The 54366-nt window shown below is 69.1% G+C and carries 56 protein-coding genes, 1 tRNA gene and 1 pseudogene (1 of these 58 only partly in view); 26 read left to right on the top strand and 32 right to left on the bottom strand.

Annotated elements, in window-relative coordinates; all coding sequences use genetic code 11:
* The 4 genes from DJ81_RS13550 to DJ81_RS13535 all read right to left on the bottom strand — a co-directional run.
* Positions 1–1200, bottom strand: partial view of an ATP-binding protein gene (locus DJ81_RS13550; protein ID WP_094526962.1) — the 5' portion only. It extends 303 nt beyond the left edge of the window; 1200 of the gene's 1503 nt are visible here — the first part of the coding sequence; the start codon lies at positions 1198–1200; its stop codon lies off the left edge, out of view.
* 68 nt (positions 1201–1268) lie between these two features.
* Positions 1269–3863 (bottom strand): DNA topoisomerase, encoded by a 2595-nt coding sequence (locus DJ81_RS13545; protein ID WP_094590140.1) that lies wholly within the window; start codon positions 3861–3863, stop codon positions 1269–1271.
* Positions 3864–3956: 93 nt separating this feature from the next.
* Entirely contained in the window at positions 3957–5150 is a 1194-nt protein-coding gene (locus tag DJ81_RS13540) for a DR2241 family protein (protein WP_094590138.1), read from the bottom strand.
* Between the two features lie 2 nt (positions 5151–5152).
* Positions 5153–6022, bottom strand: coding sequence for a CbiX/SirB N-terminal domain-containing protein (locus DJ81_RS13535; protein WP_094524276.1), 870 nt, complete (start codon positions 6020–6022; stop codon positions 5153–5155).
* Between the two features lie 139 nt (positions 6023–6161).
* On the opposite strand from DJ81_RS13535, the gene DJ81_RS13530 reads away from it, so the two are divergent.
* The 6 genes and pseudogenes from DJ81_RS13530 to DJ81_RS13505 all read left to right on the top strand — a co-directional run bounded on the left by DJ81_RS13530 (position 6162) and on the right by DJ81_RS13505 (position 9314).
* Complete coding sequence (locus DJ81_RS13530; RefSeq protein WP_094557326.1) at positions 6162–6689, top strand: hypothetical protein; 528 nt, start codon at positions 6162–6164, stop codon at positions 6687–6689.
* Positions 6690–6714: 25 nt separating this feature from the next.
* Entirely contained in the window at positions 6715–7050 is a 336-nt protein-coding gene (locus tag DJ81_RS13525; RefSeq protein WP_094590136.1) for a hypothetical protein, read from the top strand.
* A 69-nt stretch (positions 7051–7119) separates the two neighbouring features.
* Complete coding sequence (gene pheA / locus DJ81_RS13520; protein ID WP_094524274.1) at positions 7120–7926, top strand: prephenate dehydratase; 807 nt, start codon at positions 7120–7122, stop codon at positions 7924–7926.
* A gap of 171 nt (positions 7927–8097) precedes the next feature.
* Positions 8098–8598 (top strand): fasciclin domain-containing protein, encoded by a 501-nt coding sequence (locus DJ81_RS13515; protein WP_094590134.1) that lies wholly within the window; start codon positions 8098–8100, stop codon positions 8596–8598.
* Between the two features lie 104 nt (positions 8599–8702).
* Positions 8703–8977 (top strand): annotated as a pseudogene (locus tag DJ81_RS13510) (ArsR/SmtB family transcription factor).
* Between the two features lie 55 nt (positions 8978–9032).
* Positions 9033–9314, top strand: coding sequence for a hypothetical protein (locus tag DJ81_RS13505; RefSeq protein WP_094524271.1), 282 nt, complete (start codon positions 9033–9035; stop codon positions 9312–9314).
* 37 nt (positions 9315–9351) lie between these two features.
* On the opposite strand, the gene cysS is transcribed toward DJ81_RS13505, so the two are convergent.
* Together cysS and DJ81_RS13495 are read right to left on the bottom strand one after the other, a co-directional pair.
* Complete coding sequence (gene cysS / locus DJ81_RS13500; protein ID WP_094590132.1) at positions 9352–10860, bottom strand: cysteine--tRNA ligase; 1509 nt, start codon at positions 10858–10860, stop codon at positions 9352–9354.
* 410 nt (positions 10861–11270) lie between these two features.
* Positions 11271–12656, bottom strand: a complete 1386-nt coding sequence (locus tag DJ81_RS13495) for a deoxyribodipyrimidine photo-lyase (protein ID WP_094590130.1) — start codon at positions 12654–12656, stop codon at positions 11271–11273.
* 123 nt (positions 12657–12779) lie between these two features.
* Between DJ81_RS13495 and DJ81_RS13490 the strand changes: the two genes are divergently transcribed.
* A complete protein-coding gene (locus DJ81_RS13490; protein WP_094557321.1) occupies positions 12780–13142 on the top strand; it encodes a PLD nuclease N-terminal domain-containing protein in 363 nt (120 codons plus the stop codon).
* Between the two features lie 49 nt (positions 13143–13191).
* Here the strand turns inward: DJ81_RS13490 and DJ81_RS13485 are convergent, their stop codons facing one another.
* The 10 genes from DJ81_RS13485 to ahaH all read right to left on the bottom strand — a co-directional run bounded on the left by DJ81_RS13485 (position 13192) and on the right by ahaH (position 22735).
* Positions 13192–13602 carry a DUF6276 family protein gene (locus DJ81_RS13485; RefSeq protein WP_094526953.1) on the bottom strand — a complete coding sequence of 137 codons (411 nt, stop codon included), beginning with the start codon at positions 13600–13602 and terminating at the stop codon, positions 13192–13194.
* Between the two features lie 69 nt (positions 13603–13671).
* Positions 13672–14373: a V-type ATP synthase subunit D gene (locus tag DJ81_RS13480; protein WP_094524266.1), complete on the bottom strand. Its 702-nt coding sequence runs from the start codon at positions 14371–14373 to the stop codon at positions 13672–13674.
* A gap of 120 nt (positions 14374–14493) precedes the next feature.
* A complete protein-coding gene (locus DJ81_RS13475; protein ID WP_094524265.1) occupies positions 14494–15912 on the bottom strand; it encodes a V-type ATP synthase subunit B in 1419 nt (472 codons plus the stop codon).
* Positions 15913–15914: 2 nt separating this feature from the next.
* Positions 15915–17693, bottom strand: a complete 1779-nt coding sequence (locus tag DJ81_RS13470) for an ATP synthase subunit A (protein ID WP_094524264.1) — start codon at positions 17691–17693, stop codon at positions 15915–15917.
* A gap of 1 nt (position 17694) precedes the next feature.
* A complete protein-coding gene (locus DJ81_RS13465; RefSeq protein WP_094524263.1) occupies positions 17695–18024 on the bottom strand; it encodes a V-type ATP synthase subunit F in 330 nt (109 codons plus the stop codon).
* Positions 18021–19067, bottom strand: coding sequence for a V-type ATP synthase subunit C (locus tag DJ81_RS13460; RefSeq protein WP_094524262.1), 1047 nt, complete (start codon positions 19065–19067; stop codon positions 18021–18023). Before DJ81_RS13460 ends, DJ81_RS13465 begins: the two co-directional genes overlap by 4 nt.
* Positions 19064–19642: a V-type ATP synthase subunit E gene (locus DJ81_RS13455; protein ID WP_094524261.1), complete on the bottom strand. Its 579-nt coding sequence runs from the start codon at positions 19640–19642 to the stop codon at positions 19064–19066. Before DJ81_RS13455 ends, DJ81_RS13460 begins: the two co-directional genes overlap by 4 nt.
* A gap of 14 nt (positions 19643–19656) precedes the next feature.
* Complete coding sequence (locus DJ81_RS13450) at positions 19657–19911, bottom strand: hypothetical protein (protein ID WP_094524260.1); 255 nt, start codon at positions 19909–19911, stop codon at positions 19657–19659.
* Between the two features lie 234 nt (positions 19912–20145).
* On the bottom strand, positions 20146–22374 hold the full coding sequence (locus DJ81_RS13445; RefSeq protein ID WP_094590128.1) for a V-type ATP synthase subunit I: 2229 nt from the start codon (positions 22372–22374) through the stop codon (positions 20146–20148).
* Positions 22375–22378: 4 nt separating this feature from the next.
* Positions 22379–22735: an ATP synthase archaeal subunit H gene (ahaH, locus tag DJ81_RS13440; RefSeq protein ID WP_094524258.1), complete on the bottom strand. Its 357-nt coding sequence runs from the start codon at positions 22733–22735 to the stop codon at positions 22379–22381.
* 156 nt (positions 22736–22891) lie between these two features.
* On the opposite strand from ahaH, the gene DJ81_RS13435 reads away from it, so the two are divergent.
* Positions 22892–24538 (top strand): P-loop NTPase, encoded by a 1647-nt coding sequence (locus DJ81_RS13435; RefSeq protein WP_094590126.1) that lies wholly within the window; start codon positions 22892–22894, stop codon positions 24536–24538.
* Between the two features lie 24 nt (positions 24539–24562).
* Here the strand turns inward: DJ81_RS13435 and DJ81_RS13430 are convergent, their stop codons facing one another.
* Entirely contained in the window at positions 24563–25534 is a 972-nt protein-coding gene (locus tag DJ81_RS13430) for a transcriptional regulator (protein WP_094524256.1), read from the bottom strand.
* Between the two features lie 198 nt (positions 25535–25732).
* On the opposite strand from DJ81_RS13430, the gene DJ81_RS13425 reads away from it, so the two are divergent.
* Positions 25733–27163 carry a tRNA(Ile)(2)-agmatinylcytidine synthase gene (locus DJ81_RS13425; protein ID WP_094590124.1) on the top strand — a complete coding sequence of 477 codons (1431 nt, stop codon included), beginning with the start codon at positions 25733–25735 and terminating at the stop codon, positions 27161–27163.
* A gap of 26 nt (positions 27164–27189) precedes the next feature.
* On the top strand, positions 27190–27576 hold the full coding sequence (locus tag DJ81_RS13420; RefSeq protein WP_094524254.1) for a glyoxalase: 387 nt from the start codon (positions 27190–27192) through the stop codon (positions 27574–27576).
* A gap of 44 nt (positions 27577–27620) precedes the next feature.
* Here the strand turns inward: DJ81_RS13420 and DJ81_RS13415 are convergent, their stop codons facing one another.
* Positions 27621–27851 (bottom strand): hypothetical protein, encoded by a 231-nt coding sequence (locus tag DJ81_RS13415; protein WP_094524253.1) that lies wholly within the window; start codon positions 27849–27851, stop codon positions 27621–27623.
* 135 nt (positions 27852–27986) lie between these two features.
* A complete protein-coding gene (locus tag DJ81_RS19320; protein WP_170938333.1) occupies positions 27987–28127 on the bottom strand; it encodes a hypothetical protein in 141 nt (46 codons plus the stop codon).
* A 96-nt stretch (positions 28128–28223) separates the two neighbouring features.
* Between DJ81_RS19320 and DJ81_RS13410 the strand changes: the two genes are divergently transcribed.
* From DJ81_RS13410 to DJ81_RS13400, 3 genes are all read left to right on the top strand, one after another.
* The gene (locus DJ81_RS13410; RefSeq protein WP_094590122.1) at positions 28224–29384 is read left to right on the top strand and encodes an aminopeptidase P family protein; all 1161 of its coding nucleotides are present in this window, start codon (positions 28224–28226) and stop codon (positions 29382–29384) included.
* 411 nt (positions 29385–29795) lie between these two features.
* On the top strand, positions 29796–30083 hold the full coding sequence (locus DJ81_RS13405; protein ID WP_094527433.1) for a DUF5789 family protein: 288 nt from the start codon (positions 29796–29798) through the stop codon (positions 30081–30083).
* 59 nt (positions 30084–30142) lie between these two features.
* On the top strand, positions 30143–30598 hold the full coding sequence (locus DJ81_RS13400; protein WP_094524250.1) for a DUF302 domain-containing protein: 456 nt from the start codon (positions 30143–30145) through the stop codon (positions 30596–30598).
* Positions 30599–30986: 388 nt separating this feature from the next.
* Here DJ81_RS13400 and DJ81_RS13395 read toward each other — a convergent pair whose 3' ends face one another.
* Positions 30987–32222 carry a cation:proton antiporter gene (locus DJ81_RS13395; RefSeq protein ID WP_094590120.1) on the bottom strand — a complete coding sequence of 412 codons (1236 nt, stop codon included), beginning with the start codon at positions 32220–32222 and terminating at the stop codon, positions 30987–30989.
* A 61-nt stretch (positions 32223–32283) separates the two neighbouring features.
* Positions 32284–32763, bottom strand: a complete 480-nt coding sequence (locus tag DJ81_RS13390) for a cation:proton antiporter regulatory subunit (protein WP_094590118.1) — start codon at positions 32761–32763, stop codon at positions 32284–32286.
* Between the two features lie 128 nt (positions 32764–32891).
* Here DJ81_RS13390 and DJ81_RS13385 point away from each other — a divergent pair, with 128 nt between their 5' ends.
* The 3 genes from DJ81_RS13385 to DJ81_RS13375 all read left to right on the top strand — a co-directional run bounded on the left by DJ81_RS13385 (position 32892) and on the right by DJ81_RS13375 (position 35602).
* Positions 32892–33236: a hypothetical protein gene (locus DJ81_RS13385; RefSeq protein ID WP_094524247.1), complete on the top strand. Its 345-nt coding sequence runs from the start codon at positions 32892–32894 to the stop codon at positions 33234–33236.
* A 76-nt stretch (positions 33237–33312) separates the two neighbouring features.
* Positions 33313–34206, top strand: coding sequence for a hypothetical protein (locus DJ81_RS13380; RefSeq protein ID WP_094590116.1), 894 nt, complete (start codon positions 33313–33315; stop codon positions 34204–34206).
* A gap of 94 nt (positions 34207–34300) precedes the next feature.
* Complete coding sequence (locus tag DJ81_RS13375; RefSeq protein WP_094521901.1) at positions 34301–35602, top strand: ribonuclease R family protein; 1302 nt, start codon at positions 34301–34303, stop codon at positions 35600–35602.
* A 175-nt stretch (positions 35603–35777) separates the two neighbouring features.
* Here DJ81_RS13375 and DJ81_RS19315 read toward each other — a convergent pair whose 3' ends face one another.
* From DJ81_RS19315 to DJ81_RS13355, 5 genes are all read right to left on the bottom strand, one after another.
* Complete coding sequence (locus DJ81_RS19315; RefSeq protein WP_170938332.1) at positions 35778–36131, bottom strand: hypothetical protein; 354 nt, start codon at positions 36129–36131, stop codon at positions 35778–35780.
* Positions 36132–36168: 37 nt separating this feature from the next.
* Positions 36169–37449 carry an MFS transporter gene (locus tag DJ81_RS13365; protein ID WP_094590114.1) on the bottom strand — a complete coding sequence of 427 codons (1281 nt, stop codon included), beginning with the start codon at positions 37447–37449 and terminating at the stop codon, positions 36169–36171.
* 94 nt (positions 37450–37543) lie between these two features.
* Complete coding sequence (locus DJ81_RS13360; protein ID WP_094590112.1) at positions 37544–38179, bottom strand: MaoC family dehydratase; 636 nt, start codon at positions 38177–38179, stop codon at positions 37544–37546.
* A 64-nt stretch (positions 38180–38243) separates the two neighbouring features.
* Positions 38244–38378: a hypothetical protein gene (locus DJ81_RS19825; protein WP_254921585.1), complete on the bottom strand. Its 135-nt coding sequence runs from the start codon at positions 38376–38378 to the stop codon at positions 38244–38246.
* Positions 38379–38443: 65 nt separating this feature from the next.
* Positions 38444–39220, bottom strand: a complete 777-nt coding sequence (locus DJ81_RS13355; protein WP_094590110.1) for a hypothetical protein — start codon at positions 39218–39220, stop codon at positions 38444–38446.
* 161 nt (positions 39221–39381) lie between these two features.
* Here DJ81_RS13355 and DJ81_RS13350 point away from each other — a divergent pair, with 161 nt between their 5' ends.
* Positions 39382–39864 (top strand): type IV pilin, encoded by a 483-nt coding sequence (locus DJ81_RS13350; protein ID WP_094590108.1) that lies wholly within the window; start codon positions 39382–39384, stop codon positions 39862–39864.
* A gap of 937 nt (positions 39865–40801) precedes the next feature.
* Entirely contained in the window at positions 40802–41020 is a 219-nt protein-coding gene (locus DJ81_RS19820; RefSeq protein ID WP_094590106.1) for a hypothetical protein, read from the top strand.
* Positions 41021–41280: 260 nt separating this feature from the next.
* Here the strand turns inward: DJ81_RS19820 and DJ81_RS13335 are convergent, their stop codons facing one another.
* A complete protein-coding gene (locus DJ81_RS13335; protein WP_094590103.1) occupies positions 41281–41967 on the bottom strand; it encodes a hypothetical protein in 687 nt (228 codons plus the stop codon).
* Between the two features lie 885 nt (positions 41968–42852).
* Positions 42853–42924 (bottom strand) — tRNA-Ala (locus DJ81_RS13330).
* Between the two features lie 257 nt (positions 42925–43181).
* Between DJ81_RS13330 and DJ81_RS13325 the strand changes: the two genes are divergently transcribed.
* The 3 genes from DJ81_RS13325 to DJ81_RS13315 all read left to right on the top strand — a co-directional run bounded on the left by DJ81_RS13325 (position 43182) and on the right by DJ81_RS13315 (position 46148).
* Complete coding sequence (locus DJ81_RS13325; protein ID WP_094521896.1) at positions 43182–43949, top strand: DUF120 domain-containing protein; 768 nt, start codon at positions 43182–43184, stop codon at positions 43947–43949.
* Positions 43949–44701, top strand: coding sequence for a 3,4-dihydroxy-2-butanone-4-phosphate synthase (gene ribB, locus DJ81_RS13320; protein WP_094521895.1), 753 nt, complete (start codon positions 43949–43951; stop codon positions 44699–44701). The genes DJ81_RS13325 and ribB overlap by 1 nt, the downstream gene beginning before the upstream one ends.
* A 517-nt stretch (positions 44702–45218) precedes the next feature.
* On the top strand, positions 45219–46148 hold the full coding sequence (locus DJ81_RS13315; protein WP_094526391.1) for a branched-chain amino acid transaminase: 930 nt from the start codon (positions 45219–45221) through the stop codon (positions 46146–46148).
* Between the two features lie 87 nt (positions 46149–46235).
* On the opposite strand, the gene DJ81_RS13310 is transcribed toward DJ81_RS13315, so the two are convergent.
* A complete protein-coding gene (locus tag DJ81_RS13310) occupies positions 46236–46940 on the bottom strand; it encodes a DUF502 domain-containing protein (protein WP_094525255.1) in 705 nt (234 codons plus the stop codon).
* Positions 46941–47047: 107 nt separating this feature from the next.
* Complete coding sequence (locus tag DJ81_RS13305; RefSeq protein WP_094525256.1) at positions 47048–47887, bottom strand: proline dehydrogenase family protein; 840 nt, start codon at positions 47885–47887, stop codon at positions 47048–47050.
* 210 nt (positions 47888–48097) lie between these two features.
* On the opposite strand from DJ81_RS13305, the gene DJ81_RS13300 reads away from it, so the two are divergent.
* The 3 genes from DJ81_RS13300 to DJ81_RS19310 all read left to right on the top strand — a co-directional run bounded on the left by DJ81_RS13300 (position 48098) and on the right by DJ81_RS19310 (position 49345).
* The gene (locus tag DJ81_RS13300) at positions 48098–48640 is read left to right on the top strand and encodes a CDP-2,3-bis-(O-geranylgeranyl)-sn-glycerol synthase (RefSeq protein WP_094525257.1); all 543 of its coding nucleotides are present in this window, start codon (positions 48098–48100) and stop codon (positions 48638–48640) included.
* 275 nt (positions 48641–48915) lie between these two features.
* Positions 48916–49098: an HVO_0416 family zinc finger protein gene (locus DJ81_RS13295; RefSeq protein WP_092565639.1), complete on the top strand. Its 183-nt coding sequence runs from the start codon at positions 48916–48918 to the stop codon at positions 49096–49098.
* Positions 49099–49186: 88 nt separating this feature from the next.
* Positions 49187–49345 (top strand): hypothetical protein, encoded by a 159-nt coding sequence (locus tag DJ81_RS19310; protein WP_008002314.1) that lies wholly within the window; start codon positions 49187–49189, stop codon positions 49343–49345.
* Between the two features lie 71 nt (positions 49346–49416).
* On the opposite strand, the gene DJ81_RS13290 is transcribed toward DJ81_RS19310, so the two are convergent.
* Complete coding sequence (locus DJ81_RS13290; RefSeq protein ID WP_094590098.1) at positions 49417–50646, bottom strand: RNA-guided endonuclease TnpB family protein; 1230 nt, start codon at positions 50644–50646, stop codon at positions 49417–49419.
* A 3-nt stretch (positions 50647–50649) separates the two neighbouring features.
* Entirely contained in the window at positions 50650–50796 is a 147-nt protein-coding gene (locus DJ81_RS18855; RefSeq protein WP_394338188.1) for a DUF2080 family transposase-associated protein, read from the bottom strand.
* 192 nt (positions 50797–50988) lie between these two features.
* Between DJ81_RS18855 and DJ81_RS13285 the strand changes: the two genes are divergently transcribed.
* Together DJ81_RS13285 and DJ81_RS13280 are read left to right on the top strand one after the other, a co-directional pair.
* Entirely contained in the window at positions 50989–52833 is a 1845-nt protein-coding gene (locus DJ81_RS13285) for a UvrD-helicase domain-containing protein (RefSeq protein ID WP_094525259.1), read from the top strand.
* Complete coding sequence (locus DJ81_RS13280) at positions 52830–54206, top strand: Xaa-Pro peptidase family protein (RefSeq protein ID WP_094590096.1); 1377 nt, start codon at positions 52830–52832, stop codon at positions 54204–54206. Before DJ81_RS13285 ends, DJ81_RS13280 begins: the two co-directional genes overlap by 4 nt.
* Positions 54207–54366 lie beyond the last annotated feature (160 nt).

Below are 54366 nucleotides of genomic sequence, written 5' to 3'. Positions count from 1 at the left end.
CGCGATCGCCTCGGCGAGGTAGCCGACCGCCGACACCGTGATCCCCTCCGGGACGTCCACCTCGATGTCGGCGCGGTCGCGGAGCTCCGACGGAACCGTCACCAGCGCCTCCTCGACCTCGTCCGCGAGGTCCGTCGGCCGGGGAGTGGGCCGGTCGGCGAGCAGCCGCTCGACCCGCCGCGAGGTCTCGCCGACGCGCAGCAGCCGCTCCGCGGTGTCGACGACGCGCTCGAGCTCCGCGGCGAGCGTCGGGTCCTCGACCTCGCCGATCGCCCGCTGCGTGAACCCCGTGACGACGTTGAGGTCGTTCCGGAAGTTGTGGCGGAGCACTCGCGTCAACACGGCGAGCCGCTCCTCCCGGAGGGACGCCTCGGTGACGTCCTCGCCGACCCCGACCGCGCCGACGACCTCGTCGCCGTCGGTGACCGGGCCGAGCGAGAGCCGGTACGGGACGCGCTCGCCCGAACGGGTGACGAGCGTCGCCTCGCACTCGGCGTTCTCGGCCTCGCGGTAGACGGACTGGAGCGCAGCGGCGACGGCGTCGTGGCTCTCGTCGTCGAACAGCGACGTCAACGCGGTCCCGGAGAGCCGCTCGTCCTCGTAGCCGGCGTCCGCGGCGAGCCGGTCGTTCCACCGCGAGAGGGTGCCGCGCTCGGTGCACTGGAACAGGGCGACCGGAACCGTCGCGGCGACCGCGTCGGTGACTCGGAGCTGCGACCGGAGGCGTTCCTCGGCGGTGACCCGGTCGGTGACGTCGGTCAGACCGACGATCAGCCACTCGCGGTCGGCGACCGTGGCGGCGCGGACGGCCAGTTCGAGGCGCCGCATCGGCGCGCTCGCGACGGTCCACTCGAAGCGGGTGACGCCGTCGCCGTCGGGCGGGGCGCGGACGGCCGCGCCGATCGGGTCGCCGGCGACGGTCGCCGCCGCTTCGCCGAGGTCGTCGAGCCCCATCAGCGTCAGCGTGCCGCGGTCGCGGTCGAGCAGATCGGCCGCCGGCGGGTTCGCCGCGCGGATCGCGAGGCTCCCCGGATCGCACGCGAGCGCCGGCGTCGGAATCGCGTCGACGAACGAGCGGAGGACGCGCGGGACCGCCTCGCCGCCGGGCGCGCTCAGCGACCCCTCATCGGCGGCGCGGTCTCTCTCGCCGGCCGAGAGGCCGCCGTCCGCGTCCCCGTCAGCGTCGCTGTCGCGACCCATACGTAGCGCGACTGACGCGTCCCGCGCTTATGTGTCTGTGGGTCGGAAAGTCGGAGACGCCGGGAGCGTCAGTCCGCCTTCGCCTGCCAGTCCCGAACGGTGTCGGCGCCGACGCCGTCGACGTCGGCGGCGAGATCGTCCGGGTCGGCGGATTTGAGATCGTCGACGCCGTCGACGCCGACGTTCTGCAGCTTCTCGGCCGTCTTCTCGCCGATCCCCTCGACCGTCTGGAGCTCCGAGCCCTCCTGGCGGGCGGTGAACTCGCGGTAGTTACAGATCGGACAGCCGAGCTCCCACGGCTCGTCGCCGGAGTGGACCCGGAGGTGCGGGAGGTCGTGTTCCTCGCAGCGCTCGTCGGTGACCTCGATCTCGCCGCGGCGGGGGAGCGGCAGCGAGTAGTCGCAGTCGGGGTAGCGCGTGCAGCCGACGAGCCGGGAGCCGGAGCGGAGGCGTTTGATGGCCAACTCTCCCCCGTGCGTCTCACCGCACTCCGGACACGCACCGATCACCTCGTCCTCTTGATCGTCGGCCTCGTCGGCCTTACACTGCGGGCACCCGTGGACGAACGTCTTCCGGCCCGCGAGCATCTTCACGTGCCGGAGGTCGTGCGCCTCGCAGGTCTCGTCGAGGATGAGCGGCTTCCCGGTGGAGGGGAGCGGGAGGGTGTGCTCGCAGTCGGGGTAGCCGTCACAGCCCACGAAGTACGAGCCCTGTCGGGACTTCCGGACGAGGAGGTCCGCGCCGCACTCGGGACAGGGGCCGAGCGTCTTGTCCGCCTTCAGCGACTTCTGCAGGTGGTCGCCGACCGCGTCGCGGGACTCGGTGAGGTCGTCGAACACGCGGTCGAGCAGCTCGCGGGACGCCTCGGTCACCTCGTCGTACCCCTTCTCGCCGGCCGCGATCGCCTGCATGTCCCGCTCCAGTTGGGCGGTCATCTCCTCGCTGACGATGTGCTCCGCGAACTCCTCGGCCGCCTCGACGACCGCCTCCGCGAGCCGGGTCGGCCGCGGCGGGTCGCTCTCGATGTAGTTGCGGTCGTACAGCTTCTCGAGGGTGCGGTGGCGGGTCGCCTTCGTGCCGACGCCGCGCTTCTCCATCTCCTCGATGAGCCGCGACTGGCCGTACCGGCGGGGCGGCTGGGTCTCCTTCGCGTCCGTGCGGCGGCCGTCGAGCGCGAGCCTCTCGCCGACCTCGACGTCGGGGACGATTCGCTCGTCGCTGGAGCGGTACGGGTAGACCTCGTGGTACCCCGCTTCCAGCAGGCGCTTCCCGTTCGCCTTGAGCCGGAGCCCGCCGTCGGCGGCGAGGTCGGCGGGACCGTCGGCGTCCGCCGGGTTCCGGAGGGCGGCCCGCCAGTCAGCGCCCTCGGCGACCGCGGTCGCCTCGCCGTTCGCGAGCGCGACGACGCGGAGCCGCTCCCACGTCGCGGGCTCGGCGCAGGTCGCGAGGAAGCGGCGGACGATAAGCTCGTACACCTCCCACTCGTCCTCCGAGAGGTCCGACGCCGACGGGAGCTCGCCGGTCGGGTGGATCGGCGGGTGGTCGGTCGTCTCCTCGTCTCCCTCGGTGGGCTCGATCTCCTCCTGGTCGAGGAGGGACTTCGCGTCTTTCCCGAACGTCGAGGCGGCCGAGAGCTCCTCGATCAGCTCGCGGGGCTCCAGGTCCTCGGGGTACACCGTGTTGTCCGTCCGCGGGTAGGTGACGTAGCCGGCGGTGTACAGGTCCTCCGCGAGCGACATGGCGCGCTGGGCGGAGTGGCCGAGCGAGCCCGCCGCCCGGATGAACGCCGTGGTGTTGAACGGGGTTGGCGGCTCGTCGGTCCGAGTCCGGCGGCGCACGTCGTCGACGACGGCCTCGTCGGCCGCCGCCAGGGCCTCGGTGAGCACCTCCGCGACGTTGCCGTCCCAGACGCGCTGGGCCTCGTTGCCCTCGTCGTTCAGGTAGAAGTAGCGCGCCTCGAACGGGTCGCCGCCGGACTTCGTCAGCTTCCCGTACAGCTCCCAGTACGACTCGGGATCGAACGCCTGGATCTCGCGCTCGCGGTCGACGATGAGCTTGAGAGTCGGCCCCTGCACCCGGCCGACCGAGATGAAGTCGTCGCCGAGCTGGCGGGCGGACAGCGAGAGGAAGCGGGTGAGCGCCGCGCCCCACGTGAGGTCGATCACCTGGCGGGCCTCGCCGGCGGCGGCGAGGTCGAAGTCGAGCTCGTCGGGGTTCGCGAACGCCTCGGTGACCTCGTTGTCGGTGATCGAGGAGAATCGGACCCGATCGATAGGGGCGTCCTCGTTGACCTCGCGCACCAGCTCGTACGCCTCCTTTCCTATCAGCTCGCCCTCTCGGTCGTAGTCGGTCGCGATGACGACACGAGAGGCGTTCCGCGCCAGCGTACGGAGCGCGGCGACGATCCCCTCTTGGGTCGGCTCCTTGGTGACCGGCGCGTCGATGAGCTCGACCGGCTCGACGTCGCGCCAGTCGTTGTACTCGGCCGGGAAGTCGACCCCGACGACGTGGCCCGAGAGGCCGATACAGCGCTTGCCGCCCCACTTGTACACGTTGACGTCGTTCTTCCGCTCCGTCGTCGCGGACTCGCCGCTCAGGATGTCGGCGATGCGGCGCGCCGCGTTGTCCTTCTCCGTAATTATCAGCTCGGGGCCGCGACTCATTGCACCGGGATACGCCGCTCTCCCGTCTAAAGGTTTCGTGATACAGCCTAAGATCGCCCGCACGCGCGACTGCGCGCGCGGCGACCGGGCGTTCTACTCCTCGTCGTTCTCGTCCGGCTCGGTCGGCACGCCGGCGAGGTTCCCGTCCCCGTCGAACAGCTTGGCGCGGAGGAAGCGCGTCCGGTAGCGGTTCGCGCCCTCCTTCGTATCGGCCTCCCGGATCTCGTCGATCCGGCCGTCGGCGACCGCGTCGATGATGTCTTCGACCTGCTCCTTCTCGCTCGGCGTCAGCTCGAACTCGTAGGTCCGGGGCTGCTCGCTCTCCAGCCGCGTCCACTTACGCGCGGCCGAGACGACGACCGAGCAGGGCTCGCGGCAGGGGAACGCGCCGTCGCCGCCGTCGACGTCGAGGTCGGTCTCGTCGTCGTACTCCCACTCACGGCGCTTCAGGCACTGCGAGTCGTCGCAGCACGCCTCCGCGACCCAGTTGACGTGCTCGTACCCCTCGCCGCGGTCCCACGTCTTCACGACGCCGTAGATGCCGGACTGCCGCGCCATCGTCTCGCGCCAGTGGTTCACGTCGAGCTCGCCCTCGCGCTCGCGGTGCCAGTTGGCGACCGTCGCGGGGTAGATCGTCTCGACCGCCTCGTAGGCGTCTCGCGGACCGAGCTCGGGGAAGACCCACCCGCCCGCGAGCGACGGCGCGGTCTTGAGGGGACGGTAGCGCCCCTGCTCGTCGTACCTGACGAGGTCGCGGGCGTCGAGCGGGTCCTCGTGGGCGTCGAGCTCGTCGACCGAGACGCCGGCGTCGTCGGCGTGGCGCACGTCGTACCGGCGCTCGCCGCGGTCGGTGAGAGTGGCCGTAATCCGCAGCTCCCCCCACGCGCGCTCGATCCCCTCCGCGAGCGCGGCGTACCGGGTCGCCACCGTCGCGCCGTCGGCGTCCTCCAGCCAGCGCAGGAACGCCCGACGGGGGCCGAACTCGCCGACGACGCGCTCGAAGGCGTACCAGTCCGTGACCGCGGGGGCGCGCTCGGCGAGCGCCTCGTGGAGTTCGCCCTCCGTCAGCCCGGTGCGGCGGTCGCCGTCGGCGAGGACGTACCGGTCCTCGTCGATGTCGCCGCGCAGGTCGGGCGCGACGCTGAACCCCTCGAACCGGAGCGGGTCGCCCGGGGTGTGGTCGCTGAGCGCGTCGAGCACCGCGTCGAAGGCGTCGCTCGGGAGGTCGATGTCGGGGGGCTCGGGGGCGGCCCCGGAGTCCGCCGACTCCTCGGCGGGTTCGGACATCGTCAGTCCCCCGTGGCGACGCGGGTGGTCTCGCGCACGTCGTCGAGCGCGGCACCGAGGTCGGCGCCCGCGTCGGCCGCGCGCTCCAAGACGACGTCGGCCATCAGGGGCTCGGTGCCGACGGCGCCGGCGTACCAGATCCGGGTGCCGTCCACCTCGGTCGGCACGTCGTACCCCTCCGTGTAGTCCTCGCAGAGCCCGACGTCCTCCGGGATGTCCTCCTGGGTGTGGTAGCCGTCGGCGATGAACAGCGGGACGAGGACGACGTCGTCGCTCTCGAAGAACTCGGGGAGGTCGTCGACCTCGGGGTCCTCGTCCATGTACAGCGCGCGCACCTCGTCGAAGCGGTCGCGCTCGGCGATCCGGTCGGCGTGGTACTCGATCGCCTTCGCCGAGTTCTCGTTGCGCTCGGTGCCGTGACCGACGACGGCGAGCCCGAAGTCGTCGCCCACGTCGGGGTCACCGGTGACCGACTCCGCGCGCCGGACGATCACGTCGGTCATCGCGCGGTGCGTCCCCACCGGGCCGCAGTAGTGGACCTCCCGGTCGATGTCCTCGGCGACGAGCGTGGCCTGGTCGGCCGAGAGGCCGTCCGAGTCCCACTCGGCGACGTCCCAGCCGTCGAGCCGGAGCTCGCGCGGGATCACCTGCTCGGTGAAGTACCCCTCCGAGACGAACAGCGGGACGACGTAGATCTCGTCGCCTTCGACGGTGCGGAGCACCTCCCGGAAGTGCGGTTCCTCCTTCCAGAAGCCGGTCTTCACCTCGTCGAACGCGCCGGTGGCGCGGATGGTGTCCGCGTGGTCGTACGTCGGCGCGCTCGACTCCGGATTGAGGTGCGAGCCGTGTGCGACGATGACGAGCGACTGCATACACACGCTGAGGGCGCGCCGCTCTTAGGGACTTCGGCACGTGCGGCGCAACGGGAACGCGACGGCGCCGCGTGCAGCCGAGGGGCGCTCCCCGAGCCCGACCGAAATCGCCATGCCGGCCCGCGCCGCACTCCCGACCATGTCGCTGGCAGCCGACACCCGCGAAGCGGCCCGGGCCCGCCCGTTCGTCCTCGACGCGCTCCGCGCCGGCGTGTTGAACCACAGCGCCGCCGCCGCGTGGCTCGCCGACGAGGCCGACCTCGGCGGCGACGGCGACGCCGACACCGACGCGATCGCGACCGCGCTCCGCCGATTCCGGGAGGACCTCCCGGCGTACGCGACCGCCGAGCGCTCGGCGAGCGTGTCGATGCGGAGCGGGGTCGGAGTGGTCGAGGGGGAGCGAGACACCGACGCCGGCACCGATCCCCTCCTCAGTGCCGGCGGTGCGGCGGTCGTCCCCGAGGGGCGCGACACGGCCATCCTCGCGACCGGGGACGTCGACGCCCGAGCGCTCGCGACCGCCATCCGCCGCCTCGACGCCGTCGACGTCGACGTCGCGGCCGCGGGGGTCGCCGGGGGCGCGCTCGCCGTCGTCGTGGGACGGCGCGACGGCGCGACCGCGGTCCGGGTGGTCGAGGCGGCGCTCTCGGCGGTGCCGAACGAGTGAGGTGTCTGCGGCCGCGAGGGCAGACGTGAACCACGTTCCGGACGAGGCGCTCGCCGCGCTCGACGCGTTCGGCGAGGGTCACCTCCGCGGCGACCCCGCGCCGGTCAGCGAGCGGCTCCGCTCGGACCTCCGGCTCCGGATCGCGACGCTCGACGACGGGCGGACGGCGCGCTGCCGCTTCGAGACCGAGCACACGCGGGCGCCGCCGACGCTCCGGGACCGGGGGTCGTTCCTCGCGACGTACGCGGACGGCGTCGACGACCGACTCCGCGCCTGGGGGATCGAACCCCCCGACGCGTACGAGTACGTCGAGACGGTCGACGGCTGGCACCGGTACGCCGGGCGGCTCCGACTGCCGTAGGGGGACCGCCGTGCGACGGCGTTCGCGCGACCCGCACGCTTTTCTAACGCGCTCTGATAGGTACGGGCGATGAACGCCGTCACGCTCGGTCCCGCCGGCACGTACTCACACCGTGCGGCGCGGGCCGTCGCCGCCGAGGTGTCGTTCCGCGAGTCGGTCACCGCCATCGTCGACGCCGTCGCCTCCGGCGAGTTCGAGCGCGGAGTCGTCCCCATCGAGAACAGCATCGAGGGGTCCGTCACGGAGAGCCTCGACGCGCTGGCCGACTACGACGTCGCGGTCACCCGCGAGGTCGTCACCCCGATCCGACACGCGCTCCTCGCGCAGGAGCCCGAGTTCGGGGTCGTCGCCAGCCACTCCCAGGCGCTCGCGCAGTGCCGCAACTGGCTGGAAGAGCACTATCCGGACGCCGGGCTCGAAGCGGTCGCCTCCACCGCCCGCGGGGTCGAGCGCGCCCGCGAGGACGCCCGCATCGCCGGGATCGGCCACCCGGACAACGCCGGCGACGACCTCGAAATCCTCGCGGAGGACATCCAAGACCGCACCTCCAACGCGACCCGGTTCCTCGTCGTCGCGCCCGCGTCCGCCCGCTCCGACGCGGGCGGAAAGACGACCCTGATCGTCTATCCGAACGCGAACTACCCGGGGCTCCTGCTGGAGCTTTTGGAGGCGTTCGCCGACCGCAACCTCAACCTCTCTCGGATCGAGTCGCGCCCGAGCGGTGAGCGCCTCGGCGACTACCTGTTCCACTTCGACGTCGACGCCGGGCTCTACGAGGACCACATGGCGGCCGCCGTCGAGGACGTCGAGGCCATCGCCGACAACGGGTGGGTGCGCGTGCTGGGCTCGTACGACACCGAACACGTGCTGGAGTAGCGGCTCAGCGTCCGATCGCGAAGCCCGTTCCGCGCCCGGCGCTCTCGGTCCGACGCCCGATCGAAACCGGCAACACTGACGGAGATTTGGGTCTCTTTGATGTGGGATTGCGGTTACTTTCACCAAATAGTTGATTGCATACTAAAACGATCTCTCTGACGGGTATATCCCATGAACGCTAACAGACGGACGGTACTCAGGGGCGTCGGCGCGGGAACAGCGGCACTGCTCGGCGGCGTCGGCACCGCCGCGGCCAAGCCGCCGAGCGAGGGCAAGACGATCGTCGACGTGGCCGACGACGCCGACGGCTTCGACGTCCTCGTCGCCGCGGTCAAGGAGGCGGGTCTCGCCGGCGCGCTGAGAGGAAACCGCCAGTTGACCGTGTTCGCTCCGACCGACGCGGCGTTCGATGACGCCCTCGAGAGCCTTGGCGCCGACAGTCTTGCTGAGGTCGACGACGAGACGCTAGCCAACATCCTCACCTACCACGTCGTGCCCGGCCGTCGGAAGGCGAACTCGATCGTCAACGTCGGCGAAGTGCCGACCCTGAACGGCGCGAAAGTCGACGTGGACGGCACCGACCTCAACGGCGATCAGGCCGACATCGTCATCACGGACATCGAGGCGTCGAACGGCTTCGTCCACGTGATCGACGGAGTGCTGCTGCCGTAGCGCGGCCGCGAGGCTCGATGGTCCCCGCCGGCGTCACGTGCCCTTCCGTCACCTCGTACGGCTATCCGTGTGTTTATATATCCGACTTCCGATGAGTATGTTCGATGGAGCCGGTGCTCTGGCAGGTGCTGGCAGGAACGCGGGGGGGCCCAACCGCGCGCGATTACTCCGGGCGCTCGACGAACGACCGCGGAACGCCAACCAGCTCGCCGAGGACCTCGACCTCGCATACAAGACCGTCAGGCACCACCTCGGAGTGTTGGAGGAGAACGACGTGGTCGAGAGCACCGAACAGGACTACGGCGCCGTGTATCTGCCGACGGAACGCACCCGGAACCACTGGGAGACCGTCGAGGACATCATCGATCAGGTGGAGTGAGTATGACTCGAATCTGGAACGAAGCGATCGACGGAGGAATCGGAGGGGACGCGGAATGACCCTGGTGCTCGACGTGGCGCGAGTCGCCGCCGCGGTCAACGTACTGCTGTTGCTCGTCCTCATCGGCATCTGGGGACGCAACTACCTCGAGATCCGCTCGAAGCACACGCTCGGGTCGGCGGTGTTCGCGCTCTTCCTCCTGGCCGAGAACGTGCTGGCGCTGTTCTACTACCTCAACCCGCCGCAGATGTCGGCGCCGGCGGTCCGGGCGATGATGTACCTCCAGATCCTCGAGTTCGTCGGGATCGCGTTCCTCGTCTACGTGACTTGGGACTGACGTCGCCGGCGGCCGCTCCGCCCTCGTTCCCGCCGCCCTACTCGAACCGGTACGTCGCCCCGTCCGGCCCGTCCTCGATCTCGATTCCCACGTCGCGCAGCGCGTCCCGGAGCTCGTCCGCGCGCTCGTAGTTGCCGGCCGCCCGCTCGGCCTCGCGCACGTCCAGCACCAGTTCGACGAGCTCGCCGGCCAGCTCCACGTCGCCGTCGCTCTCCGTCTCGAACTGGAGGCCGAGCACGTCGCCGCCGAGCGACTCGAACGCCTCGACCGCCTCGCGGAGCCCGCGGTAGTCGTAGGCCGCTCCCGAGCCGCCTCCGTCGGTCCCGCTGTCGCCCGCTCCGTCCACGTGGCGGTTCACGGCGTCCGTCAGCTCTAGGAGGGCGGCGGTCGCCTCCCGGAGGTTCAGGTCGTCGTTCATCGCCGCGGCGAACTCGTCGCGGGCCGTGTCGACCGCCTCGCGGAGGTCGCCGTCTTCGGCCGTCGCGCGGGCCTCGGTCGAGTCGAGCGCGTCGACGGCGCGGTCGTACGTCCGGGAGAGGCGCTCCCAGCGCTCCTCGGCCTCCGCGATCGTCTCCTCGGTGAGCGCCTGCTCGGAGCGGTAGGCGGCGCCGGCGTAGAAGGTCCGAATCACGTTGACGCCGAGCTCGTCTAAGGCGTCCGGGACGGTCCAGAAGTTACCGATCGAGGAGGACATCTTCTCGCCCTCCATCTCGAGGAGACCGACGTGGAGCCAGTGGCGGGCGAACGTCTCGCCGGTCGCCGCCTCGGACTGCGCGATCTCGTTCTCGTGATGGGGGAAGACGAGGTCGCGCCCGCCCATGTGGACGTCGAGGGTGTCGCCGAGGTGCGTCGTCGACATCGCCGAGCACTCGACGTGCCATCCCGGCCGCCCCTCGCCCCACGGGGAGTCCCACGTCTCGCCCTCGGGGACGACGTCGCCGTGGGCGTGTTTCGCGTGCTCGCGCGCGGCGGTCTCGCTCACGCCGCCGGCCTTCCACAGCGCGAAGTCCGAGGGGTTGCGTTTCTCCGACCGCTCGTCCGGCTCGCCCTGCGCCTCCAGTTCCTCGACGTCCTGGTTCGACAGCTTCCCGTACTCCTCGAACGTCGTGACGTCGAAGTAGACGGAGCCGTTCGACTCGTAGGCGTACCCCTTCCCGACGAGGGTCTCCACCAGCCCGCGGATCTCCGGGACGTGCTCGGTGACGCGGGGGTACACCTCCGCGCGCAGGAGGTTCAGCCCGCGCATCGCGTCGAAGGTGGTCGCGGTGAACGCCTCGGCCACGTCGCGCTCGGCGGCCCACTCGTCGCGCTCGCCGACGCGGGCCGTGATCTTCTCGTTGACGTCGGTGACGTTCTCGACGTGACGCACGTCGTAGCCGAGGTAATCGAGCCACCGGTGGAGAACGTCGGCGTGGAACCACAGGCGGGCGTGTCCAAGGTGGGGGTCGTCCGACACCGTCAGCCCGCAGACGTAGAGCGTGACGTCGCCGTCGGCCGTGAACTCGACGCGCTCGTCCGCCAGGGTGTCGGTAACGACGAGACTCATTAACGGATGCTTGCAAAGGTGAGAGTTTTAAACCGTCGGATCGGTCGAGGGTGCGGAGAGGAGCGCTCTGACGGCTCGTACATCCGTATATAAATAATCGGTGCTGACACCGGACCGGTAACGGACTCCTCCAACGACCCAGCCGCTCGCCGATACATCGGTGACACCGCGGTGACCGCCCCAAAAGCCCCAGCCGCGACGGCTCGCGCCTCTAGCGGCCGGCGGCGACGCCGCCGGCGACTGCCCTTTTGAGTCCCTCTCGCCCGCTCCGCAACCGCACCTCACGCCTCCCCAGCCTCGTCGGACCGGCGCGTGTCCGCCGGTCCGACTCCCTCGCGCGTGCACCTCGCGCCCGGTGGGCGCTCGGCGGCACGCGCCGACCGCGTCACCTAGCTACACACAGCCGATTCTCACCGCTTTCCGAGCGCCTCCTCGAAGACGCGCTGGGCGCGCTCGTACCCCTCGTTCCGGTCGACGATCGGGTGCGGGTAGTCGGGCGCGAGCTCCTCGCGTTCGCCGTGCGAGAGCGTCGGCCAGTCGACGACCTTCCCGGCGGGCACGTCCCGGAGTTCGGGGACGTACGCCTTCACGAAGTGGGCGCCGTCGTCGTACTTGCTCATCTGACTCACCGGGTCGAAGATGCGGACGTCGACCGAGTCGGTCCCGGTGGAGGCGGTCCACTGCCACGCCCCGTGGTTCGAGGCGTAGTCGTGGTCGATCAGCTGTTTGGTGAAGTAGCGCGCTCCGCGCCGCCAGTCGATCAGGAGGTGTTTCGTCAGGAAGCTCGCGACGACCTGCCGCGGGCGGTTGTGGATATATCCCTCCGCGTTCAGCTGTCGCATCCCGGCGTCGACGAGCGGGTAACCGGTCTCGCCGCGCGCCCACGCCTCGAAGTCGGCGTCGTCGTCGCGCCACGCGATCTCGTTCGGGAACGACTTGTAGTTCGACACCGCCAGGTCGGGGTTGTAGTAGAGCAGGTGGTACATCTGCTCGCGCCACGACAGCTCGTAGCGGTACTTGTCCACGTTGCGGCGCTCGCCGCCCGTCACGGCCTCGTAGACGTCGCTCGCGCCCGCCCACACCTCGCGGATCCCGATCGCGCCGGTCGCGAGGTACGGCGACAGCCGCGAGACCGCGTGCGTGGGCTCCTCCGCGGCGCGCCGGAGGTCGTCGCGGGTGTCGTTGTACGACGTGATCCCGTAATCGAGGAAGTCGTCGAACCGCTCGCGGGCGGCCTCGTACCCCGCCGCGGGGAGGTCGATGTCGGCGTCCGGTTCGGGGACCGTCTTCCCGTCGCGCACGGCCGCCAGCGACTCCGACTCGGGCTCCGGATACGGTCCGGGCTTGGGGACCGCCGCCCAGTCGTCGTGGAACCGACTGTGGTTCGCGTAGCGCTCCTCGAGCCGGGCGGGGTCGACCAGAACGGCGTCGGTCCGCGCGTCGGTCTCGACTCCGACGCCAGCGAGGGCGTCCTCGACCGCGCGCTGGCGGTTGCGCCGAGCGGGGCGGTAGTACTCGTTGTAGAACACCGCCTCGGCGCCGTGCTCGTCGGCGAGCTCGACGAGGACCTCCTCGGGGTCGCCCGCGCGGACGACGAGGTCGCTCCCGAGTTCGCGATAGCGCGCCTCCAACCGCTTCACGTGGCGGAGGAGGAACGCGCGCTGGCGCGCTCCCACCGTCTCGAACAGGTCGGCGTCGTAGACGAAGACGGGGACGACGGTCCCCGCCCGCGCGGCCGCCGCGAGCCCGGCGTTGTCTCCGGTTCGCGGGTCGCGTCGGTGCCAGAACAGCTGCATGGGATCGGTACGGACTCCACCGGATAGTGTCCTTCGGCCGGGAGCGACGTTCCGGGACGGACGCGACCGCGCTCCACCCGAAATCCACCCGTGTGCTTAAGCCGACGAGCCCGAAGCGTGGGTATGGAGCCGCTCGTCGTCGCCATCCTCGTCGGCGTCCCGCTCGCGTGGCTCGTCGGCTTCGCCGCGTACGTCTACGTCGACGCCCCGAAACACGGGATGAACCGCGAGAAGTGGGCGCTCATCGCCTTCGTCGTCCCGCTGTTCGGCCTCTTCGCGTACCTCTTCGAGCGGGACGAACAGTCGTACGACCCGTCCGAAGACCCGTACGCCGGCGGGAGCGACGCGCGCAAGGCCGGCCTCGCGGTCCACGAGCGCCGGCGCGGCGAGAAGGCGCTCGGCCCGGCGGGGACGGAGGCCGACGACGAGTCGGACGCCGAGGACGAGTGGGACGACCCGCCGGGCGTCGACCTCGACGAGGACTGACTCCCGAGCGTCGGTATCGGCTCGGCGATCGCCACGCGCCGGCGAGCCCTCACAGCACGTCCAGCAGCGCCGCCCGCCGCCGGTCGAGGTCGAAGGCGGCGTCCGCGGCGTCGAGGCGCTCCAAGAAGGCGAAGACGTCGGCGCCGGACCGCTCCGCGTGGTCGACGAGCGCCTCGATCGAGGCGCGGTTGAGCGCGAACGACTCCAGCTTGCCGCAGACGAGCGCGAGCGCCGCGCCCGCCTCGCCGTCGGGGAACGCGGAGTCGACCGCGGAGAAATCGGGGTCGGCGGGGGACGCGGAGTCGGACCCGTCGACCTCGACGCCCCCGTCGCTCCCGTCGGCGGCGAACGTCCGCAGACAGCGGGTGCAGATCGCCGTCGTCGCGGCCGGCGCGTGCTCGCGGATCGCGGGCGGGACGACGAACGCGACGAGGTCGGCGTCACAACGGGGACAGGACATGAGAAACGAGATGGATGAGACGGCGGGTTCGGTCGGTAGACGCGGGACGGCGCGAGTCGACGGAACCGGTCAGTCCGCGGGCTCCGGCTCCTCGGCCCGGGCCGCGGCGGCCTCGGCGGCGGCCTCTTCGGCCTCCTCCTTCTCTTCTTCCTCCTTTTTGGCCTTGATCTTCTTCATGCGGAAGATCTCCTCGCGCTCCTGTTCCTCCAGTTTCTGCTCGATGTACTCCTGGTTCTCGTAGAGGGTCGGGAGGAGCGTGAACTCCAAGGCGTTCACGCGGCGCTTGGTGGTCTCGATCTCCGTGAGCATCTTCTTCATGGCCGTCTCGACCTCGGCCGCGAGGATGATCTTCTCTAACAGTTCCTCGTAGGCGTCGGCCGCCTCGTCGATGCGGGCGGAGGAGCCGAGCAGCCCGTAGCCGCGCTCGTCGAGGCTTTTCTTCACCTTCGAGGACTCGATCTGCGGGACGACCACGCCCATGATGTTCTTCGACTGGGTGGTTATCTCCGGGTGCTCTTTCAGCGCGGCGGCCGCGCCGCGGACGGCGACGTCGCCTTCCATCGCCCGGGCCATGTCGATCTTGCGCTGGGCCGTCTCGTACCTCTCGGAGACGTCCGAGCGGACGTCCTGCGCCTGATCGAGGATGTCCATGAACTCCATGATGAGGCCGTCACGCTTCTGTTCGAGCGTGTCGTGACCGCGCTCCGAGAGCTCGATGCGGTCCTCGATCGCCATCAGGTTCTTCCGCGTCGGTTTGACGTCCTTGGCCATCTTATTGGTGGAGTCTTCCGCTCCGAGGCGGATAATTCTTTTCAGTCGTGACGTGTCGCGCGCGATCGGCCCCGGCCGGCGCCGCCGCTAACTGAGGGCGAAAAGTGGAAGAACGCCGCGTCAGTCGGCCGCTTCGACGACTTCGCGCTCGGAGTCCTCCTCGCGGTAGTACTCCTCGATGAACTCCTCGTCGATCCGGTTGAGGGCGTCCTTCGGAAGCATCGAGAGCAGGTCCCAGCCGATCTCCAGCGTCTCCTCGATGTCGCGGTTCGTGTCGAAGCCCTGGTCGACGAACTCCGACTCGAACGCGTCCGCGAAGTCGAGGTACTTGTTGTCGAGCTCCGAGAGCGCCTCGCGCCCGACGATGTTCACGAGGTCGCGCAGGTCCTCGCCCTCCGCGTACGCCGCGAACATCTGGTCTTTCACGTCGGCGTGGTCCTCGCGGGTGAGCCCCTCGCCGATCCCGTCGTCCATCAGCCGCGACAGGCTGGGGAGGACGTTGATCGGGGGCTGCAGCCCCTGACTGTTCAGGTCGGGGTCGACGTAGATCTGCCCCTCCGTGATGTACCCGGTCAGATCCGGGATCGGGTGGGTGTCGTCGTCGCCCGGCATCGTGAGGATCGGGATCTGCGTCACCGACCCGTCACGGCCCTGGATGCGCCCGGCGCGCTCGTACAGCTGCGCCAGGTCGGTGTACATGTACCCGGGGTAGCCACGTCGGCCCGGGACCTCCTCGCGGGCCGCCCCGATCTCGCGGAGCGCCTCGCAGTAGTTGGTCATGTCCGTCAGGATGACGAGGACGTGGTAGTCCTTCTCGAAGGCGAGGTATTCGGCCGTGGTGAGCACCATACGCGGGGTGACCGTCCGCTCGACGGCGGGGTCGTCCGCGAGGTTCATGAAGACGACGGAGCGCTCCAGCGCACCGGTGCGCTCGAAGTCCTGCATGAACTCGTTCGCCTCCTCCTGGGTGATCCCCATCGCGCCGAAGATGACGGCGAACTCGGAGCTCTCCTCCCCGGCCTCCTCCTCTTCCGGCACGCTCGCCTGCCGGGCGATCTGCATCGCCAGCTCGCTGTGCGGCTGCCCGGAGCTGGAGAAGATCGGGAGCTTCTGGCCGCGAACGAGGGTGTTCATCCCGTCGATCGCTGAGACGCCCGTCTCGATGAACTCCTCGGGGTACTCCCGGGAGTAGGGGTTGATCGCCGCGCCGACGATGTCCTGGCGCTCCTCGGGGACGATCTCCGGACCGTCGTCGATCGGGCGGCCGGAGCCGTCGAGGACCCGTCCGAGGAGGTCCTCGGTGACGGGCATCTTCATCGTCTCGCCCAGGAAGCGGACGGACGCGTTCTGGTCGATACCGGAGGTGCCCTCGAACACCTGGATGGCGACGACGCCCTCCGAGGATTCGAGCACCTGTCCGCGCAGCGTCTCTCCCTGTGCCGTCTCGATCTCGACGATCTCGTCGTAGCCGATCGCCTCGTCGACCTCGGCGTACACGAGGGGGCCGCTGATCTCGGTGATGGTCTGATACTCTTTCATGGTCAGTAGAGGCTCCGGAGCTCGTCGGCGATCTCCGCTTTGAGCTCCTCGACGTACTCCTCGTAGTCCTCTTGGACGCCGATCCGGTTAATTCGGGGGGCGGCCTCGGTGTCGACGATCTCCTCGACGGGGACGCCCGCTTCGAGCGCCCTGAACGCCTCGTCGTTGAACGCCTCGATCGTCGTCAGCATGAGGTACGTCTTCTCGGGCGGACAGTACGTGTCCACCGGGTGGAACGCGTTCTGCTGGAGGTACGCCTCGCGCAGGTAGCGGGCGACCTCCAGGGTGAGCTGCTGGTCGTCGGGCAGGGCGTCCTTCCCGACGAGCTGGACGATCTCCTGCAGTTCGGTCTCCTCGTCGAGCACGTCGACCGCCCACTGGCGCTTCTCCGCCCAGTCGTCGGCGACCTCGTTCTCGAACCACGGGTCGAGCTGGTCTTTGTACAGCGAGTACGACTCGTTCCAGTTGATCGACGGGAAGTGGCGGCGCTCCGCCAGGTCCGCGTCGAGCGCCCAGAACGTCTTCACGATGCGCAGCGTGTTCTGGGTGACCGGCTCGGAGAAGTCACCGCCGGGCGGCGACACCGCGCCGATCGCCGAGACGGACCCCTCCGTCCCGTTGACGTTCTCGAAGTAGCCGGCGCGCTCGTAGAACTGCGCGAGCCGGGCGGCGAGGTACGCGGGGTACCCCTCCTCGCCGGGCATCTCCTCCAGCCGGGAGGAGATCTCGCGCATCGCCTCCGCCCACCGCGAGGTGGAGTCGGCCATCAGCGCGACGTCGTACCCCATGTCGCGGTAGTACTCGGCGATCGTGATCCCCGTGTAGATACAGGACTCACGCGCCGCGACGGGCATGTTCGAGGTGTTCGCGATGAGCGAGGTGCGGGCCATCAGCGGGTTGCCGTTGGCCGGGTCCTCCAGCTCGGGGAAGTCCTCGATGACCTCGGTCATCTCGTTTCCGCGCTCGCCGCAGCCGACGTAGACGATAATGTCGGCGTCGGCGTACTTCGCGAGCTGGTGCTGCGTGACGGTCTTCCCGGAGCCGAACGGGCCCGGGATCGCGGCCGTCCCGCCCTTCGCGATGGGGAACAGGCCGTCGAGGATGCGCTGTCCGGACACCAGCGGCGTCCGGGGGGTCTTCTTGTTCTCGGAGGGGCGCGCCTCGCGGACGGGCCACTCCTGGTGCATCGAGACGTCGGTCCCGTTCGCGAGCTCGGCCACCGTCTCGGTGACGTCGAACGAGCCCGACTCGATCGCGGTGACCTCGGTGGTCTCGCCCTCCTCGAGGGCGTCCGGCGGCACCATCACCTTGTGGTCGATGGTGACCGTCTCCTCGACGACGCCGACCACGTCGCCGCGGCCGACCTCGTCGCCGACCTCGACGATCGGCTCGAACTCCCACTCCTCCTCGAGGTCGATGCCGGGCGCGTCGACCCCGCGGTCGAGGTAGGGACTGCCCATCTTGCCCTCCAGCACGTCCAGGGGTCGCTGGACGCCGTCGTAGATGGCGTCCAGCATGCCCGGACCAAGGTCGACCGACAGCGGCTCGCCCGTGTTCTCGACGGGTTCGCCGGGGGCGACCCCGGAGGTCTCCTCGTACACCTGAATGGTCGTGATGTCGCCTTCGATCTCGATCACTTCCCCCATGAGGCCTTCGTCGCCGACGTAGACGACGTCGTTCATGCGGGCGTCGAGGTCGCGGGCGCTCACGACCGGACCGCTCACGCTTTGGATAACACCGTCTTCGGTAGGGGTGGTCTCCGTGGATTCTGCTTTGCTCATGTTAATCGTCCTCCTCCATCAGGTCGATCCCGATGGCTCGTTTGATCTGGTCGCGCAGCCCGCCGCTGCCGGCGCCGGCGCCGCCGAGCGTGACGAGCACGGGCTCGATGCTCCCCTCCACCGACTCGCGGGTCCCCCGCGAGAGGTGGTCGAGGTCGTCGTTGTGCATCACGATGATGCCGGTGCCCTCGTCGTCGAGGGTCCGTTCGACGGCGTCGTCGAGCCGCTCGTCCTTCTCGTCGTCTGGTACGTTCTCGAACTTCCGCACGCCGGCGAGCCGGAACCCCGTAGTGAACTCGGGGCTGCCGACGACGGCGATCTCCTGGCTCATGTTATCACCAGCTCCGATTCGATCTCGTCGGCCGACAGGCCGGCCTCCTTGCCGCGGGCGATCGCCCGGATGTTCTCCACCTCTCGCTCCTTCGCGAGGATGTAGGAGATGACCGGGGTGACCGACACCGGGTGGATCGTGCCGAGCCGGTCGCCGTACGCGAGCAGCGCGGCGTCGGTCGCGTGCTCGAACGCGATGAGGCTGTCCGCCTCCTCGAGTTCGCGCAGCGCCGGGCCGAGCTGCTCGGCGTACTGGCTGTCCGCGATGTACTCCACGAGCTCGTCGAGGTTCCGCGCGAGCCGCGCGAGCGACCCGCGGGTGAACAGCTCGCCGCCCTCGATGAAGTACGCGGCGGGGTCGATGTCCGCGCCCGACCGGGCGAGCCGGAGGGCGTTCGTCGCGTTCCGGAAGTCGACCTCCGCCTTGAGGAACGCCTCGTACTGCCGGGTCGGTTCGTCGTTACCGAGTCCGGAGAGGAGCCGCTCGTAGAACGCGCGGTCGACGGCGTTCTCGAGGGGGACCAGCACGTCCGTCTCCTCGTACTCGGCGTACGCCTCGCGGAGCGGCGGGCCGTAGATCGTGTCTTCCAGCACCTCGACGACGCCGTCGATCGAGTCGGCCTCCAGCAGGCGTCGGATCAAACGGTCGTCGAACTCGCCGGCGCGGATCAGGTCGACTTCGACGTCGGACTGGTCCGCGTCGGTGTAGACGCCGCGGATGACCGTCTTCACGTTCCACGCGTCGAACTTGCGGAGGTAGCGGGCGATCTGGTCGTACAGCCTTCCCTCGCTCCACTCTAAGATCCCCTCGAACTGCTGGGCGAGGTTCCGGTTCAGCGCGTACTCGATGAGGTCCACGCCGCCGTGGCGGCTCCCGAGGGCGTTGATCTCCCGCCCGTAGCTCGATTCCTCCATGAACCGGGCGATCTCCGCCGGGCCCATCCGGGTCAGCTTGCGGTACTCCTCGTCCCCGTAGAGGCTGCCGCGGCGGGCGCGAACCCGCGCGACGACGTACTCCGGGTTCGAGCTCCCGACGGCGCTCATTGGTCGAACAGCCGCTCCGAGATGTTCTTCAACTCGTCGTCCCAGACGGACTCCAGGACCGAGTCGAACGTGTTGTTCACGCGAACGCGAGAGGTGTCGCTCTCGGCGACCACGCCGCCGAGACAGTCGACTTCGCCGTCGACTTCCGCGTTGCGGTCGGCGACGAGCTCCTCGAGGAGCTCGACGTCCTCGGCGCGGGTGTAGACGGCGACGTCGGCGTCGCCGTCGAACTCCGCGAGGCTCGCGTCGAGCAGCGTCTCGGTCAGCTCGCGACGGCGGTCGTCGTCGAGACCGGCGATCGCCGCCTCGACGTCGTCGTGGACGTCTTCGAGGACGTCGCGGCGGGCTCCGAGCCGCTCCTGCTTCGCCTCGAGTTTGGCCGACGAGAGCGTCTGCTCGCGCTCTTGGTCGATCTGTCGGTCGACCTCTGCGAGCCGCTCCTCGCGGATGCGCTCGGCGTCGGCCTCCGCCTCGGCGACGATCTCGTCCGCCTCGGACTCCGCCGCTTCGCGGATCTCCTCTGCACGCGCGCGGGCTTCGTCTCGAACGTCCTCAACGACAGTGTCCAAACTCATTGGTTGAAAAAGGGTTACCCGACGATGAACACGACGACGAGCGCGAGGATGACGATCGTCTCGGGAAGCACCGTCAGGATGAGCCCGTTGACGAAGAGGTCCTCGTCCTCGGCCATCGCGCCGACGGCGGCCGAGCCGATACCGCGCTCCGCGTAGCCCGCACCGAGCGCCGCGAGGCCGACGGCGAGCGCTGCCGCGGCGTTGGGGTCAGTAAGTGTTCCTCCGGTGGACAGTACGGCGTTCCCGAGTGCGTTGGTAGCTTCAAGCATTGGTAGTAGTTCCGGTTGCTCGTCTCCGAACAGTTGCTAGTTGCCGCCACAGTAGTCATAAAGCTTCCCAAAACGACCGAATAGACCGGCCGCAGTCGGGGACGGAGGCGGGGCTAAACGCGGCTCGAACGCGACTCGCCGCGACGCGTGACGGGCGTGTCCGAGCCGGCGAGAGCGGCAGTGAGTGACTGCGAGGGGCGGAGGCGACAGGGCGGGACGCGGCCGCCGGACGCCCTACTCCTCGGTGGTGTACTCTCGGTCGTAGCCGAACGGCAGGTAGCTGTCGCCGCCGCCTTCGTAGAAGTTCCCGAAGAACTCCACGTACTCGAGACGCACCGCCTGAATGCCGGCGGAGGTGACGCCGAGCAGGAGGACGACGACGTGGCCGACGACGGCCACGACGACCCCGCCGACGAGCGCGACGACCCCGACGAGGCCGATCGAGGCGGGGTCGAAGGCGGTCGTGATCCCCGCGAAGACGAGCTCGTAGTCCTCCGGGTGGCTCCGCACGTACTCGAGGTAGTCGGCGGAGAAAATGAAGTGGAAGCTCCCCGCGCCGCCCTCGTCGATGTACGCGCCGAACGCGAGCAGGTTCACCGCTAGCGCCATCCCGCCCTTCGCGAGCAGCACCGCCATGATCCGGGCGTACGAGATGACGTTGACGATCGGCGAGAGCACCTCGGCGAGCTCCGGCGGCTCGCCGATCGCGAGCAGGACGACGCCGAGAGCGATGGCCGCGATGGCGACGTACCCGACCGCGACCGGGAAGCCGGCGAACGACACCGCCCCGAAGGTGAGTATCGAGAACGAGTCGAAGAGGAACGCCGGCTTCGGACCGAGCACGTGCTGGCTGAAGATCCAGACCCACGCGCCGTTGAGGATCAGCAGCCACGACCCGCCCTCGTACAGTGCGTGTTTGAGGTCGTGCTGCTGGTAGTTGCTCACGAACGAGAGGATGTGCCCCGCGTTCAGGTGGACGAGACCGAACAGCACGCTGGCGACGAGGAACGACAGCGCCCAGTCGAGGTCCGCCGGCGAGAGCCCCTTCCCGTCGACGGGCCAGTGGATGTCACCCGGCAGCAGCTGGTACGCGTGGTAGCCGAACAGGTCGATCCCGAAGTAGATCCCGAACAGGATCGTGAAGCCGCCGGCCCACATCGCGACGGCGCCGAGCTCCCGGAACGTCCCGTCGAATCGGCTGTACAGGAAGTAGCCGATCGCGGCGTAGAGGACGCCGTACCCGACGTCGCCGATCATGAACCCGAACATGAGCGGGAACGTGAGGAAGACGAGGAGCGTCGGGTCGAACTCAGAGTACTTCGGTCGGCCGAAGCCCTGCACGAGCAGCTCGAACGGCCCCGCCGCGTTCCCGTTGTCTTGGACGACCGGCGGGTCGTCGTCGCCGTGCATCGCGTGGCCGCCGTCGGTGGCGGCCGCCTTCTCGGCCGTCGCGTCCGCGGCGCCGGCGTCGGCGTCGGCGTCGACCGCGCTCGCGGAATCGCCCTCGTCGCCGTCCACCGCCTCGGTGTGGTGGTCGCCGTCGGGCGTGAACGAGGCGCGTTCGAGCTCCTCGACCTCGGCGTGGTCGCCGACGGCGTCGGCGACGGTCGCCTCGAAGTCGGGGTAGGTGTCCGTGGGGATCCACCCCTCCGCGACGAACGCGTTCTCGGTGGTCGCGAAGGAGAGCGGCGCCTCCTTCTTCTCGGCCTCGATGGTGAGCTGCTCCTCGGCGCGGAGCAGGAAGGCGGCCGCCTCCTCCTTCATGGCGGCGAGGTCGGCCTCGATCGCCTCGAGGTCGGTCCGCAGATCCTCGCGCTCGCGCTCCAGCTCCGCGACGTACTCCGCGGGGCCGGCCTCGGCCTCGGGGACCTCCAGCAGCGCGATGTCGACGCCGACGAGCGAGTCCTGCAGGACCCCCTCCTCGGCCCCGTCGGCGGGCTTCGCGAAGATCGCCACGACGTCGCTCCCGGCGAACACCTCGTAGGCGTCGATCCCGTCGGCGTCGGAGAGCGTCGCCTCGACGGCGTCGGGCTTGGCCTCGCCGACGACGACCTCCAGCGAGTCGTAGCCGCGGAGCAGGTCGAGCTCGATGCCGAGGTCGGCGAACGGCTCCATGCGGTCGATCTCCTCCTCCCGGTCGCGGATCTCGGTCTGGAGCTCGTCACGCCGGTCGTTGAGGGCGTTGACGCGCTCGCGGACGTCGGCGAGCTCGCGTTCGAGCTCCTCGTCGTCGATGGCGCGGGCCGCGTCGACCTCGTCGCCCTCGACGTCGAGGACGCTCTCCAGCGAGCGGACGGTGACGAGCCGCTCGTTCACCGTCTGGGCGCCCTCGAGCGACTCGCCGGGCGCGAACCCCTCGTAGCGCTCGTCGTAGTCCGTGACGTGCAGCGAGTGGTGGGCGTACGCCGCCTCGATGACGTCGTCGATGACGCGCTTCGAGCCCGTCACCGACACCTTGCTCATCCGCTCAGGCCTGAGCATCCACCGCCTCCTCGGCCTGTTGGTTCACCGCTTCCTCGAACCGTTCGACTGCGTAGTCGACGGCCGAGTCCACGCGCTCGCGGGCCTCGCGTTCGAGCTCGTCGCGGTCGGACCGGCCCGACTCGAGGATCTCCTCGCGGCGTTCCTCGATCTCCTCGCGGGCGGCCTCGAGCCGTTCCGCGGCCTCGGACTCCGCCTCCTCCTCGGCCTCGGCGCGGATCGCCTCCGCGCGCTCTCGAGCCTCGGCGAGGCGCTCGTCGGCGTCCGATTCCGCCTCCGCGATGATCTCGTCCGCCTCCCGTTCAGCCTCCTTGATCCGGTCGAGCACCTCTGGTCTCGCCATGCTACTAATCGCCTGAAACTCTACAAGCGACGTATAAGGTGTTTGCGAAAGTACGCGGGCGTTGCCCCCGATATCGGCGGGAATCCGCGGCGCCCGCACGTCTCCGGCCGGCGGCCGCCGCCTACATTTAAGTACCAGTCGCCGGACCGTCACCGTATGGCAACGGTGTATGCGGTCGCGTCGGCGAAAGGTGGGGTCGGGAAGACCACCACGACCGCGGCGATCGCGACGATCCTGGCCGGCTCCGGCGCCGACGTCGTCGCGGTCGACGCCGACATCGGCATGGCGAACCTCGCGGGCGCGCTGGGCGTGACGCCCGGCGAGACGACGCTCCACGACGTGCTCGCGGGGCGGGCCGACCCGCTCGACGCGGTCCACGAGGGGCCCGAGGGGCTCCGGGTCGTCCCCGGCGCGGACGACCTCGACGCCTACGCGTCGGCCGACCCCGCCGGGCTCAGCGACGCGGTCGCCGCCTTCGAGGGCGCCGACTACGTGTTCGTCGACGCCGGCGCGGGGCTCTCGCACGATTCGAGCCTCCCGCTCGCGATCGCCGACGAGACGCTCCTCGTCTCGACCGCCGAGCGGAGCGCCCTCGGCGACACCGAGAAGACGCGACAGCTCGCCGAGCGGCTCGGCGGCGCGGTCGCCGGCGCCGCGATCACCCGCGTCGACCCCGACGCCGACCCGGGCGTCGCCGGCGCCGAGAGGCTCGACGACGTCGGCGACGTGCTCGACGCGCCGGTCCTCGGTCGGATCCCGGAGGACGACGCGGTGGTCCGGGCGGCGACCGCGAACCGACCGCTCCAGACGTTCGCGCCGGAGGCGCCCGCCACTCGGGCCTACCGGGACCTCGCTCGGGCCCTGACGGGCGCGGCCGTCGAGGGAGCCGGGATCGGCGAGTCCGACGCGACCGACGACTCGGAGCCGGAGGAAGCCGACCACGCGGAGGAAGCCGACCACGCGGAGGAAGCCGACCACGCGGACGAGTCCGCGGAGGCCGAGGAGGTCAAAGGGGAGGCCGACGACACCGACGCGGACGGCACCGACTCGGACGACGACGAGATCATCGTCGCCGACGCCGAGCCGGGGGGACTGAGCGACCCGGGCGACGAGGAGGAGATCATCGTCGCCGACGAGGACCCCGTTCCGGAGGAAGGCACGGAAGCGCCGGCCGACGACGACGAGGTCGACGCCGAAGCGACCGCTGACGCCGCGGCCGCGGATCGGGCCGCGACCGGCGAGACGGAGACCGTCGGCGAGGAGCACGTCGACGGCGACGACCTCGAGGCGATGATCGAGGAGGACGCGGCGGAGGCCGAAGCGTTCGAGGACGAGACCGCGGCGGACGAAGACGAGGTCGCAGCGGACGACGGCGACGAAGCGACGCCGGAGGACACCGAGGAAACGGCCGCAGACGACGGAGAAGGGGCCGCAGACGACGGAGAAGGGGCCGCAGACGACGGAGAAGCGACCGACGATACGGGGAGCGACGATAGGGAAGTCGACGAGCCAGAGATCGACGAGCCAGAGATCGACGAGGCGGAAGGGGCCGGTCCGGACGACGAGGCGGAGGTCGACGAGCCGGAGATCGGCGAGGCGGAAGCGACCGGTCCGGAAGACGAGCTCGCGGGGAGCGTCCCGTTCCGCGACGACGACACCGGCGGCAGGAACACCGTGCTCTCGGGGGGCACCGACGGCGACGGAGACGCGGGGGAACAGAGCGGGAAGACGGCGTCGGACGGAACCGAGGCGGACGACGAGGAGGAGAGCGGCGGCTTCTTCAGTCGCTTGTTCGGGCGATAAGTGGGCCGGAACGCGCTCGCGGTCTCAGGCCTCGGAGGGCGCTTCCGCCCGGTCGCGGATGAGCTCGCGGATCTCCTCGGGGTCGGTGATACCGGCGAGCTCGTCGCAGGAGACCAGCGCGGTGCCCTCGATCGACTCGCGCTTCTCGTCCTCTTCGGTGAAGTACACCGAGCGCGTGCGGGCGACTTCGCCGATCGAAGACATGATCCGCGCGCGCTTCTCCGCCGCGGGGGTGAACGCCGAGTGACCGGTGAGGACGCGGGTCTCGGCGCGCTGATCGTCCTCCGAGACGGCCTTGAACGGCGCCCGGGCGGTCGGGTGGACCGTGAAGCCGGCGTTGGTGAGCACGTGGAGGACGTGCTCGTCGTCGGGGTCGGTCTCGGGCGCCGAGGGGGTCGGGTCGGCGTCGCGCACCTCGTCGGCGCCGTCCAGCACGTCGACCGGGCTGGAGAACGGCTCGTCGAACAGCTCTTCTAACTGGATCGCGACCTCGATGGAGGCGTTCATCCCGTCCTCGTACTTCGAGACGGTGCGCCGGGAGACGCCGAGTTCGGTCGCGAGCTGGCCGAGCGACCAGCCGCGCTCCTCGCGCTCGTCGGCGAGGAGGTCGCCGTCGAGGCTGACGTAGAGCCCGCCGGGGGCCGCGTAGATGAGCGGCGGCATCCCCTCGACGAACAGGTCGTACCCCGTGTCGGGGTTGATCACCGGGACGCCGTGCCGGAAGTAGACGACGCCGGGCTTCAGCTCCTCGTCGCGGGTCCGGACCCCGATCACCATCGGCGTCGCCCGCAGGTACTCGCCGAGCCGGCGCATCTCAGCGCCGGTCTCCGCGTCCAGGGCGTCGACGTTTCCGAGGATCTTCAGGAGGAGCAGGTCGTCGCCGCGCCGGGCCGCCACGTCGAAGCTCTTGGGCCGGACCGCACACCGATCGCTGACGAGGAAGCCCGCGTCCTCCAGCATCGCGGTGACGTTTTCTATCAGCGCAGTCCGGGACATACCCTGAAATAGGCGGCTCGCCGTATATATGCGTTGTGTCACTTGCGGCCGCTCGAAACCGCCGCCCGCTTGCGTTTTCCCCGTCTCACCCACCGGAGCCGTTAAATACCGCGTCGGCGCCGATCGGCGGCTAATCGCTCGGGAGGGGCCCGAGCGACCGGCCGAAACCGGTTTGTCCGGGAGCGGAGAAGGACGCGTATGCCCATCGTCGCCGTCGACGACACCGACTCCCGCGAGCGCGGGATGTGCACGACGTACGTCGGCGCGCGGCTCGCCGAGCGGCTCGAAGCGGCCGGCGGGCGGGTCCGCCGCCGGCTCCTCGTCCGGCTGAACCCCGCCGTGAAACACAAGACGCGGGGGAACGCCGCCGTCGCGGTCCACGTTTCGAGAATCGACGCGGCGGCGGCGTTCGACCTCGCCGCGGCGGCGGTCCGGGAGTTCGCCGCGGCCGACGACCCCCGGACCTCGCCGGGCGTCGTCGCCGCCGACGTCGACGTCGCGGGGGACCCGTTCGCGCCGGTCGCCCCCGCCGCCGGGGCCCCGGAGGACGCCGGCGCCGCCTCGTCGACGTCGCGGATCCCGGACGACGTCGCCGACTTCGCCCGCCGCGCGCTCCGGCGCCGGCTCTCGCTCGACGAGGCGCTGTCGATCGCCGACGCGCGCGGCTACCGACACGCGGCGTTCGGGACCGGCGGTGAGACGGGGGACGAGGCGGTCGCCGGCCGCGGCCGGATCGGCGCGCTCGCGGCGGTCGGCGCCCCGGCCGCGTTCGACGACTGGACGGCGGAGCGGATCTCGTACCGCGAGCTGGACCGCTGCGGGACGCCCCGCGAGGTCGACGTCGAGAGCGTCTTCGCCGCGGCCGACGCGGGGTACCCGACCGTCTGGGACACCGTCGACCGCGAGACGGGGGCGGCGGTCTGCGTCCCCAACGCTCCCGGTCCGATCCTCCACGGCATCCGCGGCGACGACCCGGCGGCGTGCCGAGAGGTCGCCGAGGCCGTCGAGAGCGAGCCGGTCGAGCGCGCCGCGACCTTCCTCACCAATCAGGGGACCGACGCCCACCTCGCGCCCGGGCGGATCGGCGACCTCCGCGACGGCGCGGGCTACCGAGTCGCCGGCGCGGTCGCGGGCGAACCGGAGACGAAACGGGGGGGTCACGTCCACGTCGACGTCGCGGCGCCCGGGGAACGCTCCGCGGGAGGCGGCGGGCGGCTCCGCTGCGTCGCCTTCGCGCCGACCGGCCGCTTCCGCGACCGGGTGCGCGCCCTCCGACCCGGCGACCGGGTGACCCTGTGCGGCGAACACGAGCGACGGGAACGGTCGGCGGGTGAGGCGGAGGGACCGACCGCGACGCTCAAGCTGGAGAAGTTCGCCGTCCGGGACCTCGTGCGGACCGAGCCGGCGGTGCCGACCTGCCCGGACTGCGGTCGATCCATGTCCTCGGCGGGCCGGGGACAGGGGTACCGCTGCCGGGACTGCGGCACCGACGCGCCCGGAAAGGTCGCTCACGAGATCGACCGCGAGCTGGAGCCCGGCTGGTACGAGGTCCCCCCGAGCGCCCGACGGCACGTCGCGAAGCCGCTCGTGAGGGGCGGGTTCGACGCGCCGGTGCACCCGGAGCGGTGAAGTGATCGGGACGCGACGCCTCGGGCATGTCCGGGATCGTCTTCCACGGAACGGAGAACCGAGGCGGCGTCGTCGACTTCTACCGCGAGGAACTGGGCGCCGAGACGTGGCTCGAACAGCCCGACTGCACGATCCTCCGCCACGACAACCTCCTGTTCGGCTTCTGCGACCGCGACGAGACCGAGACGTGCGGGACGTTCACGTTCGTCTACCCCGACCGCGAAACGGTCGACGACGTGCGGGAGCGCCTCGCAGAGGCGAGCGACCGCCGGGACGACGCGAGCGCGCCCGGCGCGGTCGAGGAACCGAGGGAGAACGAGCGGTACGACATCTACCAGTTCTTCGCCGAGGACCCCGACGGGCGGACCGTCGAGTGTCAGGCGTTCCTCGCCGACGACGTGGGGCCGATCTGAGGCGGTGAGGGTCGGGCGGGAGGAGCGGGGCCGAACCGACCGGGTCAGTCCTCGATGGTCCGCTCCTCGCGCCACTCGGCGGCGCGGTCGAGCGCGGCCTCGCGGTCGTCGAAGCGCTCGCGCTCGTAGGCCGACTCGTCGACGGCCTGCTCCATCACGTCGAGGCGGACGACGAACCCGCCGTCGGCGCGCTCGCGGACGCGGACCGTCGCGTAGCCGTCGGAGCGCTCCCACTCGGTGATCGCCTCGTCCTCGCGTCCCAGAGACCAGCTCATACCCCAGAAGGCGGGCGCGGCGGCTAAAACGGCCCGGTTCGGGCGCGGTCGTCGCGGCGGGGCCGTCGAGGCGCGGTCGTCGAGGCGCGGTCGTCGCGGCGGGGCCGTCGAGCGGCCGTCAGTCTCGGTCGACCGTCAGTCTCGGTCGACCGGGCCGGTCGCGTACGAGCAGACCGGACAGACCGCGTATCCGAGGGTGTCGTACGGGACGGACGCGGAGGGTGCGGTCACGTCGCACTCCGGGCAGTCGAACGTCGACGCGTTCTCGATGCTCATGCTCACATATTGCACGGGCAGGCACATGGTTACGAGCCGCTTGCCTCGGCGTCAACGACACCCTACTTATATGCGACCGCCGGGCCGAGGTCGTCTATGACCGACGACACCCACGCGGACCGCCGCGAACGCACCGCGGCGCGGCTGCGAGCGGTCGACGCCGACGGACTGGTCTGTTTCCCGAGCCGGAACCTCCAGTACCTCACCGGGTTCGAGGAGGAGCCGAGCGAGCGACACTTCCTGCTCGCCGTGCCGACCGCGGGCGACGGCGGCGGGCACGACAGCGGGGACGGAGCCGCGCGGAGCGACGGGACCGCGCCCGCTCTCCTCGTCCCGGACCTGTACGAGACGCAGGTGCGCGAGGAGACGAGCGTCGCCGACGTCCGGACGTGGGCCGACGGCGACGATCCGGTGGCGGCCGCGCGCGACCTGCTCGCCGACCGCGGCCTCCGCGAGGGGCGCCTCCTCGTCGACGACACGATGTGGGCGACGTTCACGCAGGACCTCCGCGCGGCGGCGCCGGACGCGACCTGGGGGCTCGCGAGCGAGGCGCTCGCCGACCTCCGGGTCCGCAAGGACGACGCCGAGCTGACGGCGCTGCGCGAGGCGGCCGCCGCCGCGGACGCGACCGTGCGCGACCTCCGCGAGCTGGGCGCCGACGCGGTCGGAATGACCGAGCGCGACCTCGCCGCGTGGATCGCCGACCGGCTGGCCGCGCACGGCGGGACCGGCGTCTCGTTCGAGACGGTCGTGGGGTCGGGCCCGAACGGGGCGAAGCCGCACCACGGCCACGGCGACCGAGAGATCCGGGCCGGCGAGCCCGTCGTGCTCGACTTCGGGACGCGCGTCGGCGGCTACCCCTCCGACCAGACGCGCACGCTCGCCTTCGACGGCGACCCCCCGGCGGAGTACGAGCGCGTCCACGAGGCGGTTCGGGAGGCGCAGGCGGCCGCTGTCGACGCCGTCGCGCCGGGCGTCGCGGCCGCGTCGGTCGACCGGGCGGCGCGGGAGGTGATCGAGTCGGTGGGGTACGGCGACGCGTTCGTCCACCGGACCGGACACGGGGTGGGGCTCGACGTCCACGAGGAGCCGTACATCGTCGCGGGCAACGACCGGGAGCTCGAGCCGGGGATGGTGTTCTCCGTCGAGCCGGGGGTCTACCTCGACGGACGGTTCGGCTGCCGGATCGAGGACCTCGTCGTCGTCACGGCGGACGGCTGCGAGCGACTGAACGACACCGACCGCGGCTGGCGGTGACCGGTCCGTCCGGCCGCGGGGGAAAGGTCCGTGTCCGCGAAGCGAAAGAGCGCGCGAGGGAGAGACGAAGCGGGCGTGGGAGAGACGAAGCGCGCGAGGAACGGGACGCGAAGGGGGAGTGTGACAGTGAGACCCGAAAGATCGGCGCGCAGGGACCCGACGCGAGATACGGGAGTCGTGTGCTTACTCCGCAATCGGAACTTATTGCCGAATGATATAGTTGTGATACCGAATTATTTCGGGTTTGTTTGTCGGTCGTCAGACGGGCGATGGCCGACCAGATCGTGGGCCGATCTCGGTTGAGAGTCACGGAAATCGATCGAACGGGCGAATCCGAGGCCGCGCGGCGCGTGAGGGCACGATCCGATTCGCATCGAAACCATTAGTGTCGCCGGAGCGGAACCGCGGGGTATGAGCGACAACGACGAGGCCGAGGAGAGCGAGCCGGCCGTCGAGCTCGGCGAGGGACCGGACGTGGCGGGCGAGCCGATCGCCCGCGTCGCGTCACGGCTCACGTGGCCCGCGACGCGCAGCGACGTCGCGGCGCAGGAGGGCGACGCCGCGGTCCGGAGCCCGGACGGCCCCCGCGACCTCGACGACGTCCTCGCGGACTCCGAGGTACCGCTGTTCGAGAGCCGCAGCGAGTTCGTCGCCGAGGTCGAGAAGCTCGTCGGGCGCGGCCCGGTCGCGACCGAGTAGCCCGCGCCGCCGTTCCCGGCCGCCGCGCCCTTTTTAACTCGGCGAGGCGGAGTCGACGCATGGCGATTCCCTTCGATCCGCACGAAATCGACCCCGAGGAGTACGGCGAGAAGCGAGCGACGCTGTCGACCGACCACGAGTCGGCGGTCGAGCGCGTCCGCGAGGTGTGCCTCGACGCCGGCTTCGGCATCCCGGTCGAGTTCTCCCCGTCCGACATGCTGAACGAGAAGGTCGACGCCGACCGGGACCCGTACTACGTGCTCGGCGCCTGCAACCCCGCGATGGCGGACCGCGCGCTCGACGCGACCGACAAGCGCATCGGCGGGCTGTTCCCGTGTAACATGATCGTCTGGGAGGAGTCCCCCGGCGAGCAGGTCGTCTACCACGTCTCGATCATGAAGATCGCGCGCCTCCTCGGCATGCCCGTCGACGACGACGAGATGGACGCGATCGTCGAGGACACCGGCGAGATGGTCGATGCCGTGTTCGAAGAACTGGCGAGCGAAGAGGCCTAAGCGACCGCCGACGGCGACTATTTATAAATAAACGATAGTGCGGTGGCGCGCGCCTCCGAGCGGCCGCCGATGGCGGCCGCGAAGAGCGCCGCGCGAGGGAGTCGCTGGCTCCCGAAGCGAAGCGGAGGGTGCCAGCGACGAGGCTGGGGAGGCGTGAGGTGCGGTTGCGGTGCCGTGCGGGGTGGGACTCAAAGGGGCAGCCGGGAGGCGGGCGCAGGCGTTCACGAGAGCTCTGCTCTCGTGAGCCAATCAGAACGCGGAGCGTTCTGATGACGACGTAAGGACCACAGGGAGCGAGCGGAGTGAGCGACCGAGGACCGCAGCGAGCGTGCGCCCGCCTCCCGGCTGGGGCTTTGGAGGTGTTTACCGTCGATCCATCGTCGGCTATTTATAAACGATCGCCATCCGCATCACCGGCACCGCGATCCAGCCACGAGACCGCGATCGACTCGAACGGCCCGGAGTACTGCATCAGCGTCGTGCCGAGGATCGCCATCACGAGGACGTAGCCGACCGCGAACGCGTTGATCGTCTGCGCGACCGCCGGGTCGAACGTCCCCGCCTCGGCCCCGGTCACGGCGACCGTCGCGATGATCAGCGAGAACTCCCCGCGGGTCGTCATCCCGAGCGCGACGCGGGTCGACCGCTTGGCGTCGAGGTCGAAGGCGCGCCCGGCGAAGAAGCCGGTGACGAGCTTCGTCGGCGTCGTCACGAGCACCGCGAGCGCGATCAGCGCCGCCACGCCGCCGAACAGGAGCGGGTCGGTGACGAGCCCGATCCAGAAGAAGAACACCGCCGCGAACGTGTCGCGGACGGGTTCGAGCAGCGTCTCGACCCCGTGGGCGTACTCCGTCGACGCGAACGCCATCCCGACGAAGAAGGCGGCGACCGCCTCGCTGACGCCGAGCGCGAGCGCCGCGCCGGCGACGAGCACCACGGTCGCGATCGACCTGAGCGCGACGAACTCCGGGTTGTCGGTCGCCAGCAGCCGGTCGAACGCGGGCGTGCCGAACTGGACCGCCCCTAGCAGCACGAGGATGAAGCCGACGGCGATACCGACGTCGACCGCGGCCGCGCCCACGTCGCCGCCGCCGAGCACGAGCGCCGAGGCCACGGCGAGGTAGACGGCGATGAACAGGTCCTCGTAGACGAGGGTCCCGAGCAGCGGCTCCGCCTCGTCGTTGGCGATCCAGCCGAGGTCGATGAGCGACTTCGTGATCACCGCCGACGAGGAGATGTAGACGATCCCGGCGGTCAGAAACGCCGGGAGGAACGCGCCGAAGACGAGCCACCCGAGGACGAGCCCGGCCCCGAAGTTCGCGAGGTCGATCGTCCCCGCGGTCCCGATCTGGCGCCGTCGCGCGAGCAGGCGGTCGAGGTTGAACTCCAGCCCGAGGAAAAACAGGAGGAAGACGATCCCGAGCTCCGCGCCGAGCGCGATGAACTCCGTCTCGGGGACGTAGACGGTCCCGACCGCCGGCAGGGAGAGCCGGCCGAGGACGAACTCCCCGAGTAGCATCCCGGCGACGATATAGAAGGGGATCACGGACTGACCGGCGCGGTTCGCGACCCACCCGGCGACCGCGACCGCGGCGAACATGACGCCGACGTCGAGCAGCGCCACTACCGGCTACCCCCGAGACGGGCGACCCGAGGGGCCGCCCCGACCGCGTCGTCGCGGCCGCTCATCCGGTGAGGAGCTCCTCGAACGCCGCGCAGTCCTCGGGCGTCCCGACCCCGATGACCGTGTCGCCCTCGCGGAGCGTGGTGTCCGCGCTCGGGCTGTCGACGACCCCGTCGCCGCGCTGGAGCGCGACGACGGCGAGCCCGGTTCGGTCGCCGATGTCCGCGCTCTCCAGCGTCTCGCCGATCAGCGGCGACCCCGGCTGGATCTCGTACCACTCCAGGAGGATGCCGCCGGGCAGCGTCGTCTCCTGCGTGTCGGGCTCGACCGGCTGGAAGTACGCGCCCTCGACGATCGACCCGATCGTCCGGGCGAGGTCGTCGCCGAACTCGAACACCCTCTCCGAGTCGGCGTCCGGGTCGGGGCGGCGGAACAGCTCGCGTTTACCCGTGTTGTGGATGACGACGATCATCTCGCCGTCGTCGAGTTCGATCTCGAACTTCTTCCCGACGCCGGGGAGGTCGGATTCGCGGATCGTCATACCGGGGGGAGCGGTGCCAGCGTTATAGGTGTGCACGTCGCCGGCGTCCGCCTCGAACGACGCCCGTGCGACGCGGGTCTGACCGCTCCGCACCAAACGCTAAGTAGGGTGGGACCGAGGTAGCGCACATGTGGGGATCCCGGAAGAGCCGGGACCGGCGGACGGTGACCTGCATCGCGTGCGGCGACTCGCTGCTGCGCGAGGACGCGCGCGAGTACGACAAGGAGGGGGACCGCTGGAACCGGCGCGACAAGGAGTTCGAGTACCTCTGTACAGACTGCGACGACGACCTCTGCCACCAGCCCCGGGACGGGCTGGAGTCGCTCGTCTGTTCGATCGAGGCCGACGGGCTCTCGCGCGAGGAGTTCCTCGATCGGTACGCGGACGCGGTCGCGCCCGACGAGGGCACCGACTCGGCCGAGTCTCGCGGCCGATCCGATCGCGACCGGGAACCGTCGGACCGCGACCGGTAGCGCGCTTCGGTCCGGACCGCTCTTCGCCTCGCCGACCGACACGCCTTCCTCGGGCCGTTCGAAACCGGACGCACGCATGTCCCTCCACCTGACGCCCGCCGTCCCCCCGATTCCGATCCAGGCCCCGATCGATCCCCTCCCGACCCTGATCGGCGTCGGTGCGCTGCTCGTCGGGCTCGCGTTCCTCGCTCACGGCGGACGGGGCTCGCTCGACGCGCTCCGCGTCGCCCGCGCGACCGCGACCGATCCCCGGTCGCTGCAGCCGGGCGACCGCCGGGTGCGGATCACCGGACGCGCCGAGACCGCGTCGGACGCGCCCGATGGGTCCGGCGGCTGGGGAGACGACGGGGAGAGCGGTGACACGGGTGGCGAGGACCCCGAAACGCTCCCCGCTCTGTTCACCGACGAGCGGTGCCTCTGCTGCTCGTACGACGTGTCGGAGTACCGCAGCCAAGGGAGGGGCCGATCGTGGGTCTCGATCGACACCGGCGAGGCGGGCGTCCCGTTCCGCGTCGTCGTCGACGGGGTCGGCGTTCGCGTCGACCCCGCGGCCGCCGGCTTCGCGTTCGGCGTCGACGAGGACGTCGAAGTCGCGGCCGACGAGACGCCGCCCGAGCGCGTCCGCCGGTTCACGGACGCGGTGGAGGCGGTGGATGAGTCGGAGACGGGGTGGGAGCTCGGCCCGGTAACCGTCGGAAGCGACCCGAAGCGTCGATACCGCCAGCGCGTTCTTCGCCCCGGCGACGCCGTGACGGTCGTCGGCGACGCGACCGCCTTCCCGGACGCTCCGGTCGGCGAGGTGAAAGCGCGGATCGCCGGCGGATCGCCGTTCGTGGTCGGCGACGCGAGCGCGCGTCGGACCGCGCTCCGGCTGGTGGGCCGGTCGGCGGTGCCGGTCGTTCTCGGGCTCGTCTCGCTGACGGTCGCGGCGGTCGCGCTCTCGCCGGTCCTCGGCGTGATTGTCGGGTAGGCGGGCGATGCCTCCGACACTCCCGCCCCCGGTCTGGCGCGGCCGCTCCTGCGCCCCCGACAGGCCTTTCTAACGGACCCGCGTTGGTCCCGGTATGTCAGACGACGAGCCGAAACCGGGGTCCGCCGAGGACCAGGGGCCCGTGACGATCACGCCGGAGCTGGCGGACCGCCTCGCCGACAAGCGGGCGGACCTGTTCGAGGAGTTCGAGATCCCCGACGAGTTCCCGAACGAGGTCCTCCGCGAGGCGGAGACCCGGACCGAGGGCGTGTACGACGAGATCGAAGCCGAGATCGACGAGCGCGAGGACCTCCGCGATCTCACGACCTGGACCACCGACCCCGTCGACGCGCAGGACTTCGACGACGCGATCTCGATCGAGCGCGAGGAGGGCGCCTACCGGCTGTGGGTCCACATCGCCGACGTCACCCACTACGTCACGCCCGACACGGCGATGTGGGAGGAGGCGGTGAAGCGGGCGAACACCGTCTACCTGCCCGACTACACGATCCACATGCTCCCGCCGGTGCTCGCCGAGACGGTCTGCTCGCTCGTCCCTAACGAGGACCGGCTCGCGCACACCGTCGAGATGGAGATCGACGACGAGACGCTCTCGTTCGAGGACATCGACATCTACAAGTCCGTCATCAACTCCGACGAGCGGCTCACCTACAAGCAGTGCGAGGAGCGGCTGGAGGACCCCTCGCTCCCCCTCGGCGAGGAGAACGAACTCGCCTTCGAGCTCGCCGACCGGATGCACGAGCAGCGCAAGGAGGACGGCTCGCTCGTCCTGAACCCGCGCCGCGACCGCGCACACACCATCATCGAGGAGTCGATGCTGAAGGCGAACAAGGCGGTGACGCACACCCTGATGTGGGACCGCGGCGTCGAGGCCATGTACCGGGTCCACCCGCAGCCGACCCCCGACCAGTGGAGCGAGGCGCTCACGGAGATCCAGGAGCTCGACGGGGTTTCAATCCCGGGTAGCGCGTGGGGCGACGACCCGCGCAAGGCGGTCAACGCCGCCCTCGAGGAGTCGCCCGGCCGGCAGCTCAACAAGATCCAGCGCGCCGTGCTGAAGGTGATGCCCCGCGCGAAGTACATGAACGACCCGTTCGGCGGCCATCACGCGCTCAACTTCGACATCTACGGCCACTTCACCTCGCCCATCCGCCGGCTCTCGGACACGATCAACCACTGGATCGTCCACGAGAACGACGTGCCGGAGAACCTCGTGGAGCTGTGCGACCACGCCAGCGACCGACAGAAGGACGGCGAGACGGTCGAACGCATCTACAAGCAGTTCCTGCAGGAGCAGGGGCTCGACCCCCACGCGGTGAACAACCGCGGGATCGAGGTCGTCGACGACGCGGAAGAGGCGAAACACACGGTCTGATCGCTCCGCTCGCCCCCCTCGTCCCTTATCGGCGAAGCGTATAGACCGTCGGAGCCCCTACCGTCGGGTATGACCCATCACGACCACGACGAGGGCCACGCCGCCGATCGGATCGCCGACCGGGACCGCACGCGGGCCGAGCGAGAAGCGGAGCGAGCCGCCACGGTCGGCGGGTTCACGGGGGCGGTGCTCGTGGGCTCGGGGCGGCCCGATCGGCGCCGGGATCGGCGCCTTCCTCGGGGGATCGACCGGCTACGCCGTCGGCTACGCGCTGAGCGAACTGGAGGGCGAGCGCGGCGACCACCGCGAGGCGACGCTGGACGACTACGCGGACGGCGACGAGCCGGACCACGCGCCGGTGGACGACGGCGGCGACGATCCCGGAGACGAGGGCCCGGTGCGGATAGCGGTCGGCGAAGAGGCCGACGAGGGCGACGACCACGGCGGGGACGACGACCACAGTGAAGGCGACGACCACGGCGAAGGTGACCACGACGAGGGCGACGACCACGCCGAAGGCGACGACCACCGGTCCGAGGAGTGACCGACGCGCGCGACCCGCGTCGTCAGTCCCGCCGGGTCGCGAACCGGGAGATCGCGGCCGCCGCGAGCGCGCCGACGACCGCGATGACGGCGAGCACGAGGAACAGCTCGCGGGGGCCCGCACGGGTGAGAACCGTCCCAGCGAGCGCGGCGCCGAGCGATCCGACGCCGAAGATGCCGAGGTAGGTGTAGCCGAACGAGATCCCCCGCGCCTCGCTCGGCGAGTAGGCCGCAACCGTCGCCTGCGAGAGCGGCTGTACGGTGAACAGCGCGACTCCGAGCGCGAGCGAGACCGCGAGGAACGACGCGGTGGTCGCGCCGGCGGGGACGAACAGCAGCGCGAGGACCGCGAGGACGGACATGAGAGCGATCAGTCCCCGCTCCGGGCGGACCCAATCGGCGATCCGACCGCCGAGGTACTGGCCGAGCACGCCGACCATGAGGACGGCGACGTACAGGTACCGCGCGAGGTCGAACTCCTCGGCGTACGGGCTCTCCGGATCGATGAGCTGGACGTCGACCAACCCGCCGAGGGCGTCGCCGAGGAGGTCCGGGAGAAACGTGAGGAACGTCCGGTAGTAGAGCCCGCTGAGCGTGACGAACGCGAACACGATCAGGAACCCGCCGGCGAGCAGGACCCGCGTGTCGTCGACGATCGTCGACGGCGACACCTCGCCTTTGGTGCCGTCGCCCGTTTCGTCGGCGGCGGCCGAACCCTCGCCGCCGCCGTCGACGACCGCGGACTCCGGGAGCGCGGCGTCGACGTCGACGGTGAGGCCGTAGGCGGCGACGACGACGGCGGGAACGGTGAGCGCGGCCGCGACGACCCGCCAGTCGAACGCCAGGAGGAGCAGCGCGGTCGCCAGCGGCCCGAGGGCGATGCCGAGGTTGCCGCCGATCCCGTGGTAGCCGAGCGCGGTCCCGCGGCGGTCGACCGACTTGGAGATCAGCGACAGCCCCGCGGGGTGGTAGACGCTCGCGGTGACGCCCCACACGGCGATGGCGAGCGCGAGCGCGAGCAGGTTCGGGGCGACGCTCACGAGCAGGAACGAGGCGGCCATCCCGCCGAGACACGCGAGGATGAGCGACTTGGAGCCGAACCGGTCGACGAGGATGCCGCCGGGGAGCGCGCCGACGCCGAACAGCCCGTAGCCGACCGTGGAGACGAGGCCGAGCGTGGCCGCGGTCGTCGAGAACTCCGCGATCCACACCGTCAGCAGGATCGGGATCGAGAGCTCGTAGGTGTGGACAAGCCCGTGCGAGCCGGCGGTGAAGGCGACGATCCGTCGCTCGGCGCGGTCCATCGGCCGCCCGTTCTCCGTCGGCGGGGATAGCTTCGAGGGTAGCCGCCGGGGTTGCCGCGAGCGCCGGAGTTGCCGCGAGCGCCGGGCGACCGGGTCACTCCAGGTCCTCCGGCTGGGTGCCGACCCCCGCCGGCCACCCCGTCGGCCGCGCCGCGCTCGGCTGCGCGTGCGAGCGTTTCAGGACCATCGGCGTGCGCTCCAGGGAGAGCACGAGTTCGTCGTTCTGGTTGTACGCGCGCAGCTCGGTGGTGACGATGCCGACGCGATCGCGCGAGTCGGACTCGCGCTTGTCGAGCACCTCCGACTCCGCGAACAGCGTGTCGCCGTGGAAGACGGGCGCGTGGTGGCGGATCTCGTCGTAGCCGAGGTTCGCCGTGGCGTTGGCGCTCACGTCGATGACGCTCATCCCGACCGCCAGCGCGATGACGAAGGTGCCGTCGACGAGGCGCTCGCCGAACTCCGTCTCGGCGGCGTACGCCTCGTTGAAATGCATCGGGTTGAGATTCATCGAGAGGTTGGTGAACCAGACGTTGTCCGTCTCGGTCACCGTCCGCCCGTACGGGTGCTTGTACACGTCGCCGACCGCGAAGTCCTCGTAGTACCGCCCCTCCCAGCCGGCGACGAGCCGGCGATCGGTGCCGCCGTCGGTCGCGGCGTCGGCGTCCGAACCGCCGCGCTCGCCGCTCGCGTCCGATTCCCCCCGGTCGTGCGCATCGCCGTCGCGAACCATACCGAGCACCGACGGCGACGACCGACAAAAATGGGACGCGTCCGCCGGGCTCGTCGACCGCGCGCTACGCGAAGTTGAACGACGTGTACAGCAGCAGCCCGACGGAGACGACGGTGACCAGCACCAGCCAGCCGATCATGATCGCACCCATCTGGCGATGCGAGAGGTTCTTTCCCTCGAGTATCTCTGAGACGCCCATATCCGGACCGATTCGCCGAGAGTATTTAATCGCTTTCAACAAAACGGGACCGACGGCGGCCGGCGCTACTCCACGCCGAGCTCCCGCGCGGCGTCGGCCGAGACGGTGACCCCGGCGTCGGACGCGGTGACGCGCCCGTCGAGCACGTCCGCGAGCAGGTCCCGCAGGTCCGCGACGAAGGAGCCCGGCCGGTCGACCTGAATCCGGGTCGTCGACTTGCCCGCGTAGTTCAGCCCGCGGTGGCGGACGTAGGTCCGCGCGAACGACCGTCGGACCGGGCGCGGCACGTCCCACACGACCGACGGGAGCCGGTCGAACGACGTCTTCGCGCCGGTCGGCACGCCCGTCGTGACGAGGCACCGACCGAGGACCGTCCCGTCGCGGGTGGGGACGACCTCGGTCGCGCGGCCGGCGGCGTCGGCGTTCCGGCGCGTCGTCTCGACGTCGACGCGCTCGAAGGCGCGGCGGATCTCCGCGGCGTCGACCCGCTCGCCCGGCGTCACCGCGGGGACGTAGCTCTCGGCCGAGACGCTCCCGCCCGCGAGGACGTGCGCGATCAGCGCGACGAGCGCGGCGGCCGCCTCGCCCTCGGGGTCCGGATCGAGCCAGCCGCGGTCGATCGCCGCGTCGATCGCTCGGACCGGGTCGGGGACCGTGCCTTCGAGCCACCCCCTGACGCGCTCGTTCGGGAGGTCGAGGGCGTTGCCGACGCGCACCCGGCCGGCGCTCGGGTGCTCGGCGGCGTACTCGCGCACGCGGCGGTAGTCGAGGACCTTCTCCCACGGGTCCGGATAGACGCGATCGCTGTACGTCCGGGCGAGGGACCGGGCCGTGGGTTCCATACGGATCGCTTACAGGTCAACGTAGTTGACCGTGTGGAGCTAATTTTCGCCTCTGATATTTATGCCAGTAAGTACATAAGGGGGTACGGTTAATCGGAGAGTAACCAGCAACCGATCGGAACGGAACGGCCGTTTCATCGGTGGACCGCTGGGTTCAAACTATGAAACCAAGCAACCTGTTCAATTCGGACGACCGCGCGGTGAGTCCCGTTATCGGAGTCATCCTCATGGTCGCAATCACCGTGATCCTGGCCGCCGTCATCGGGACGTTCGTGCTCGGTCTGGGTGACTCGCTCGGGGACAGTCAGCCGACGGCGCAGATCGACGTGGACGTGAAAAATGCAACCGCGGGAAGCACATTCAACGTTACACTTGAGCACAGCGGTGGCGATCGGATCGACTCCGAAAGCCTCCGTGTTATCGTGAGTGATACGTCGGGTAATGAAGCAACTGCATCTGATGAATTCACTGATGCATTTACTGTTGGGGATATAGAGACCGGCTCGTTCAGTGTAAGTGAAGCTTCTGGGAGCGAAAACATTCGTGTGCGTGTAATTCACCAGCCGAGTGACTCGATTCTGGTGGATCGGACGATCGAAGCAGACGGACTTTCCGCCGTGTCTGGCGGGTCCTTCAGCTTCTAAATTACTAATTCTACTTTTCAGTTTTTTCACCGTGACTGAGCATTGATCCTTGAGTAGCTGACTACTACTAAGAGCTTATCGAGACCTGAGCAGGCAACAACTATCCTGAGGTTGACGGACTCAAGTTCGACGCGACCGACGAGGAGATTGGTCGGCCAAGGGACGTGAAGGCTCGATGACGAACGGGATCCGGCCGACTTTCAACTTCTGAGAGGATCAGCACCGCGTGCTCGGTCACGAGGACGGCGGCTATGTGCTCGTGTGGTACCGAGCGGAGGGACGGGAGGTTACTGTCATGTCGTCGCGGAGCATTCGTGTGAGGGCGCTAGAGATCAACAATTGGACGAATCCCGGCGAGACTCACTATGGGAATTACAGCCGGAAGGCACAGATTGACGCCTCATTCCTATCTCGGCAAGACTGACTAAGTCATATTATCAGCATATCTCGTTTCTATCGTTTTCAACTGTATTGTAGGATCTACCATATCAATAGGGTATACAAACCAATTGCTTGAGCCAAGTCGAGAGATCTGTTCGTTTAGCCGTCCTCACTTCCGTTCTGGGGATTATGTTGTTGAATCTACCCACAGAAAGTTCGCCGGGCGGCTCTCTACCAACAATGTTCTACACAAGAGCGATCATTCGATTCTTGGCTTGTCAGGATTACATTTATGTTGTGCTCCACAGCAGAAATCACTCCTTGACCGTTATCCAGGTGGGAGATTGACGTTGCCACGTTGTCCATCTGACCCAGGTTTTCCGTTCTGCCCTGGCTCACCGGCGCTGCCGACTGATCCCGAGGACGGATTTTTGTCACACACTGCGTTGGCGAACCCCTGTGTCGACCCACTGTCGCCGCCGGCCCCGCCAGCCCCTCCAGCACCACCCTCGCCTCCCGCACCGCCTCGGCCGCCTTTGGCCGATGTGCTGATGGTGTGTGCCTCGATCTCGGCATCTTTCGGGACGATGATGTCGCCAGCGTCTCCGCCGTTCCCACCGTCCCCGCCATTGCCACCTGGACCACCATTCCCTCCGTTACCGCCGTCCGCCCCGGCTTCACAGTCCTTCCCGTCCCCACCGTCGCCACCGTCACCACCATTGCCGCCGTCACCGCCGTCGCCACCGTCACCACCGTCGAACCCATTGGCGTTTAATTCCACAATCCCCTCCACGTTGCCTTTGTGGAACAGTTTCCCCGCTTGGGTTCCGTCTGACCCGTCTGTGCCGTCGCTTCCGCCCGACCCGTCACCACCGTCCGTGCCGTCTTCGGGGCATTTGTCTGGACCGCCCCAGATCGGCCGACAGGTCACGTCGTCACCATCACTTCCATCGGACCCGTCTGTTCCATTTTGGCCGCCGTTTCCGCCTCTTCCGTTCGAACCTTTGGCTCTAATCGTTGGCATGAGTGTTATCCTCAGGGCCGCCCGATCGTTCTGTCGCAGTCGATCTTTACATTACCAGCGTAGGTCAGCTCGCCGCTCCCGTGGATCGTGATTTCGTCAGCTAACAGTACGTTCGTGTTGTCATCCACATTGAGCTGCCCGCCATCCTTGATTGTGATATCCCGCCACCCAGACAGATCGAGTTCGGGGACGAGAACCCTTTCATGAATCAGATCTTCAATACGACCAGACCAGTTCTCCAGGATGGCACGCTCCCCTCTCGATCGCCGCCATTCCCGCTCTACATATCGTTCGAAGTCTTCTGAAAGTACTGACTCGCCGCCATCATCATCGTCGTCCTCATCCTCGGAGAGCCCAATGTTACCGGCCCTGTAGAGTAAACAGTCGATACAATGATTTAACGATTCGTCAGGACTCCCAGGGGGTTGGGTCTCAGATTCCATCGCGTCGATAAGTTCCTCTGTCGACGGAGTGAACGCCGGAATGTGGTCGCTCTCAATTGGGAGAGAGTCTTCCGGCCGGACCCCGATCATCTTTCGCACCTCTGCGAACGATTCTGGTTCCACGGTTATCGACGGAAGCTCCGCCGTACTACGCTGTTCGCCCTCTTCGACGACGAGGTCCTCATCACCGATATCGTCGGGCGTGAGCCCGTACGTCGCTAACCGTTCGATACGCGAGTCATCAGCGGCTGACATCCTTGCCACCCTTGTTGCTTGTCAACATGACACATCCAAGATGACACTGCGTTATATTAAAATTTTTTAGACGTATTTAATGTGTTCAATTTTTAATTTCTGTGTGAGACTGTCAGCAATTCTTGCTGATTCTGTGCGCTGTTTCTCGAATAACGCGCCGTTCTTATGGCGCAAATTGTCGATGGCGACTCCGCCGCTTGAGGCGAGTTGTAAATATCCTCGTTCAGCCGGCCTCACTCCCATTCTGGGGAATCATGCCGTCGAGTTTTCCGTGTAAAATGTCGCTGAGCAAGTCTCCGCCGACAATCTTCTACATGGGAGCCCCGCGAAAGCGATGTGATGGCTTAGCTACTGTGGCCTTCGTCACACCCCTGCACGTCGGCCGACTCCCTAGGTCGACCTGACCACGCCAGTCAGTGGTGCGCGGTTAGGGCTTGCTTGAGTTACAGTCGCAATCGACGCCGCTCGACGAGCCGAAACAGATCGATCACGGCGAGAACTGTCGCAAAAGAGGGTCGAGGAAGTGTCACCACTCATCAGGGGCCGCTACCGGGGAGTTTGACCCCTGCCCACGCGCCTCGTGCCGGGCGGATCTTCAGTCCCGACTCGTCGCAGAAGTGCGTCACCGCCTCCGTGAACAACTCCAGTCGAGACCGGCGTCGCTCATGACACAAAGACATGGACTCGCGGAGATGTTGAACCAGAGCCAGACGTGCTCGCTCACTTCGTTCGCTGCGCGTGACTGGGAGGGTTCAAATCCCCGCTCGCTGCAGAATTGCGCCGCTGGCGGTGTTGCTCGCGGCACAGAATTATGGACTCGCGGGGTCCCCACGAGCGAAGCGAGTGGGGGCACGCGAGGGAACGAGACGAACGAAGTGAGTCGAGTGGACTCGCGGGGATTTGAACCCCGGGCCTCTTCCTTGCGAAGGAAGCGATCTGCCGCTGATCTACGAGCCCGCATCCGGAACCAATCGCCGTTCGTATTTGTACCTTACCTTTCGACGACCCGCACGCGGGTGGTTCGCAGGCGACGGCGCCCGTCACAGCTCGCGACGAGCACCGCCGATACCGACGGAACTAGGTAGCCGCCTGCCCGAGATATAGTCGAAGTAGTTCCCCGTTCGCTTCCGATAGCGAATCTAAACCTGTTTAACGTTTTTGGGACGCATCCCATATTCGTTACTCTTTTGCGTGCGGGCGACCGAGGTCCGACTATGGCAGAAGCGACGGCGACGACGGACCCCGACCCGGCCGCGATCGCGGCCCTGAAACACGTCGGGCTCGTCGGCGGCCTGACCGAGACGAAGGTGTCGTGCGCGGCGCTCGGCGACCGCCTCGACGCCTCGACGCAGACGGCCTCCCGGCGGCTGCAGACCCTCGAGTCCGCGGGGTACATCGAGCGCGACGTGGTCGGCGACGGCCAGTGGGTGCGCGTCACCGACGCGGGCGAGGCGGCCCTCCGCGCCGAGTACGCCGACTACCGCCGGCTGTTCGAGACCGACGTCGAGCTCGTCCTCCGCGGCGCCGTCACCGGCGGGATGGGCGAGGGGCGCCACTACATCACCCTGCCCGGCTACGCCGAGCAGTTCCGCGAGCGCCTCGGCTACGAGCCGTTCCCGGGCACGCTCAACGTCGACCTGACCGAGGAGAGCGTCCGGCGCCGCGGCGAGATGGCCGGCATCGACGCGGTCCCCATCGACGCGTGGGAGGACGAGGACCGCACCTACGGCGCGGCCTCGTGTTACGGCGTCACCCTCGTCGCCGGCGACGAGCGCTACGAGGAGGTCCACGCGATCGTCCCCGACCGGACCCACCACGACGACGACCAACTGGAGCTGATCGCCCCGGAGCGGCTCCGCGACGCGCTCGACCTCGACGACGGCGACGAGATCGAGGTCCGGGTGGCCGCGACGAGCCGGGCGGACGACCCCGGCGAGAGCGACGACGACGAATCCGACGCCCCCGAGACGGAGGTGGCCTGATGCGCGCCGACGTCGACGCCGACGGCGACGCGGAGGTCGCCCCCGAAGCCGAGGCCGGAGTGACCGCCGACGGGGAGCCGACCGACGCGGCCGAGTCGGTCGAGCGCGCGCTCGACGCCTTCCGCGCCGGCGACCCCGTCTGCGTCCACGACTTCGCCGACCGGGAGGGCGAGACGGACATCGTCTACCCGGCCGGCGCCGTCGACGAGGCCGCCGTCGCGCACATGCGCAACGACGCCGGCGGGCTGATCTGCGTCGCGGTGGCGGACCCCGTCGCGGACGCGTTCGGGCTCCCGTTCCTCGCCGACGCGCTCGATCACCCCGCGGTCGACGACGACCCCGACTACGACGACCGATCCTCCTTCTCGCTCCCGGTGAACCACCGCGAGACGTTCACCGGGATCACGGACGAGGACCGCGCGCGGACCATCGTCGAACTCGCGGGCGCGGCCGCCGCCGTCGACGCCGACCCCGCGGGATACGCCCCGGAGGACTTCGCGGCGGAGTTCCGCGCGCCCGGCCACGTCCACGTGCTCCGCGGCGACCGCGACGGGCTCGGCGGCCGGACCGGCCACACGGAGCTCGGGCTCGCGATGGCCGAGGCGGTCGGTTCCGCGCCCGCCGCCGTGGTCTGCGAGATGCTCGACGACGAGACCGGCACCGCGCTGGCGCCCGCGGACGCCGAGGCGTACGCCCGCCGCCGCGGGATCCCGTACGTCGAGGGCGCGGCCCTCGTCGAGGCGTTTAAATAACCGAACGCGGTGCCGTCGGCGTCGCCGGCGGCTCTGCCGCCGGCTGCAAGCGAGAGCTTTGCTCTCGCCCTGCGCGCCTTCGAGTGGTCGCCGAAGGCGGCCACGAGGAGCGCGTGCGAGGGAGGCGGCGGTCCGGCGCGGGCGGAGCCGCGCCGGGCCGTCCGCCGAGGCTGGGGAGGCGTGAGGTAAGGTGCGGTGCGGTTGCGGTCGGGTGGACGCAAAGGGGCAGCCGGGAGGCGGGCGCAGGCGACGGAAGCACCGCAGGGAGCGAGTGAAACGAGCGACTGAGGAGCGCAGCGAGCGTGCGCCCGCCTCCCGGCTGGGGCTTTGGAGTGATTCACCGCCGACCCGGTATCAACCGTTTATACCCGACCGGCTGGGGGTTTAGAGTGATTCGCCGACGATCCGTCAGCGACTGCGGATAACCGAGCAGCGAGGACTCCGGCGGTAGTTCGGCCGTCGTCGTCGCGTCCTCCGCATGTCGCAGATTTAAGACCGACGGCCGCAACCACAGATTATGGGATTCGACGAGATGGACGTCGACACGATCTGGAAGAACGGGGAGTTCCTCGACTGGGAGGACGCGACGACCCACGTTCTGACCCACGCGCTCCACTACGGGAGCGGCGTGTTCGAGGGCGTCCGCTGTTACGACACCGAGCGCGGACCGGCGGTGTTCCGGTGGGAGGAGCACCTCGACCGGCTGTTCGACTCCGCGAAGATGTACGACATGGAGATCGAACACTCCCGCGAGGAGATCACCGACGCGACCCTCGAACTCCTCGACCGGCAGGACCTCGACTCCGCGTACATCCGCCCGATCGCCTACTACGGCTACGACTCCCTCGGCGTCTCGCCGAAGGACTGCCCGACCGACCTCGTGCTCGCGGCCTGGCCGTGGGGCGCGTACCTCGGCGAGGAGGCCCTCGAGGAGGGCGTCGACGTGATGGTCTCCTCGTGGCGGAAGCACGCCTCCTCGCAGGTGCCGACGAACGTGAAGACCACCGGCCTCTACGTCAACTCCATGCTCGCGGGCGAGGAGGCCCGCCGGAACGGCTACGTCGAGGCCATCGTCCTGAACAAGGAGGGGAACGTCGCCGAGGGCCCGGGCGAGAACGTGTTCATGGTGAACGACGGCGAGATCTACACCACCGGGCCGGCGCAGTCCATCCTCGAGGGGATCACCCGCGACACCGTCATCGAACTGGCGGAGGAACGCGGCTACGAGGTCCACGACGAGGCCGTCATCTCCCGCGGCCAGCTGTACACCGCCGACGAGCTGTTCTTCACCGGCTCCGCCGCCGAGGTCACCCCGATCCGCTCCGTCGACGACACCGAGATCGGCGCGGGCACCCGCGGCCCGGTCACCGAGGAGCTGCAGCAGGCGTTCTTCGACCTCGTCGAGCGGCGGACCGACGACCACGACGACTGGTTCACGTACCTGTAGGCGACGCGGTCTCGGACGCTCCGCGGTGCGTCGGGTTGCCTCGCGCCGCGCGCCGTGCCCCTTTCTCTCACGCGACTTCCGGCGCGCTCAGTCGTTGCCGCCGTCCGTCGAGGGGCGCTCCGACTCTCCGGGTGTGCCGTCGGTGCGGACGCCGCCGACGCCGCCCGGGCGACCGGGGCCGTCGTCGGGAGGCGCCTCCTCATGAACGGGGACTTGATGCGCGGACTCGGCGAAGCCGGCCGAGAGGACGCGGGTCATCCCCTCCTCGACGGTCTCGCCGGTCTCCTCGATGCGCTCGGGCTCGACCTCGATGACGAAGCCGGTGGTGATGTTCGGCGCCGTCGGCATGAACAAGACGATCTTCCCGTCGCGAGTCTTCTTGCCGGTCCGGAACGCCGTCATGCGGATCCCCGGCCACGTCTCGATGTACACCGGGCTCTGGAGCTCGTCCGTCCCGGAGACGGCCGTCTCGATCGCGAGCTTGGAGGCGTTGTAGACGACGCGTAGCGCCGGGATCCGGTTGATGGCGCCGTCGACGGCGGACTCCGCGATCCGTCCGAACGTCGTCCGCATGAAGTAGCCGACCGCGAGGACGACGGTCGCGAACACCGCGAGCGCGATGATCACGCGGGAGATCGGCTCCAGCGGGCCGGGGATGATCGCGGGCTGGAGTCCCTCGATGAGGGGGATCGAGGCGATGTAGCGGTAGATCCACTGAATGACGAGGAGGAGGACTAGGAGGGGCGCCAACACGATGAGCCCGCTGGCGAAGTCGCGTTTCCACGTGGACATCTATCGCGTTGGTATGCGGCGTCGACCCTTAAGAGGGCTTCTACCGGACCGCTCGGCGAGCGGGGGGTCGACGAGCACGTCGGCCGCGAATGCGCCGGACGACGGGCTCACCGACCCGCGACGGCGCGCAGCGCGAACGTCAGGTTCTCCCGGCGCTCGCGGACGCGCCGGTAGAAGTAGGAGAGCCACTTGTCGCCGTACGGCGCGTACTGGACCACGTCGACGCCCTGCGCGGCGAGGTCGCGCTGGGCGTCCTCCCGGACCCCCATCAGCATCTGCACCTCGTAGTCGGTGCCGTGGTCGCGTGCGAGCCGGTCGGCCAGCGAGATCATCGCGGGGTCGTGGCTGCCGACGGCGACGCCCCGGTCCCGGCGCTCGAAGAGGAAGCGGAGGTCCTCGCGGTACGCCTCGTCGACCCGCGACTTCTCCGTGTACGCGACCGACGCCGGCTCGTCGTACGCCCCCTTCACGAGCCGGATCTCGCCCGGGACGTCGACGAGGCGGTCGAGGTCCTCCCGGGTGCGCCTGAGGTTGGACTGGACGCACTGGCCGACGCTCCACGGGTAGTCGGCGGCGATCGATTCGAAGGCGTCGAGGGTGGCGTCGGTGGTGTCGGCGTCCTCCATGTCGCACCAGACGAAGGCGTCGAGCTCGTGGGCGCGAGCGACGATCTCGCGGTAGTGCTCCTCGAACAGATCGGCGGAGACCTCGAGCCCGATCTGGGAGGGCTTCACCGAGACGCGGGCGTCGAGGCCGCTGTCGGCGATGTCGTCGATCAGCCCGAGGTAGGCGTCGACGTCGGCGCGGGCGTCGGCGGGGTCGTCGTAGTGCTCGCCGAGCAGGTTGACGACGACGGCGACGCCGTCCTCGTTACACGCCCGGACGTGGTCGAGGACTTCCGGGACGCTCTCGCCGGCGACGAAGCGGCGCGCGATCGGAGGGATCATACCGGCTATGAGGGCGGCGACGACTTCACTGTTGTCGAAACGGGCGGTCTCGGTGACCGTCGACCGGTGTCGTGGCCGCGCGACCGCACACGAGTTCGCCCGCGTAACCGCTCGAGAGATCGCCCGCGTAACCGCCCGAGAGATCGCCCGCGAGGACCGCCGGGCGAGACGGATCGTGGTTTATAAATCGACGACAGGAGTGGACCGAGTATGATCGGTTCGCTCGTCGCGACGGCGTTCTGGGCGATGGTGCCCGCGTACGTGCCCAACAACGCCGCGGTGCTCGCCGGCGGCGGCCGCCCCATCGACGGCGGTCGAGAGTGGCGCGGGGCGCGTCTGCTCGGCGACGGGAAGACGTGGCGCGGCACGGCGGTCGGCACCCTCGTGGGGGTCGTCCTCGCGCTGGCGCTCAACGCGCTCAACGACCCGGCGAGCGCCGCCCTCGGGGTCGAGCTCCCGACGTTCGCGCTCCCCGCGGCGGTCGCGCTCGCGTTCGGCGCGATGTGCGGCGACATCGGCGCCTCCTTTCTCAAGCGACGCTCGGGGCGCGAACGCGGCGCGGCGTTCCCCGGGCTGGACCAGCTCGACTTCGTCGCCGGGGCGCTGCTGGCCGTCTTCGTCGTCGACACCGACTGGGCGCTGGCGACGTTCACGCCCGGGGTCCTGGCGGCCGTCCTCGTGATGACGCCCGTCCTCCACGTGGTCACGAACGTCGGCGCCTACCTCCTCGGGCTGAAGAACGAGCCCTGGTAGGCGGGGCGGCCGGACCGTCGGGACCGCCCGACCGCGAACGACCGCACCCTCGCCCCCGACTGCGAACGACCGCACCCGTCACCGGCGCGCGCCGTTCGGAGAGCGAGAGGTGAGAATGCGAGAGGTGAGAATAGTTCACACGAGCCGCGGCGCGACGCGCTGATGTAGGGACACGAACACCTTCGGACGAGATAACCGATCGTTCGTGGTCGATATGACGGTTCAGTGAGAACCACGAGAAAATATATATACTCGCGTGCCATTGACTAGCATGCATGTCTAGTAGTGCACCCAGTTCGGACGACGACGTGCTCGACGAGTTCCTGTCCGATCGCGGCCACGAGACCGAGATCGTACGCTGGGAGCGATCCTATAACAAGCTTCAGTGTCCGGAGTGTGGTGCGCTCCACCCCGAGGGAACGGCGCGGTGTGACGTCTGCGACTGGCGCCCGACCTGACGCCGACGACGGCGCACGGGCGGTGAGCGGTTTTCTTTCGGTTGCACTCGGCGGCAGTATTATGTGTCATCAATCGATAGTGACGACCATGCCGACCTGCCAGAACTGCGGTTCGTTCGTCACGACCGATTACGTTCGGGTGTTCACCCCGAACGAGGTCGACCGTCCCCGCGTCTGCCCGGCCTGCGAGGACCTCGTCCGCGACGGCGCCGACGTTCGGGAAGCGCGCGCGACGCGAAGCAACTGACCTATCAGTCGACGGGATCGTAGCGTTTCGACGGGAGCGACCCCGAGCCACGGCGTGTGAACTACCCCACCCTACTCGCTCACGGCTAACGCCGGTCGCTGCTTGAGGGTTGGGCTTCCTGTTTCCACGACGCGCTTTGCAGATACGGGTGTATCCACAGGGAGCGCAGTCTCAACAGGCGTTACTTCGGAGTGTCCCACTCCTAAATCTTCGAGACCACGAGAAAGGATGTTCCACGCCGCATTCGCGTCCCTATCCGCCTCGAACCCACACGCGGGACACGATTGTTCACGAACCCACGGCGGTTTGTCTGTCTTGACACCGCAGGACGCGCATATTTTTGTTGTGTTTTTCGGGTCAACCGCAACGAAATGCGTTCCCTCGCGCTCGCACTTGTACTCGAGCATCCGTAGGAATGTCCCCCACGCAGCTCCCGCTCGATTGCGAGAGTTGCCGGGAAGTTCAAGCAGTCCCTTTGCGTCCAAGTCCTCGACCGCCACCAAATCGTACTCGGTGGCGTAGTAGTTCGACAACTTGTGGAGGAAGTCTCGTCGCTTCCGCTTCAGGTCAGCGTGGCGTTCGGCTACGACCTTTCGCTGTTTCTCCCAGTTGTTCGAGCCGTATTCCTTTCGGGAGAGGTCGCGTTGGGCGCGTTCGAGTCGGTTGCGCTCCTCGCTGAAGTCAGGACTCTCGATGGCGTACCCATCGGTGTCGTGGGCGTACTTGATAATCCCCACATCGATACCGACGACCTTCGCGGGCGTCTCCGGTTTGTTGGGGGAGTCTTCGTCCACGTCGATACCGAACGTAGCGTACCACTCCCCCGTTGGCTCCCGTTTGATGGTGACCTGTTTGATGGTCGCGTTCTCAGGGATGTCTCGATGGAGGCGAATTGGAATCTCGCCGATTTTGCTCAACCACAGCACGGACCGACCACTCGTATTCTTGAGTTCGAAGCCGGACTGGTTGTAGGTAAGCGACCGATACTCCCGGGGAGGTTTCCACTTGAGCATCCCCACAGCGCGTCCGTTCTCTTTCTGTGTTTTGAGCGTGGAGAGGTTGTCGTAGACACGCTTGACGACCATGTGCAACACTTTCGAGTGAACGTCTTCGAGGTCGTCCCACCACGATTTGAGATCGGGGAGTCGTCCCTGCACCTCGTAGCGTGCAGGAATGTCGTCTGCGTCGTTGAGCAGGTAGAGGACATGGTTGTACAGTTGCCTACAGGTATCGACATGGTAGCAGAGTTCCTGGTGGAGGGCTTCTGACGGGTCGAGTCGATACTTGTAGTTGTACTGCATGGCCTACTGGTCTGAGTCGGGGTCAGAGACGCGGACGACCTTCACGTCGGCCCCACGCCAGCGTTTGGGAACGATGACGTGGGCACTATTACCAGACGGTTTTGCAGTGCCGTCAAGCACTTCCTCGCCTTCGATTTCAAATCTATCCATCACCAATGTATATATATTATATATACATGAAGATGACGGGCGGCTGTGGATCGGTCGTTGTAGAGTATTTAGAAACAACGACGGCGCTGTATCCTTCCACTGCGCTACTCAGGCTTCTCCCTGCGTTCTCTTTGAGGAAGAGGACTTAGCGCTTGAAAAAGGGTTAAGGAGAACCGGGATCAGGGATACACAATGACCGAGCCCACGGTGACGCGACTGTTCGGCGGTCCGGGCAGCGGGAAGACCACGGCGCTACTGGATCGCGTCGAGGGGATCCTCGAGGACGGCGACGCCGACGTCCGCGACGTGCTCGTCGTCTCGTACACGCGCGCGGCCGCCGCCGAGATCCGCGAGCGCCTCGCGGAGCGGCTCGACGTCTCCCCGCGCAGCCTCCAGGGGAACGTCAGCACCATGCACGCGAAGGCGTACGAGCTGTTGGACCTCTCCCGCGGCGACGTCGTCGGCGAGGACGACAAGGAGGCGTTCTGCGAGGAGTACGGCATCGAGTTCGAGGACCAGCACGGCGGCGCCGGCCGCCGGACCGCCCGGTCGACGACGATCGGGAACAAGATCATCGCCACCTCGCAGTGGCTCCAGCGCACCGAGCGCGACGTCGCCGACTGGTACGACGTGCCATTCCAGTGGAACGTCGAGGAGGTCCGGCTCCCGCCCGAGGAGGACCCCAACGCCCAGCAGGGGAACAAGTACACGCCGACGTGGCCCTCCGACGACGACCGGATCGACATCCCCGAGACGATCCGCGCGTGGCGGACCTACAAGGGCGACAACGACCTCGTCGGCTTCGCGGACATGCTCGAACGGGTCGCGCAGCGGTCGCTCGTCCCCAGCGTCGACTACCTGATCATCGACGAGTTCCAGGACATCACGACGCTGCAGTACAACGTCTTTCAGGAGTGGCGGCCGCACATGAAGAAGGTGCTCATCGCCGGCGACGACGACCAGGTCGTCTACGCGTGGCAGGGCGCCGACCCCGACCTCCTCCTCGACACCGACGTCGACGAGGACGTCGTCCTCCCGAACTCCTACCGGCTCCCCTCCGAGATCCTCAACGTCGTCAACGCGGAGATCCGCCACATCGACAAGCGCCAGGAGAAGGACCTCCACCCCCGCAAGGAGGGCGGCACCGTCGAGGCGATCCAGTCGCCGTCGATGATCGAGCTCGTCCGGAACGTCCGGTACACGGTCGAGGACGACGAAGGCGACGTGATGTGCCTGTTCCGCGCCCGGTACCAGATGTTCGACTTCATCGACGAGTTCATCGACCACGGGATCCCGTTCACGATGCTCACCGACGGGCGGATGTGGACCGACCGCGTGCAGGACTACGTCAGCGCCATCGAGAAGTCCGAGGCGGGCGACCCCGTCAACGGGCTGGAGGCCCGGCGACTCGCCGACATGCTCCAGGACTCCGCGTTCGGGACCCACGACCGCGACGAGTTCTACGACTTCCTCGACGACCGCGAGGAGGCCGCCGACGCCGACGACGTCTCGCTGATCGAGGTGACGTCCGAGGAGCTCGACGAGCACATCCCGTTCATGCCGGACACCGCGAGCGCCGACGACATGGTCCGGAAGGTGACGAGCTTCCAGCGGAAGTCGATGGGCGCGTACTTCGACGGCGACTACGGAGGAATGGACCCGACCCGCGTCCGCGTCGGCACCATCCACTCCGCGAAGGGCCGCGAGGCCGACCACGTGTTCGTCGCGACCGACCTCACCGAGAAGGTCGTCGAGCAGATGGCGGCCTCCATCGACGACCCGACCGACGTCGAGGGCGTCGACGAGTTCACGAAGGCGACGAGCCCCGTCCCCGTCCTCACCGACAACGAACGTCGGGTGTTCTACGTCGGGATGTCCCGCGCCCGCGAACGGCTCGTCATCATGGAGAGCCTGATAAGCGGGGCGCCGACGCTTCCGATCAGCGTCCTCCTGTTCAACGAGCTCCGCGACGAGACCCCCGAAGAGCTCATCGAGGAGGTCCAGGCCGAGCTGGCGGTCCCCGAACCGGAGCCGTGAGCGACGGGGGAGACGAGGGCGACGACGCGGAAAGCGACGACGCGTCCGCCGGAACCACTCACGCGCTCCGACCCCTCCGCACCGATCTCGCTCCGGTCGTCGAGGCGGTCGAGGCCGCCGGTGCCGACGCGTTCGTCGCGGTCGGCGACCGCTTCGACGACGACCTCCGGTACCTCACCCGATTTTCGGGACCGGATCGGCCGTACGCGCTGGTCGTGGTCCCGGACGGCGCGAGCGGCGACGACCGGGAAAACGGGGCCGACGTCGGCCGCGCCGTCTGCTGTGCCCCCGCCCTGTTCGACGAGCAGGCCCGGCGCGAGTTCGTCGCCGGCGCGAGGGCTCGAGGCGACGGCGAGGACGACGATCCCGGCGACGGCGAGGACCCCGGCGACGAGACCAATGCCCACGACGGCGTCGCCCGCGAGGTGCGGACCGAGAACGTCGGCGACCACGCCGGGGAGCGCGCGGCCGCGGCGGTCGCCGAGTTGGTCGACGGATCGGACACCGACCACACCCTCCTCGTCCCGTCGTCTGTCCCTCACGACGCCGCCGTCTACCTCGAACGCGCCGGCAACGAGCTTTCGTCGACCGACGCGGTGACGGCGGCGCGGGCGCGGAAGACGGCCGCCGAACTCGACCGCCTCCGCCGCGCCCAGCGCGCGACGGCCGCGGGGATGGCGCGTGCCGAGACCGTGCTGGCGGACGGCGAGGCCGGCGAGGACGAGGCGGGGAGACCGGTCCTCCGCTGGGAGGGCGCCCCCCTGACGACCGAGCGGCTCCGCCGAGAGGCGAACGCGGCCCTCGCCGCGCGGGGCGTCCGGGACGCGGGCAACACCGTGATCGGCGCCGGCCCGTCGGCCGCGGACCTCCACTACGTCGGCGACGAGCCCGTCCGACCGGGCGAGACCGTCCTCCTCGATATCTCGCCGCGGGGGCCCGACGGCTACTACGGCGACATGACCCGGACGTTCGTCGTCGACGGGGACGGCGGCTGGGAGCGCCGCGCGTACGTCGCGGTCGAGTCGGCGCGCGAGACCGCGCTCGCGGAGGTCGAGCCGGGCGTCCCGGCGAAGACCGTCCACGGCGAGGCGGCCGCCGAGCTGGCCGCCTACGGCTTCGACCCGAACGCCGGCGAGGGGGAGACGGGGTTCACGCACGGCACGGGCCACGGCGTTGGCGTGAGCCTCCACGAGTCGCCGTCGCTGACCGGCGCCGGCGAGCTGCGGCCGGGCCACGTCGTGACGGTCGAGCCCGGCGTCTACGACCCGGACGTCGGCGGCGTCAGGCTGGAGGACCTCGTCGTCGTCACCGACGACGGGTACGAGATCCTGGCGGAGTACCCGTTCGGGATCGTGCCGGAGAAGCGCGGGTGAGCGGCGGATAGCTACGACCGCTGTTTGAGCTATCGGCGCCCCTTTTCGGCCGCCGGTCGAACGCCGAGACGCATGCGATCCGATCCCTCCATCAGAACCGGCGAGACTGCCGGCTCCGAGTCGGTGCGGCGTATCGCGAGAAAGAGACTCCCGACCGCGG

Source organism: Halorubrum sp. Hd13, assembly GCF_002252755.1.
Taxonomy (GTDB): Archaea; Halobacteriota; Halobacteria; order Halobacteriales; family Haloferacaceae; genus Halorubrum.
The sequence above is the reverse complement of the archived record's forward strand: the minus strand, read 5'-3'. Positions and strand labels throughout refer to the sequence as shown.

What these genes read in the sequence shown, in the direction of transcription:
- DJ81_RS13455 (WP_094524261.1), bottom strand. Translation starts at nt 19,642, where the DNA reads ATGAGTTTGGACACTGTCGTTGAGGACGTTCGAGACGAAGCCCGCGCG.
- DJ81_RS13465 (WP_094524263.1), bottom strand. Translation starts at nt 18,024, where the DNA reads ATGAGCCAGGAGATCGCCGTCGTCGGCAGCCCCGAGTTCACTACGGGG.
- DJ81_RS13390 (WP_094590118.1), bottom strand. Translation starts at nt 32,763, where the DNA reads ATGACGATCCGCGAATCCGACCTCCCCGGCGTCGGGAAGAAGTTCGAG.
- DJ81_RS13425 (WP_094590124.1), top strand. Translation starts at nt 25,733, where the DNA reads ATGCCCATCGTCGCCGTCGACGACACCGACTCCCGCGAGCGCGGGATG.
- DJ81_RS18855 (WP_394338188.1), bottom strand. Translation starts at nt 50,796, where the DNA reads ATGGATAGATTTGAAATCGAAGGCGAGGAAGTGCTTGACGGCACTGCA.
- DJ81_RS13385 (WP_094524247.1), top strand. Translation starts at nt 32,892, where the DNA reads ATGTGGGGATCCCGGAAGAGCCGGGACCGGCGGACGGTGACCTGCATC.
- DJ81_RS13470 (WP_094524264.1), bottom strand. Translation starts at nt 17,693, where the DNA reads ATGAGCAAAGCAGAATCCACGGAGACCACCCCTACCGAAGACGGTGTT.
- DJ81_RS13505 (WP_094524271.1), top strand. Translation starts at nt 9,033, where the DNA reads ATGACCCTGGTGCTCGACGTGGCGCGAGTCGCCGCCGCGGTCAACGTA.
- DJ81_RS13335 (WP_094590103.1), bottom strand. Translation starts at nt 41,967, where the DNA reads ATGTCAGCCGCTGATGACTCGCGTATCGAACGGTTAGCGACGTACGGG.
- pheA (WP_094524274.1), top strand. Translation starts at nt 7,120, where the DNA reads ATGAACGCCGTCACGCTCGGTCCCGCCGGCACGTACTCACACCGTGCG.
- ribB (WP_094521895.1), top strand. Translation starts at nt 43,949, where the DNA reads ATGCGCGCCGACGTCGACGCCGACGGCGACGCGGAGGTCGCCCCCGAA.
- DJ81_RS13360 (WP_094590112.1), bottom strand. Translation starts at nt 38,179, where the DNA reads ATGGTTCGCGACGGCGATGCGCACGACCGGGGGGAATCGGACGCGAGC.
- DJ81_RS13400 (WP_094524250.1), top strand. Translation starts at nt 30,143, where the DNA reads ATGGCGATTCCCTTCGATCCGCACGAAATCGACCCCGAGGAGTACGGC.
- DJ81_RS13355 (WP_094590110.1), bottom strand. Translation starts at nt 39,220, where the DNA reads ATGGAACCCACGGCCCGGTCCCTCGCCCGGACGTACAGCGATCGCGTC.
- DJ81_RS13515 (WP_094590134.1), top strand. Translation starts at nt 8,098, where the DNA reads ATGAACGCTAACAGACGGACGGTACTCAGGGGCGTCGGCGCGGGAACA.
- DJ81_RS13295 (WP_092565639.1), top strand. Translation starts at nt 48,916, where the DNA reads ATGTCTAGTAGTGCACCCAGTTCGGACGACGACGTGCTCGACGAGTTC.
- DJ81_RS13480 (WP_094524266.1), bottom strand. Translation starts at nt 14,373, where the DNA reads ATGGCCAAGGACGTCAAACCGACGCGGAAGAACCTGATGGCGATCGAG.
- DJ81_RS13535 (WP_094524276.1), bottom strand. Translation starts at nt 6,022, where the DNA reads ATGCAGTCGCTCGTCATCGTCGCACACGGCTCGCACCTCAATCCGGAG.
- DJ81_RS19310 (WP_008002314.1), top strand. Translation starts at nt 49,187, where the DNA reads ATGCCGACCTGCCAGAACTGCGGTTCGTTCGTCACGACCGATTACGTT.
- DJ81_RS13365 (WP_094590114.1), bottom strand. Translation starts at nt 37,449, where the DNA reads ATGGACCGCGCCGAGCGACGGATCGTCGCCTTCACCGCCGGCTCGCAC.
- DJ81_RS13540 (WP_094590138.1), bottom strand. Translation starts at nt 5,150, where the DNA reads ATGTCCGAACCCGCCGAGGAGTCGGCGGACTCCGGGGCCGCCCCCGAG.
- DJ81_RS13530 (WP_094557326.1), top strand. Translation starts at nt 6,162, where the DNA reads ATGTCGCTGGCAGCCGACACCCGCGAAGCGGCCCGGGCCCGCCCGTTC.
- DJ81_RS13380 (WP_094590116.1), top strand. Translation starts at nt 33,313, where the DNA reads ATGTCCCTCCACCTGACGCCCGCCGTCCCCCCGATTCCGATCCAGGCC.
- DJ81_RS13315 (WP_094526391.1), top strand. Translation starts at nt 45,219, where the DNA reads ATGGGATTCGACGAGATGGACGTCGACACGATCTGGAAGAACGGGGAG.
- DJ81_RS13285 (WP_094525259.1), top strand. Translation starts at nt 50,989, where the DNA reads ATGACCGAGCCCACGGTGACGCGACTGTTCGGCGGTCCGGGCAGCGGG.
- DJ81_RS13450 (WP_094524260.1), bottom strand. Translation starts at nt 19,911, where the DNA reads ATGCTTGAAGCTACCAACGCACTCGGGAACGCCGTACTGTCCACCGGA.
- DJ81_RS13545 (WP_094590140.1), bottom strand. Translation starts at nt 3,863, where the DNA reads ATGAGTCGCGGCCCCGAGCTGATAATTACGGAGAAGGACAACGCGGCG.
- DJ81_RS13490 (WP_094557321.1), top strand. Translation starts at nt 12,780, where the DNA reads ATGGAGCCGCTCGTCGTCGCCATCCTCGTCGGCGTCCCGCTCGCGTGG.
- DJ81_RS13305 (WP_094525256.1), bottom strand. Translation starts at nt 47,887, where the DNA reads ATGATCCCTCCGATCGCGCGCCGCTTCGTCGCCGGCGAGAGCGTCCCG.
- DJ81_RS13290 (WP_094590098.1), bottom strand. Translation starts at nt 50,646, where the DNA reads ATGCAGTACAACTACAAGTATCGACTCGACCCGTCAGAAGCCCTCCAC.
- DJ81_RS13435 (WP_094590126.1), top strand. Translation starts at nt 22,892, where the DNA reads ATGGCAACGGTGTATGCGGTCGCGTCGGCGAAAGGTGGGGTCGGGAAG.
- DJ81_RS13350 (WP_094590108.1), top strand. Translation starts at nt 39,382, where the DNA reads ATGAAACCAAGCAACCTGTTCAATTCGGACGACCGCGCGGTGAGTCCC.
- DJ81_RS13410 (WP_094590122.1), top strand. Translation starts at nt 28,224, where the DNA reads ATGACCGACGACACCCACGCGGACCGCCGCGAACGCACCGCGGCGCGG.
- DJ81_RS13325 (WP_094521896.1), top strand. Translation starts at nt 43,182, where the DNA reads ATGGCAGAAGCGACGGCGACGACGGACCCCGACCCGGCCGCGATCGCG.
- cysS (WP_094590132.1), bottom strand. Translation starts at nt 10,860, where the DNA reads ATGAGTCTCGTCGTTACCGACACCCTGGCGGACGAGCGCGTCGAGTTC.
- DJ81_RS13485 (WP_094526953.1), bottom strand. Translation starts at nt 13,602, where the DNA reads ATGTCCTGTCCCCGTTGTGACGCCGACCTCGTCGCGTTCGTCGTCCCG.
- DJ81_RS13495 (WP_094590130.1), bottom strand. Translation starts at nt 12,656, where the DNA reads ATGCAGCTGTTCTGGCACCGACGCGACCCGCGAACCGGAGACAACGCC.
- DJ81_RS19825 (WP_254921585.1), bottom strand. Translation starts at nt 38,378, where the DNA reads ATGGGCGTCTCAGAGATACTCGAGGGAAAGAACCTCTCGCATCGCCAG.
- DJ81_RS19320 (WP_170938333.1), bottom strand. Translation starts at nt 28,127, where the DNA reads ATGAGCATCGAGAACGCGTCGACGTTCGACTGCCCGGAGTGCGACGTG.
- DJ81_RS13310 (WP_094525255.1), bottom strand. Translation starts at nt 46,940, where the DNA reads ATGTCCACGTGGAAACGCGACTTCGCCAGCGGGCTCATCGTGTTGGCG.
- DJ81_RS13475 (WP_094524265.1), bottom strand. Translation starts at nt 15,912, where the DNA reads ATGAAAGAGTATCAGACCATCACCGAGATCAGCGGCCCCCTCGTGTAC.
- ahaH (WP_094524258.1), bottom strand. Translation starts at nt 22,735, where the DNA reads ATGGCGAGACCAGAGGTGCTCGACCGGATCAAGGAGGCTGAACGGGAG.
- DJ81_RS13445 (WP_094590128.1), bottom strand. Translation starts at nt 22,374, where the DNA reads ATGAGCAAGGTGTCGGTGACGGGCTCGAAGCGCGTCATCGACGACGTC.
- DJ81_RS13300 (WP_094525257.1), top strand. Translation starts at nt 48,098, where the DNA reads ATGATCGGTTCGCTCGTCGCGACGGCGTTCTGGGCGATGGTGCCCGCG.
- DJ81_RS13430 (WP_094524256.1), bottom strand. Translation starts at nt 25,534, where the DNA reads ATGTCCCGGACTGCGCTGATAGAAAACGTCACCGCGATGCTGGAGGAC.
- DJ81_RS13405 (WP_094527433.1), top strand. Translation starts at nt 29,796, where the DNA reads ATGAGCGACAACGACGAGGCCGAGGAGAGCGAGCCGGCCGTCGAGCTC.
- DJ81_RS13415 (WP_094524253.1), bottom strand. Translation starts at nt 27,851, where the DNA reads ATGAGCTGGTCTCTGGGACGCGAGGACGAGGCGATCACCGAGTGGGAG.
- DJ81_RS13375 (WP_094521901.1), top strand. Translation starts at nt 34,301, where the DNA reads ATGTCAGACGACGAGCCGAAACCGGGGTCCGCCGAGGACCAGGGGCCC.
- DJ81_RS13460 (WP_094524262.1), bottom strand. Translation starts at nt 19,067, where the DNA reads ATGAGCGCCGTCGGGAGCTCGAACCCGGAGTACGTCGTCGCGCGGGTT.
- DJ81_RS13420 (WP_094524254.1), top strand. Translation starts at nt 27,190, where the DNA reads ATGTCCGGGATCGTCTTCCACGGAACGGAGAACCGAGGCGGCGTCGTC.